48 protein-coding genes and 1 pseudogene are annotated in these 57,671 nt (G+C 64.6%); 41 read left to right on the top strand and 8 right to left on the bottom strand.

Annotation, left to right across the window (positions count from 1 at the left end; all coding sequences use genetic code 11):
• Positions 1-18: 18 nt before the first annotated feature.
• The 9 genes from QX073_RS19930 to QX073_RS19890 all read left to right on the top strand — a co-directional run bounded on the left by QX073_RS19930 (position 19) and on the right by QX073_RS19890 (position 9,382).
• A complete protein-coding gene (locus QX073_RS19930; RefSeq protein ID WP_315711572.1) occupies positions 19-384 on the top strand; it encodes a DUF2946 family protein in 366 nt (121 codons plus the stop codon).
• A 135-nt stretch (positions 385-519) separates the two neighbouring features.
• Positions 520-1,038, top strand: coding sequence for a copper chaperone PCu(A)C (locus QX073_RS19925; RefSeq protein ID WP_316170117.1), 519 nt, complete (start codon positions 520-522; stop codon positions 1,036-1,038).
• Positions 1,039-1,103: 65 nt separating this feature from the next.
• Positions 1,104-1,544 (top strand): DUF2946 family protein, encoded by a 441-nt coding sequence (locus QX073_RS19920; protein ID WP_316226244.1) that lies wholly within the window; start codon positions 1,104-1,106, stop codon positions 1,542-1,544.
• Positions 1,545-1,635: 91 nt separating this feature from the next.
• On the top strand, positions 1,636-4,023 hold the full coding sequence (locus QX073_RS19915) for a TonB-dependent receptor (RefSeq protein ID WP_316226243.1): 2,388 nt from the start codon (positions 1,636-1,638) through the stop codon (positions 4,021-4,023).
• A gap of 53 nt (positions 4,024-4,076) precedes the next feature.
• Positions 4,077-5,258, top strand: coding sequence for a sialidase family protein (locus tag QX073_RS19910; RefSeq protein ID WP_316226311.1), 1,182 nt, complete (start codon positions 4,077-4,079; stop codon positions 5,256-5,258).
• Entirely contained in the window at positions 5,255-5,752 is a 498-nt protein-coding gene (locus tag QX073_RS19905; RefSeq protein WP_315750901.1) for a TlpA disulfide reductase family protein, read from the top strand. Before QX073_RS19910 ends, QX073_RS19905 begins: the two co-directional genes overlap by 4 nt.
• A 207-nt stretch (positions 5,753-5,959) precedes the next feature.
• Positions 5,960-7,294 carry a proline--tRNA ligase gene (gene proS / locus QX073_RS19900; RefSeq protein WP_316226242.1) on the top strand — a complete coding sequence of 445 codons (1,335 nt, stop codon included), beginning with the start codon at positions 5,960-5,962 and terminating at the stop codon, positions 7,292-7,294.
• Between the two features lie 95 nt (positions 7,295-7,389).
• Positions 7,390-8,673 carry a lipoprotein-releasing ABC transporter permease subunit gene (locus QX073_RS19895; RefSeq protein ID WP_315711581.1) on the top strand — a complete coding sequence of 428 codons (1,284 nt, stop codon included), beginning with the start codon at positions 7,390-7,392 and terminating at the stop codon, positions 8,671-8,673.
• Between the two features lie 7 nt (positions 8,674-8,680).
• Positions 8,681-9,382: an ABC transporter ATP-binding protein gene (locus QX073_RS19890; RefSeq protein ID WP_231324716.1), complete on the top strand. Its 702-nt coding sequence runs from the start codon at positions 8,681-8,683 to the stop codon at positions 9,380-9,382.
• Between the two features lie 12 nt (positions 9,383-9,394).
• Here the strand turns inward: QX073_RS19890 and QX073_RS19885 are convergent, their stop codons facing one another.
• Entirely contained in the window at positions 9,395-10,474 is a 1,080-nt protein-coding gene (locus QX073_RS19885; protein ID WP_316191337.1) for a zinc-binding alcohol dehydrogenase family protein, read from the bottom strand.
• 140 nt (positions 10,475-10,614) lie between these two features.
• Here QX073_RS19885 and QX073_RS19880 point away from each other — a divergent pair, with 140 nt between their 5' ends.
• Positions 10,615-11,385, top strand: coding sequence for a helix-turn-helix transcriptional regulator (locus QX073_RS19880; protein ID WP_316191336.1), 771 nt, complete (start codon positions 10,615-10,617; stop codon positions 11,383-11,385).
• A 445-nt stretch (positions 11,386-11,830) separates the two neighbouring features.
• Positions 11,831-12,604 (top strand): outer membrane protein, encoded by a 774-nt coding sequence (locus QX073_RS19875; RefSeq protein ID WP_315711586.1) that lies wholly within the window; start codon positions 11,831-11,833, stop codon positions 12,602-12,604.
• A gap of 106 nt (positions 12,605-12,710) precedes the next feature.
• On the opposite strand, the gene QX073_RS19870 is transcribed toward QX073_RS19875, so the two are convergent.
• Positions 12,711-13,046 (bottom strand): DUF3551 domain-containing protein, encoded by a 336-nt coding sequence (locus QX073_RS19870; RefSeq protein ID WP_315711587.1) that lies wholly within the window; start codon positions 13,044-13,046, stop codon positions 12,711-12,713.
• A 269-nt stretch (positions 13,047-13,315) separates the two neighbouring features.
• On the opposite strand from QX073_RS19870, the gene QX073_RS19865 reads away from it, so the two are divergent.
• The 20 genes from QX073_RS19865 (at position 13,316) to lpxB (ending at position 38,639) form a co-directional block, all read left to right on the top strand.
• Positions 13,316-14,029, top strand: a complete 714-nt coding sequence (locus tag QX073_RS19865; RefSeq protein ID WP_315750905.1) for an outer membrane protein — start codon at positions 13,316-13,318, stop codon at positions 14,027-14,029.
• A 464-nt stretch (positions 14,030-14,493) separates the two neighbouring features.
• On the top strand, positions 14,494-18,024 hold the full coding sequence (dnaE, locus tag QX073_RS19860) for a DNA polymerase III subunit alpha (protein WP_316170123.1): 3,531 nt from the start codon (positions 14,494-14,496) through the stop codon (positions 18,022-18,024).
• A gap of 170 nt (positions 18,025-18,194) precedes the next feature.
• Positions 18,195-20,498 carry a caspase family protein gene (locus tag QX073_RS19855; RefSeq protein ID WP_316226241.1) on the top strand — a complete coding sequence of 768 codons (2,304 nt, stop codon included), beginning with the start codon at positions 18,195-18,197 and terminating at the stop codon, positions 20,496-20,498.
• 182 nt (positions 20,499-20,680) lie between these two features.
• Positions 20,681-21,973, top strand: a complete 1,293-nt coding sequence (locus tag QX073_RS19850) for a serine protease (RefSeq protein WP_315827151.1) — start codon at positions 20,681-20,683, stop codon at positions 21,971-21,973.
• The gene (locus QX073_RS19845; protein ID WP_316226240.1) at positions 21,970-22,932 is read left to right on the top strand and encodes an FHA domain-containing protein; all 963 of its coding nucleotides are present in this window, start codon (positions 21,970-21,972) and stop codon (positions 22,930-22,932) included. The genes QX073_RS19850 and QX073_RS19845 overlap by 4 nt, the downstream gene beginning before the upstream one ends.
• 91 nt (positions 22,933-23,023) lie before the next feature.
• On the top strand, positions 23,024-23,545 hold the full coding sequence (locus QX073_RS19840) for a hypothetical protein (RefSeq protein WP_315711595.1): 522 nt from the start codon (positions 23,024-23,026) through the stop codon (positions 23,543-23,545).
• Positions 23,546-23,699: 154 nt separating this feature from the next.
• A complete protein-coding gene (locus QX073_RS19835) occupies positions 23,700-24,689 on the top strand; it encodes a 30S ribosomal protein S2 (RefSeq protein WP_315711596.1) in 990 nt (329 codons plus the stop codon).
• 129 nt (positions 24,690-24,818) lie between these two features.
• Positions 24,819-25,742, top strand: a complete 924-nt coding sequence (tsf, locus tag QX073_RS19830) for a translation elongation factor Ts (RefSeq protein WP_316226239.1) — start codon at positions 24,819-24,821, stop codon at positions 25,740-25,742.
• A 74-nt stretch (positions 25,743-25,816) separates the two neighbouring features.
• Complete coding sequence (pyrH, locus tag QX073_RS19825) at positions 25,817-26,533, top strand: UMP kinase (protein WP_315711598.1); 717 nt, start codon at positions 25,817-25,819, stop codon at positions 26,531-26,533.
• Between the two features lie 188 nt (positions 26,534-26,721).
• Positions 26,722-27,285: a ribosome recycling factor gene (gene frr / locus QX073_RS19820; RefSeq protein WP_315711599.1), complete on the top strand. Its 564-nt coding sequence runs from the start codon at positions 26,722-26,724 to the stop codon at positions 27,283-27,285.
• A gap of 12 nt (positions 27,286-27,297) precedes the next feature.
• A complete protein-coding gene (locus QX073_RS19815; protein WP_315827149.1) occupies positions 27,298-28,056 on the top strand; it encodes an isoprenyl transferase in 759 nt (252 codons plus the stop codon).
• Positions 28,053-28,940: a phosphatidate cytidylyltransferase gene (locus QX073_RS19810; protein ID WP_315827148.1), complete on the top strand. Its 888-nt coding sequence runs from the start codon at positions 28,053-28,055 to the stop codon at positions 28,938-28,940. Before QX073_RS19815 ends, QX073_RS19810 begins: the two co-directional genes overlap by 4 nt.
• A 41-nt stretch (positions 28,941-28,981) precedes the next feature.
• Entirely contained in the window at positions 28,982-30,205 is a 1,224-nt protein-coding gene (gene dxr, locus QX073_RS19805; RefSeq protein ID WP_315711602.1) for a 1-deoxy-D-xylulose-5-phosphate reductoisomerase, read from the top strand.
• Positions 30,206-30,244: 39 nt separating this feature from the next.
• A complete protein-coding gene (gene rseP, locus QX073_RS19800; protein ID WP_316165248.1) occupies positions 30,245-31,396 on the top strand; it encodes an RIP metalloprotease RseP in 1,152 nt (383 codons plus the stop codon).
• 174 nt (positions 31,397-31,570) lie between these two features.
• Positions 31,571-34,111 carry an outer membrane protein assembly factor BamA gene (bamA, locus tag QX073_RS19795; protein ID WP_316226238.1) on the top strand — a complete coding sequence of 847 codons (2,541 nt, stop codon included), beginning with the start codon at positions 31,571-31,573 and terminating at the stop codon, positions 34,109-34,111.
• Between the two features lie 117 nt (positions 34,112-34,228).
• Positions 34,229-35,296, top strand: coding sequence for a UDP-3-O-(3-hydroxymyristoyl)glucosamine N-acyltransferase (gene lpxD / locus QX073_RS19790; protein WP_316226237.1), 1,068 nt, complete (start codon positions 34,229-34,231; stop codon positions 35,294-35,296).
• Positions 35,296-35,754, top strand: a complete 459-nt coding sequence (gene fabZ / locus QX073_RS19785; protein ID WP_284418776.1) for a 3-hydroxyacyl-ACP dehydratase FabZ — start codon at positions 35,296-35,298, stop codon at positions 35,752-35,754. Before lpxD ends, fabZ begins: the two co-directional genes overlap by 1 nt.
• Positions 35,755-35,783: 29 nt before the next feature.
• The gene (lpxA, locus tag QX073_RS19780) at positions 35,784-36,593 is read left to right on the top strand and encodes an acyl-ACP--UDP-N-acetylglucosamine O-acyltransferase (protein WP_315711606.1); all 810 of its coding nucleotides are present in this window, start codon (positions 35,784-35,786) and stop codon (positions 36,591-36,593) included.
• A 4-nt stretch (positions 36,594-36,597) separates the two neighbouring features.
• Positions 36,598-37,455, top strand: a complete 858-nt coding sequence (locus tag QX073_RS19775) for an LpxI family protein (RefSeq protein WP_316226236.1) — start codon at positions 36,598-36,600, stop codon at positions 37,453-37,455.
• Between the two features lie 26 nt (positions 37,456-37,481).
• Positions 37,482-38,639, top strand: a complete 1,158-nt coding sequence (gene lpxB / locus QX073_RS19770) for a lipid-A-disaccharide synthase (RefSeq protein WP_316226235.1) — start codon at positions 37,482-37,484, stop codon at positions 38,637-38,639.
• Here the strand turns inward: lpxB and QX073_RS19765 are convergent, their stop codons facing one another.
• Positions 38,640-39,878, bottom strand: coding sequence for a GAF domain-containing sensor histidine kinase (locus tag QX073_RS19765; RefSeq protein ID WP_316226234.1), 1,239 nt, complete (start codon positions 39,876-39,878; stop codon positions 38,640-38,642).
• A 136-nt stretch (positions 39,879-40,014) separates the two neighbouring features.
• Here QX073_RS19765 and QX073_RS19760 point away from each other — a divergent pair, with 136 nt between their 5' ends.
• A complete protein-coding gene (locus QX073_RS19760; RefSeq protein WP_316226233.1) occupies positions 40,015-40,380 on the top strand; it encodes a response regulator in 366 nt (121 codons plus the stop codon).
• 102 nt (positions 40,381-40,482) lie between these two features.
• On the opposite strand, the gene gltA is transcribed toward QX073_RS19760, so the two are convergent.
• A complete protein-coding gene (gene gltA, locus QX073_RS19755) occupies positions 40,483-41,787 on the bottom strand; it encodes a citrate synthase (RefSeq protein ID WP_315711611.1) in 1,305 nt (434 codons plus the stop codon).
• 303 nt (positions 41,788-42,090) lie between these two features.
• Entirely contained in the window at positions 42,091-43,515 is a 1,425-nt protein-coding gene (gltX, locus tag QX073_RS19750; RefSeq protein WP_316226232.1) for a glutamate--tRNA ligase, read from the bottom strand.
• 136 nt (positions 43,516-43,651) lie between these two features.
• Between gltX and QX073_RS19745 the strand changes: the two genes are divergently transcribed.
• Complete coding sequence (locus QX073_RS19745; RefSeq protein ID WP_315750914.1) at positions 43,652-45,340, top strand: glutamine--tRNA ligase/YqeY domain fusion protein; 1,689 nt, start codon at positions 43,652-43,654, stop codon at positions 45,338-45,340.
• A gap of 30 nt (positions 45,341-45,370) precedes the next feature.
• Here QX073_RS19745 and QX073_RS19740 read toward each other — a convergent pair whose 3' ends face one another.
• Entirely contained in the window at positions 45,371-45,583 is a 213-nt protein-coding gene (locus QX073_RS19740; RefSeq protein WP_315711615.1) for a hypothetical protein, read from the bottom strand.
• Between the two features lie 142 nt (positions 45,584-45,725).
• Here QX073_RS19740 and QX073_RS19735 point away from each other — a divergent pair.
• The 3 genes and pseudogenes from QX073_RS19735 to QX073_RS19725 all read left to right on the top strand — a co-directional run.
• A pseudogene (locus QX073_RS19735) lies at positions 45,726-46,958 on the top strand (ComEC/Rec2 family competence protein); the annotation flags it as partial.
• Between the two features lie 818 nt (positions 46,959-47,776).
• Complete coding sequence (locus QX073_RS19730) at positions 47,777-47,938, top strand: hypothetical protein (RefSeq protein WP_316226231.1); 162 nt, start codon at positions 47,777-47,779, stop codon at positions 47,936-47,938.
• Between the two features lie 124 nt (positions 47,939-48,062).
• The gene (locus tag QX073_RS19725; RefSeq protein WP_316226230.1) at positions 48,063-48,533 is read left to right on the top strand and encodes a hypothetical protein; all 471 of its coding nucleotides are present in this window, start codon (positions 48,063-48,065) and stop codon (positions 48,531-48,533) included.
• Between the two features lie 101 nt (positions 48,534-48,634).
• Here QX073_RS19725 and QX073_RS19720 read toward each other — a convergent pair whose 3' ends face one another.
• On the bottom strand, positions 48,635-48,850 hold the full coding sequence (locus QX073_RS19720) for a hypothetical protein (RefSeq protein WP_316226229.1): 216 nt from the start codon (positions 48,848-48,850) through the stop codon (positions 48,635-48,637).
• Positions 48,851-49,186: 336 nt separating this feature from the next.
• Here QX073_RS19720 and QX073_RS19715 point away from each other — a divergent pair, with 336 nt between their 5' ends.
• Positions 49,187-50,740, top strand: coding sequence for an anti-phage dCTP deaminase (locus QX073_RS19715; RefSeq protein ID WP_316226228.1), 1,554 nt, complete (start codon positions 49,187-49,189; stop codon positions 50,738-50,740).
• A gap of 664 nt (positions 50,741-51,404) precedes the next feature.
• On the opposite strand, the gene QX073_RS19710 is transcribed toward QX073_RS19715, so the two are convergent.
• Complete coding sequence (locus QX073_RS19710) at positions 51,405-51,638, bottom strand: hypothetical protein (protein ID WP_316226227.1); 234 nt, start codon at positions 51,636-51,638, stop codon at positions 51,405-51,407.
• Positions 51,639-52,129: 491 nt separating this feature from the next.
• Here QX073_RS19710 and QX073_RS19705 point away from each other — a divergent pair, with 491 nt between their 5' ends.
• From QX073_RS19705 to QX073_RS19690, 4 genes are all read left to right on the top strand, one after another.
• Positions 52,130-52,399 carry a hypothetical protein gene (locus tag QX073_RS19705; protein WP_316226226.1) on the top strand — a complete coding sequence of 90 codons (270 nt, stop codon included), beginning with the start codon at positions 52,130-52,132 and terminating at the stop codon, positions 52,397-52,399.
• A 726-nt stretch (positions 52,400-53,125) separates the two neighbouring features.
• Positions 53,126-53,830, top strand: a complete 705-nt coding sequence (locus tag QX073_RS19700; RefSeq protein WP_316226225.1) for a hypothetical protein — start codon at positions 53,126-53,128, stop codon at positions 53,828-53,830.
• A 740-nt stretch (positions 53,831-54,570) separates the two neighbouring features.
• Positions 54,571-54,882, top strand: coding sequence for a DUF736 domain-containing protein (locus tag QX073_RS19695; RefSeq protein WP_316226224.1), 312 nt, complete (start codon positions 54,571-54,573; stop codon positions 54,880-54,882).
• Positions 54,883-55,248: 366 nt separating this feature from the next.
• A complete protein-coding gene (locus QX073_RS19690; protein WP_316226223.1) occupies positions 55,249-56,445 on the top strand; it encodes a DUF932 domain-containing protein in 1,197 nt (398 codons plus the stop codon).
• The last annotated feature ends 1,226 nt before the right edge of the window (positions 56,446-57,671 follow it).

The following is a 57,671-nucleotide window of genomic DNA, read 5'->3' as shown; positions in this document are numbered from 1 at the left end:
TTCATTTGGCAGGCTTTCATGCGGCAGCGGCTGCAGGCGTTTCTCCCGATCATGCTGATCGCACTGATGGTGCAGATCCTGGCGCCGATCGGCGTTGCCTGGGCGGCCGCGTCAGCCGTGGCTGATCCCTTGCACGGCCTCGAAATCTGCCACAGCCAGCCCGGTTCCCAGTCGGTGGACGACGAGTCGCCGGCTAAGCCCGCGCTCCACGGCTGTTCGCTGTGCTGCCTGGCGCAGCCGGTCACCCTGGATGGGCCGGAGCTGTCCGTCATCGCCACGCCGCAACGGGATTCGGGCGAGGTCGTGTGGCGGGCCGGTGATCCGGCCGGCCGGATGACCAAGGCCTTCTCGAACGCGCAGGCAAGGGCTCCGCCCGCAGCGTGACGCCGCGCTGGCCGCTGTGCGGCCCTCATCTCCAAATCGCAAGATTACGACCTGCGTTGTCTGCTCGGCCCTAGCCGTGCGGATACGCGCAAATCGATCAAGCTGGCGCATCGCCGCCAAGAAAAGGATGACGACATGACCTTCCTCGGACGCTCTCTGCTTGCATTCGCTCTCCTGTTGGGAGGATCTTCTGCCGCCTTCGCCGCGGACGTGAAGGCCGGTGACCTCGTCATCACCCAGCCATGGAGCCGCGCCACGCCGGGTGGCGCCAAGACGGGCGCCGGCTATCTGACCATCGAGAACAAGGGCAGCGCGCCGGACCGCCTCGTCGCGGTGACCGGCGCTGTCGCCGGGCGGGTCGAGATTCACGAGATGGCCGTCACCAACGGCGTGATGACCATGCGTCCGCTCGACAAGGGACTCACGATTGAGCCGGGCAAGACCGTCGCGCTGGCGCCGGGCGGCTATCACCTGATGCTGATGGATCTGAAGAGCCCGCTGAAGCAGGGCGACAAGCTGCCGGTCACGCTGGAGTTCGAGAAGGCCGGCAAGGTGTCCGTGACGCTCGAGGTGCAGGCGGTCGGCGCCAAGGGGCCGGGCGGCGAGGGCGGCAGCATGATGAAGCAGCACGATCATTCCGGCATGAAGATGTAGGCCGGGCGCCCCGCGACTCCGACGGAGGGCCGGTCTCGATGAAGCAACGGGTGTTGAACGCCGCCATGACAGCCGGTTCGCGCGCGAGCCGGCTGGTGGCGGCTGACCGCGCCCGACGTCCTGCCAATGTCCGTCAGAAGCTCGGCCGATATCTGCCGGTCGCGCTGCTAGCAATGCTGTTGCAGGTGCTGGCGCCAGTGGCGGCGTCCGCCCTGAGCGCCGTGACGATCGCGACGGCCGATCCGTTCGGCGGGATGGCGATCTGTCATGCCGAGACGGATGCGGCGCCCCTTGGTGGCGATGCCGACCGCACCGCCTGCGGCCTTGACTGCGTCATGTGCTGCGTGCTGCACGCCGCCGCGGCGCTCGATACGCCGCCCGCGCCGTTCGATGCGGCTCCGCTGGGTCTGACGGCGTCCATCGTCTGGACGGCGCGCGAGCTCCGCCTCGTTCATCTGCTTGCCCGGGCACAGGCGCAACCAAGAGGACCTCCCTCCCTCTCCTGAGGACAGAAATCGTCATCGGCCGCAGCCGCGTGCCGATCCGTTTTGAATCAGGAAGACCGGCCGTGCAGAGCCGGCATCGGGGAAGTCAAACATGTTCCGTCGTCATGCCCTGGGTGGTGTGAGCGTGCTCGCACTGCAGCTCTTGCTGCCGCAATCGGCCACGATCGCGCGCGCCGAGACCGAGAAGGAATTGCCGTCCGTCACCGTCGACGCGCCGCGTGCCGCACCACAACGGGCCGTGCGCAAGCCGGTCACGCAGCCAACGTCCGTCCGCGCGCGCGCGCCAAAGCCGGCTGCCGCATCCGTGGTCAGCAGCTCCGGACAGGGAGGAGCGGTGTCCGACCGAGCCTCGGGTGCCGGCGCCGCCCGCAACCAGCTCAGCCAGTCGCCGACCGGCCAGACCGCGACCACGATCGACCGCAGCCGCTACGATGACCGGCCTGCGTTTTCCGTCGGCGACATCCTGCGCGAAAGCCCCGGCGTCTCGCTCAAGCAGGGCAACGGACCGCGCGACCTTGGCATCTCGATCCGCGGCTCCAATGCCCGCAACGGCTTCGGCATCCGCAACATCGTGCTGTTCGAGGACGGATTTCCAGTCACCCAGCCGGACGGGCTGTCGCGCAGCGACCTGATCGATCCCCACGCCTATGGTGCGGTCGACGTGATCCGCGGGCCGTCCTCGGCGCTCTACGGCAACTATGCGACCGGAGGCGCGATCAATTTCCGCACCCGCCCGGGCAGCAGCATCGACGGTGCGGAGATCGGCAGCGAAGGCGGCAGCTTCGGCTATCTCAGCAACTACATGACGTTCGGCAAGAAGGTCGGCAATTTCGAGGGCTCGTTGTTCACCAGCGACGTCCGCGGCGATGGCTATCTCGGCAACAGCTGGTTCAACACCCAGACCGTCAACTTCCTCGGCACCTACAAGGCGACGCCGGATGACCGCTTTACGGTCAAGATCATCAACAACGACCTGTTCACGCGGCTGCCAATCCGGTCGTCGCTGAATCAGTACTATCAGAACCCTTATCAGCAGGGCTGCGCGACATGGACGACAGCAGCCGCGGGCTGCGGCAGCGTCACGTTGTTCAACAACGGGTTCAACAACTCGGCTGGAACGGACAAAGAGACGGCGCTGCAGGCCGGGCTCGGCCGCAACGACCGCCGTACCATCGTCGGCGGGCGCTGGGAGCACGATTTCGACAACAACACGACCTGGCGCAATCAGTTCGTGTTCGATGACCGCAACATCAGCCAGCCGACCGGGTCGACCAGCGCGGTCGGCGACTATCCGTCCTACAACTACATGAGCGACATCACCCGGCGGGGCGACATCTTCGGCCTGGAATCGACCAGCTTCTTCGGCGCCTTCTACAATACGCTCACCGCGTCCGGAGACACGTTCAACGTCATGCCGGGCGGCAACGGCACGCTCGGCCGCTTGTCGACCAACCTTCTGAGCGAGACGACGAATTTCGGCGTGCGGGCGCGCGAGGAGCTCAAGCTGACGTCGGCCTTGACCGCGGTGGCCGGTCTTGGCTGGGAGCGCACCCATCTGCGCGGCGTGAACACGGCAGGGGGGACAGGGACGACGCTCACGACCGCGGACCGGCAGTTCGACAATCTCGCGCCCGAGTTTGCGCTGCTCTACAAGGTGAACAGCGACTGGCTGGTGCGGGCGCGCGTCGCATCGGGATATGGCACGCCGCAGGTCTCGAACCTGTTTGTGCTCCCGAGCGGCACAGCCGGAAACAACACCAATCTCGCCTCGCAAAGCAATCTTGGCTACGATTTGGGCTTCGACTGGACTCCCAACAAGTCGGTCACCCTGAGCGCAACCGGCTTCTACGAATTCTTCCGCAACGAGATCGTCAACCAGGCAACGCCGGTTGCCGGCGTGACCTATGCGTTCAATGCCCCGCGCTCGGAGCATCGCGGGGTCGAGCTGGCAGCAGACTGGAGATTCCTGTCCGGCTGGCGCTTCACGGCCGCCTACACCTATCTCGACGAAATCTACACCGACTATACCGAGAACCTGACAAATGGCACGGTCTTCCGCTTCAACCGCGCCGGCAACAAGATCCCAGGGATCTCCCCGAACGAGCTGACGGCCCGGCTGGGGTATGATCACGCCAGCGGAAGGCTTGCAGGGCTGGGTGCCTTCGTCGAGGTCCAATGGAAGGATTCCTTTTATATGGACAATGCGAACCTGCTCAGGGCGCCCGGCTACGAGCTGGTCAATCTGAACGTCCATTACAGGACCGAGCTTGCGTCCGAAGCCTTCAAGTCGCTCAACGTCTTCTTCGAGGTCAGGAACGTGTTCGACCGCACCTATATTGCGTCGGCCAACAACATCGCGAACTCGGTCACGTCTGCAGGCGTTCAAAATCCCGCCAGCGTTCTGGCCAATACCACCGGCTCGATCTATGCCGGCTCACCGCGCGCCTTCGTCGCTGGCATGAAGGTGGCATTCCGATGAGGCACAACATGACAAGCACGTCATTGCTTCGAGGCTGCGTCGTCGGACTCGCCATGGCCCTGATGTGGCCGCTGTCCGTGCGGGCCCAGATGGCACATCAGCACGGATCGGACGCAGCATGCGAGGGCACCGAGCTCCGATGCGCCACCAAGGTGACGCCGTTCTTCGCTGAAGACGGCAAGCTCTGGCTCGTCTGGATGGCCGGAGGACGGGTGTCGGTGGCGGGCTCGACCGACGGCGGGAAAACGTATTCCGCCGCCGTACCGGTCACCGAGCAGCAGCTCAATCTCGACTGGGGGCCCGATGCCCGTCCGAAGCTGGTGGTCGACGGCAAAGGCGTCATAGCGGTGGCGTTCTCGATCTTCCGCGACCAGGCGTTCAACGGGCAGGTGCTGTACTCCCGGTCGGATGATGATGGCAAAAGCTTCGCGGCGCCTCGTCCCATCACGCCAAACAACGAAAGCCAGCGCTTCGAGGCGCTGGCGCTGGACCAGGACGGCACCGTCTTCGTGGCCTGGCTCGACAAGCGCAACCGGGTGCCGGCGAAGGCCGCCGGGCGCGCCTACGAGGGCGCGGGATTGTTCTTCTCATCATCGCGCGATGGCGGCGCCACCTATGCCGAAGCGACGCTGGCCCAGGACAACACCTGCGAATGTTGCCGGCTCGGCGTTGCCTTCGCGGGGCCGGGACGTCCGGTGGTGATGTTCCGCAATATCTTCGAAGGCAGCGTGCGCGACCACGCCGTGATCACCTTCAGCGACCTCGCCAAACCGGGCGAGGTCTACCGGGTCAGCACCGATGATTGGCAGATCAAGGCCTGCCCGCATCAGGGGCCGAGCCTGACCGTGTCGCCGGCGGGCACGTATCATGTCGCCTGGTTCACAAGCGGCAAGGTTCGCAAAGGGCTGTTCTACGCGCATTCGCGCGACGGTGGCCGGACGTTCTCGGAACCCATGGCGATCGGCCAGGCCGACCGCAATCCGACGCGGCCCTATGTGCTCGCGACCCAGGACAGCACGACGCTGGTGTGGAAGGAGTTCGACGGCGAGCGCACCACGGTGATGGGAATGCAATCGCGGGACGATGGCGAGACGTGGTCGAAGCCGCGCGCCCTTGCCAGCACGGACAATGCGTCGGATCACCCGCTGCTGGTCGCCCATGGCAGGCAGATCTTCCTGTCCTGGATGACCAAGTCTGATGGCTATCGGTTGCAGCCGATCGGAGATGAGTCATGAAACGCCCATTCGCCGCCCTTGCGATCTTTGGCTTCGTCGCCTTGACGGCGTCGAGCACCGCAGCACCGCCATCGCTCAAGCCGTTCGAGCGCGGCACCTGGCGCGAGGTGCTGCGGGCCCACGCGGGTCGTCCGACGCTGATCCATTTCTGGGGCGTCACCTGCGGCCCCTGCAAGATCGAGCTGCCGCAGCTCGGCAAGTTCATGTCCGATCATCCCGAGATCGACGTCGTCACCGTCAGCGCCGATTTGGTGCCGAACCTGAACGCTGCGACCCAGGCCATGCTGGACAAGGCCGGACTCACCACGGCGGAGAACTTCATCTTCAACGACGGATATGTCGAGCGTCTCCGGTTCGAGATCGATCCGTCCTGGCAGGGTGATATCCCGCGCACGATACTCGTGACCCGCGAGGGCGCGGTCTCGACCATCGAAGGCAGCGCCGAGATCGGCGATCTCGACAAATGGTCCTCGGAGCAGGGGCGGGGGCACTAAGACGGCCGGGGCGCGGGGATCTTGCCCGGTCGCCCTGCGCGAGCCTCATCACGGCGACGTGCGCCGTTCATCCTCCACTTCAGCGGAACCGGTAAATTGATTGGGAATCCGGCGGCTTAGCCGCCTTTTTTCAAACCCAGCCTTGTGTTTTGCCGCCTGATCCGGTTTGACTGCGCCAGCCCGAACCGAATCTCGAAGGCCTCGCCCATGCGTCTGTCGCGGTTTTTCCTGCCCATTCTGAAAGAAAATCCGAAGGAAGCCGAGATCGTCTCGCACCGGTTGATGCTGCGCGCCGGCATGCTGCGGCAGGAGGCGGCCGGCATCTATGCCTGGCTGCCGCTGGGCTTCAAGGTGCTGAAGAAGATCGAGCAGATCGTGCGCGAGGAGCAGAACCGCGCCGGTGCGCTGGAGCTGTTGATGCCGACCCTGCAGCTCGCCGACCTCTGGCGCGAGAGCGGCCGCTACGATGCCTATGGCCCGGAGATGCTGCGTATCAGCGACCGCCACAAGCGTGAGTTGCTGTACGGGCCGACCAACGAGGAAATGATCACGGAGATATTCCGTGCCTATGTGAAGTCCTACCGCAACCTGCCGCTCAATCTCTATCATATCCAATGGAAATTCCGCGACGAGCAGCGTCCCCGCTTCGGCGTGATGCGCGGCCGCGAATTCCTGATGAAGGACGCCTATTCGTTCGACCTCGACGAAGCCGGCGCGCGGCGCGCCTACAACAAGATGTTCGTCGCCTATCTGCGCACCTTCGCGCGGATGGGTCTGAAGGGCATCCCGATGCGCGCCGAGACCGGTCCGATCGGCGGCGATCTCAGCCATGAGTTCATCGTGCTCGCGGAGACCGGTGAATCCGGCGTCTACTGCGACCGCAATGTGCTCGACCTGCCGATCCCGCCGGCCTCCGTCGATTATGACGGCGACCTGACCCCGATCATCAAGCAATGGACGTCGCTCTATGCGGCGACCGAGGACGTCCATGACGCCGCCCGCTTCGAAGCCGAGGTGCCGGCTGAGCGGCGGGTCCATACCCGCGGCATCGAGGTCGGCCAGATCTTCTATTTCGGCACCAAATATTCCGAGCCGATGAAGGCGCTGGTCGCGGGCCCCGATGGGGCGGAGGTGGCCATCCACGGCGGCTCCTATGGCGTCGGCGTGTCACGGCTGGCTGGTGCGATCATCGAGGCCTGTCACGACGACGCCGGCATCAGATGGCCGGAGGAGGTCGCTCCGTTCCGCGCCGTGATCCTCAACCTGAAGCAGGGCGGCTCCGACACCGATGCTGCCTGCGAGCAGCTCTATCGCGATCTCCTGGCCAAGGGGGTCGACGTGCTCTACGACGACACCGAGCAGCGTGCCGGCGGCAAGTTCGCCACGGCGGACCTCATCGGCATCCCCTGGCAGATCATGGTTGGCCCCAAGAGCCTCGCCGAGGGCAAGGTCGAGGTGAAGACCCGCAGCGACGGCGCCCGCCAGATGATGTCCCCCGCGGACGTCGTGGCACGGCTCGGCGGCGGGACATTGGCTGGCTGAGACGCGCGTTCGATCATCGGATTATCCACCGGGGCTGCCCGTCCCCTTCAGGCCAATCCGGCCACATTCGGCCCGAATCATGGGATGATCGCACAATGGATGACGCCATGACCGAACCGGTGCAGACCACCACCCCCTTCGCTCCCTTCGAGTGGATGCTGTCGGGGCGCTATCTGCGCGCGCGCCGCAGGGAAGGGTTCATCTCCGTCATCGCGGGGTTCTCCTTCCTCGGCATCATGCTGGGCGTCGCCACCCTGATCATCGTGATGGCGGTGATGAACGGCTTCCGCAAGGAGCTGCTCGACAAGATCCTCGGTCTGAACGGGCATCTGCTGGTGCAGCCGCTGGAGTCGCCGCTCACCGACTGGAAGGACGTCTCCGAGCGGATCGCGCAGGTGCAGGGCATCCGACTTGCCGCGCCGGTGGTTGACGGACAGGGTCTGGGCTCGTCGCCATTCAATGCGTCAGGCGTGTTCATCCGCGGCATTCGCGCGCAGGACCTCACGAACCTGACGTCGATCGCCAAGAACATCAAGCAGGGTTCGCTGGAAGGTTTCGACGAAGGCCAGGGCGTCGCGATCGGCCGCCGGCTCGCGGACCAATTGTCGCTGCATGCCGGTGACAGCATCACCCTGGTCGCCCCGAAGGGCGCCGTGACGCCGATGGGCACCACGCCGCGCATCAAGCCCTACAAGATCGCGGCGGTGTTCGAGATCGGCATGTCGGAATACGACGCCAGCTTCGTCTTCATGCCGCTGGCCGAGGCGCAGGCCTATTTCAACCGCAACAACGACGTCACCGCGATCGAGATCTTCACCAGCAATCCCGACAAGGTGGAGGAGTTTCGCAAGACGGTCACCGAGGCGGCCGGCCGCCCGATCTTTCTCGTCGACTGGCGCCAGCGTAACTCGACCTTCTTCAATGCGCTGCAGGTCGAGCGTAACGTGATGTTCCTGATCCTGACCTTGATCGTGCTGGTCGCCGCGCTCAACATCGTTTCGGGACTGATCATGCTGGTCAAGGACAAGGGCCAGGACATCGCCGTGCTGCGGACCATGGGGGCTTCGCAGGGGGCGATCATGCGGATATTCCTGATCACCGGCGCCTCGATCGGGGTGGTCGGCACGCTCACCGGATTCGTCGTCGGCCTCCTGATCTCGATGAACATCGATTCGATCAGGAAGTTTTTGTCCTGGCTGACGAGCACCGATCTGTTTCCCAATGAACTCTATTTCCTGTCGAAGCTGCCGGCTGAGATCGATGCCGGCGAGACTGCGGCCGTTCTGATCATGGCCTTGACCCTGTCTTTCCTGGCTACGCTGTATCCATCCTGGCGCGCGGCCCGATTAGACCCGGTCGAAGCGCTTCGCTACGAGTGAGGCGCTGATGGACGAGCAGGGGGCCGAGGATGTGCCGGTCGTTTATCTCCACGAGATCAAGCGGCGGTACATGCAGGGTGAGCAGCAGCTGACCATTCTGGATGGCGCCAAGCTGGCGCTGTGGGCCGGTCAGTCGGTGGCGTTGGTGGCGCCGTCGGGCTCGGGCAAGTCGACATTGCTGCACATCGCGGGTCTCCTGGAGAGTCCCGACGAGGGCGAGGTCTATGTCGGGGGCGTGCCGACGTCGCAGTTGACCGACATCGAGCGCACCCAGATGCGCAGGACCGACATCGGTTTCGTCTACCAGTCGCACCGGCTGCTGCCGGAGTTCACGGCGCTGGAGAACGTGATGCTGCCGCAAATGATCCGCGGCTTGAAACGGTCCGAGACGGTGAAGCGGGCGACCGAGATCCTGGCTTATCTCGGGCTCGGCGAGCGCATCAAGCACCGCCCGGCCGAGCTCTCCGGCGGCGAGCAGCAACGCGTCGCGATCGCGCGTGCGGTCGCCAATGCGCCGCGTGCGCTGCTGGCGGACGAGCCGACCGGCAATCTCGATCCTGGCACCGCCGATCACGTCTTTCACGCGCTGATGCAGCTCGTGAAGGCCACGCGGGTCGCGATGCTGATCGCGACCCACAACATGGAGCTGGCCGGCCGCATGGACCGGCGCGTCTCCATCGTCGGCGGCAAGGTCGTCGAGCTCGACTGAGTCCGGCCGCAGTCAGGGCCTGATCACCGTCATCTTGAACGGCTCGCGATGGGCGGCGGCATGGGCGACCGCGTCGTTGGCATGGTCGAGGTCGAAACAGGTCGGCTCGAACTGCGCGAGGTCGAGCAGTCCGGCCCTGATCAGTCCCACCATCTTCACTGTCGCTGTCGGCGGGCACATCCAAACGCCGCGGATGGTGATGCAGTCGCGCATGATCCAGGGATAGGGCAGCTCAAGCCCGGGGCCGCCGAGCATGCCGACGCCGCCCATCAGCACCACGCGCCCATAGGGACGTACGGTCATCACGGCGGTCCGCACGACATTGGTCGTGACCGAGGGCGGCATGATGTCGAGCACGCAGTCGATCGGGCCGGGCGCGGCGCGCTTGATGCGCTCGGTGTCCTCGCTTTCATGGCCCGACAGCGTGACTGGATGGATGCGTGCGCCGAACCGGCGCTGGAGCTCGGCCAGCATGGCCTCGTTGCGACCGGGCGCCACGACCGCAGCGGCGCCCATGGCGAGCGCCACCGCGACTGCGGCGCTGCCGAACCTGCCGGTGGCGCCGCTGACCAGCACGGTCTCGCCCGCCTGCAGATTGGCGGCAAGAAAGCCGCCATAGGGCACGAGCAGGGTGCCGAGCGCGCACCACCGCGCCGCGTCGCGGGCATCGATGACACCGATCGGCTTGGCGTTCTCCGTTGGCAGCCGCATGCGCTCGGCGAACGAGCCGTGCCGGAAATGCCGTTGTAGCTTGAGCCCGCCCGGTCCGCGCGCGCTCAGGCCTTGCAGGGTTATGTCGGGGGCGAGCGCATTGTCACGTGAGCGCACCGTCGGATCGCAGAACACCCAGTCGCCAATCGCAAGATGCGTGGCATCGGGGCCGAGCGCGCTGACCCTGCCGATGCCGCTCGTTCCCGGGATGACCGGCAGTTCCAGCAGATATTTGCGTTCTCCGCTGAACACTTCATTCGCATAGGACAGCACGCCGGCTGCGGCGATGTCGACGATCACCTCGCCGGTGCCGAGCACGGGGTCTTCGACATGCTCGATCTCGAGCGGCGATCCAAATCGTTTGAGCACTGCGGCCTTCATGATCTTCTCCATTTTCGCGATGGCGAGGCACCAGTCTGCCGGTCTATCCTACGCGCAAGAAGGCCTGGTATTATCCTAGGATTGAAGAAGCCCAGGCTGGGCGCACCGCCATCGGGGGCGAACCATGAGTGATCTCGGAGATGAGTGATCCAAGACATGCCGAGCTCGGCAACTTCCTGCGCTCGCGGCGCGAGAAGCTGACGCCGCAGGCGGTCGGGCTCGCGGCCGGGCGGCGGCGACGCACCGCGGGGCTGCGGCGGGAGGAAGTGGCCGAGCTCGCCGGCATCGGTGTCGACTGGTACATCCGAATCGAGCAGGGCCGTGCGGTAAAGCCGTCCTCATCCACCATCGATGCGCTGGCGCGCGCCCTGCGCCTGAGCCGAACCGAGCATGCTCATCTCAAGGCGCTGGTGCGCGATCCTGCGCGCAAGCCGTTCGTGCGCGAGCAGGTGCCGCCCCGACTGCGCGAACTCGTGCAGAGTCTGAACCAGCCGGCCTACATCTCCGGACGGCGATGGGATGTGCTCGCCTGGAATGCGGCGGCGGACGAGATCTTCGGCTTCTCGCAACTCGCCGACGATGAGCGCAACACGTTGGTGCTGATGCTGTGCAAGCCCGGCGTGCGCCGGCTGTTCGGCGCGCAATGGAAGGAGCTGGCGCAACGCATGGTCGCGCAGTTTCGCGCGACCTATGATCTGTGGGCGGGCGATCCCGCCTTCGTCGATCTGATCGCGCGGCTGCGGCGTGGCAGCCGCGAGTTCGATGGCTTGTGGGCGGCGCACGACGTCAATGCGCTTGCTGCGGGCGAAAAGCTGCTCGAGCATCCGAAGAAGGGCCGCGTGAGGCTGCGATACGCGACCTTCCAGTCCAACGGCGATCCCGCGCTGAAGTTGGCGATCTACTACACGTGATGACGATGCCGCTCCGGACGAGCGTGCATTCCGCGTCGGCCGGGAAGCACCACACATTCGTCCGCTTTGCGCATGATGATGCTACGCATTCGCAAGACTCGTCGTGCTGCCCTGAAGAATTCACGACTGAGACGTGACAGGGGTCGTTCCGTGACCGGGAGTTTCCCGATCACGATTTTGCCGTCGCTCGCATTGTGGCCATGGATGGACGCCGGCCACGACTCCTCCTTACATCTTATTAGTTGTTTGTTCATGTTGCCGGCAAAGCCTTGAAAAACAGGCATTTGCGTCCAATCCCATAAAAGCCGGAAAGAATGGTTCTGATCTGCACATCGGTTGATGTCGGCGGAGCGAATGCGGGTGGCATAGTCGCTTCGTCGCGCTGCATGTTTTTCGCACGGAACCAGGGGGCCTGGGGACTTTGGGACAGAAGCTACGGAGTTCGATGATGAAGACGCTTTTCGGCGCAACGGTGGGGCTCGGCGCAATCGCCGCGGCGACGTCTGCATTCGCAGCTGATCTTCCAATGAAGAAGGGGCCGTACACCAAGGCGCCGCCCGCCGTCGTGGCGACGGTGTATGACTGGAGCGGCTTCTATGTCGGCTTCAACGCCGGCGGAGGTTCCAGCCGGGATTGCTGGAATCTGGTTTCGAACGCCGGTGTGGCGGTGAACCCGGCAGCCAACCGCGAAGGCTGCTCCGGTGGCGGCGGCGCGGCCGTCGGCGGCCAGGTCGGCTACCGCTATCAGATGGCCAACTGGGTGTTCGGCGTCGAGGCGCAGGGCGACTGGGCGAATTTCAAGGGCACGAATCGCAACCTGATTCTTCCCAATGTCAGCGACCGTTCACGCACCAACGGCTTCGGCCTGTTCACCGGCCAGGTCGGCTATGCCTTCGACAACATTCTCGGCTATATCAAGGGCGGTGCCGCGGTCGTCGGCGATCGCTACGACACCTTCACCACGGGCACCAACGTGATGCTCGATCGCGCCAACACGACGCGTTGGGGCGGTACGATCGGTGCCGGCCTCGAATATGGCTTTGCGCCGAACTGGTCGGTCGGCGTCGAGTACGACCACATCTTCCTGGGCAACAAGAACCTGAACTTCGTCGCCGCGGCCGGCGCGCCCGCGATGACTCATCGCATCAAGCAGGACGTCGACATCGGGCTCGTGAAGCTGAACTACAAGTTCGGCCCGGGTTTCGGGATGATGCGCTGACGCAACGTCACCCTTGATTGCTCCGGTTCGTCGAAGCCGCGGCTTCGACGAACCTTCGATGGTATGGCCTGAGACGGCGGCTCGCTGGGTCGAAGGCGGGGACGGGTCAGTCCTCTTCGAACACGAACGGGTTGGGGAACGGCGCGTAGGGATTCGGCGCCGGCGGACGCGGCCTGATCCGCTGCCTGTGCGGATACGGATAGGGCGTCGCGCGCGGGTCATTGCTGACACCGGCGAAATAGGGGTTCGCGATGCAGTTCAGCAGGCGTCCCGACGCCGTCGCCTGGCATTGCGCGTAAGTGTCGAAGGTGCAGTGGCTCAAGCCCGGAAACTCATCACCCTGCAGACAGAACGCATGCCTGACACCGACGGCGTGAGCCGGCGCATGGGTTGCGACCACGAGGCCGGCTGCAGCCAGGGCCGCAAATAAAACCTCACGCATCAACGATCTCCCTTCATCCCTTGATGACCAGAACGCGCGCGCTTCATGGCGAAGCGCCGGCGCGACGGCCCTCACGCGTGTGTAGTCGGTCGGCCCTCGATTGCAAGCTGGAAAGTTCCATCAACACACTGTGATTAAAGATTAATTTCCTAACATGTCTCGTGGCCTTTCAGCAGCGAGCTGTGACCGAGCGGCTACAGCAATTGTGGCGCAGATCGGTAAGAGGTGCGGCTGGCCTGGGGGCCAAATGAGACGAGACTGGACCTGTGATGAAGAAACTTCTGTTGACGACGACGGCGCTCGTGGTGCTGGCCTCGCCGGCGCTTGCCGCGGATCTCGCTGCGCGTCCCTACACGAAGGCACCGCCGCCGGTGATGGCTGCGATCTATGACTGGAGCGGCTTCTACATCGGCGCGAACGGTGGCGGCGGCTGGAGCGAGAACACCTGGGATCTGGTCGGCGGCGGCCGCGAGGGTTCGCATGATGCATCCGGCGGCACCGTCGGTGGCCAGGTCGGCTATCGCTGGCAGATGGGCCAGATCGTGTTCGGCGTCGAGGCGCAGGGCAACTGGGCCGACCTCACCGGCGACAATCAGAGCGCGCTGTTCGGAACGCGTAACCGCACCAAGACCGATGCGTTCGGCCTGTTCACCGGCCAGGTCGGCTACGCCATCAACAACGTGCTGCTCTACGCCAAGGGCGGCGCGGCCGTGACCAGCAACAAGTACACGATCACCAATGCGGCGACCGGCGCGTTCCTCGCCTCCAACGACGACACGCGCTGGGGCGGCGTGGTCGGTGCCGGCGTCGAATACGGCTTTGCGCCGAACTGGTCGCTGGGCGTCGAGTACGACCATCTGTTCATGGACCGCCAGACCGTCAGCTTCGGCGCGCTCGGCTCCGACAGCATCAAGCAGGACGTCGATCTGTTCACCGCCCGCCTGAACTACCGCTTCGGCGGCCCGGTCGCGACGCGGTACTGAGTCGATCCTCGCTCGATCGGCGGATTGGAAAGCCCCGGCGTTCGCGCCGGGGCTTTTTGTTTGCGGAGGCGGGTTAACCATTTGCTGTGCCGGCGCGGCGATGAGCCGATCAGCGCGCTTGACCTGAGAACAAAAAAGGAACATTGTTCTTCATATGTTCTGACTCAGGGAGGTCCCGATGCTGAAGGTTTTCGTTCAAGAAGCCGCCGCGCTGGCGTCGATCACGCTGTTCGTCGGCATGATCGCGCTCTGGGCGCAAATCATTCCACAGCTTTAGTTTTCCGAGCGCAGCGGCTGGGGACAAGGCAGGCGAGGGCGCCGGACTCGCCGGAGGGCGTCCGATATGATGCGGAGCGAGTCGGTCGGGGTCTAGGGTCATGGCGGTTCATGACTTCGAGCCGAGCCCAAGGCTTGGCCCCGCACCGTGATCTCGGAACAAGCCCCAGGGAAGCTGCAAGGCGAGCATGTCCAGCGCCGGATTCGTCCATCTCCACGTCCATTCCGCCTATTCGCTGCTGAAGGGCTCGATCAAGATCGGCAAGCTCGGCGAACTCGCCAAGGCCGACCGTCAGCCGGCGCTGGCGCTGACCGACACCGACAACATGTTCGGTGCGCTCGAATTCTCCGACAAGATGGCGAGCTATGGCATCCAGCCGATTGCCGGCTGCGAGCTCGCCATCGATTTCGGCGACATGGACCCGAATGCCCGCAATGCCGGCGCGGTCGCGCAGCCCTCGCGAATCGTCCTGCTCGCCGCACGCGAGGAGGGCTACCGCCACCTGATGCGGCTGAACTCGCGCGCCTTCCTGGAGACGCCGACGCACCAGGCGCCGCACATCAAGTTCGAGTGGCTGAACGAGGGTGTCGATGGTCTGATCGCGCTCACGGGCGGGCCCGATGGGCCGATCTCGCTCGCGATCCAGCACGACATGGCGGCACTTGCGACGCAGCGCTGCGAGCGGCTGGCAAGCCTGTTCGGCGACCGCCTCTACATCGAGCTGCAGCGCCACGGCGTCGACCGCGAGCGCCGCGTCGAAGGCGGCCTGATCGATATCGCCTATGGCAAGGGCCTGCCGCTGGTCGCGACCAACGAGCCGTATTTCGCGACCGCCGACGACTACGAGGCGCATGATGCGCTGCTGTGCATCGCCGGCGGCCATCTGATCGCCGACACCGAGCGCGTGCAGCTGACGCCGGATCACCGCTTCAAGACCCGTGCCGAGATGGCGGTGCTGTTCGCCGACCTTCCGGAGGCCTTGGCCTCGACGATCGAGATCGCCGAGCGCTGTTCGTACCGGCCGCGGACGCGCAAGCCGATCCTGCCGTTCTTCACGGTCGGCGCCGGCACCGGCAGCGATGCCGTGGACGCCGCCAGCGCCGAGGCCGCCGAGCTGAAGCGACAGGCGGAGGAGGGTCTGGAGCGGCGCCTCAAGGTGCACGGCATGGCGCCGGGCATGACCGAGGAGGACTATCAGAAGCGGCTCGCCTTCGAGCTCGACGTCATCATGCGCATGAAGTACGCGGGCTACTTCCTGATCGTGTCGGACTTCATCAAATGGGCCAAGGCGCACGGCATCCCGGTGGGACCGGGCCGCGGCTCCGGTGCAGGCTCGCTGGTCGCCTGGGTCTTGACCATCACCGACCTCGACCCGATGCGGTTCGCGCTGCTGTTCGAGCGCTTCCTCAATCCCGAGCGCGTCTCGATGCCGGACTTCGACATCGACTTCTGCCAGGACCGCCGCGGCGAGGTGATCTCCTACGTGCAGCAGCGCTACGGCCGCGACCAGGTGGCGCAGATCATCACCTTCGGCACGCTGCAGGCGCGCGGTGTGCTGCGCGACGTCGGCCGCGTGCTGCAGATGCCCTACGGGCAGGTCGACAAGCTCACCAAGCTGGTGCCGCAGAATCCGGCCGCGCCGGTGACGCTCGCCGCCGCGATCGAGGGCGAGCCGAAGCTGCAGGCCTTCCGCGACGAGGACCCGGTGGTGGCGCGCGCCTTCGACATCGCGATGCGCCTCGAAGGCCTGACGCGGCATGCCTCGACCCACGCCGCCGGCATCGTCATCGGCGACCGGCCGCTGAGCGAGCTGGTGCCGATGTATCGCGATCCAAAATCGGACATGCCGGTCACCCAGTTCAACATGAAGTGGGTCGAGCCCGCCGGCCTCGTCAAGTTCGACTTCCTCGGCCTGAAGACGCTGACCGTGCTCGACGTCGCCGTGAAGCTTCTGAAGCAGCGCGACGTCCACGTCGATCTCGCGACCCTGCCGATCGACGACGCGCCGAGCTATCAGATGCTGGCGCGGGGCGACGTGGTCGGCGTGTTCCAGGTTGAAAGCCAGGGCATGCGGCGTGCGCTGATCGACATGCGCCCGGACCGCTTCGAGGACATCATCGCGCTGGTGGCGCTGTATCGTCCCGGTCCGATGGCCAACATCCCGACCTACTGCGCCCGCAAGCACGGCGAGGAGGAGCCGGAATATCTGCACCCGATCCTGGAGCCGATCCTGAAGGAGACCTTCGGCGTCATCATCTACCAGGAGCAGGTGATGCAGGTCGCGCAGCAGATGTCCGGCTATTCGCTCGGCGAAGCCGACCTCCTGCGGCGCGCCATGGGCAAGAAGATCCGCGCCGAGATGGACAAGCAGCGTGTCCGCTTCGTCGAAGGCGCCGTCAAGAACGGCGTGCCGAAGGACCAGGCCGACACGATCTTCGACCTGCTCGCCAAATTCGCCGACTACGGCTTCAACAAGTCGCACGCGGCCGCCTATGCGCTGGTGTCCTACCACACCGCCTACATGAAGGCGCATTATCCGGTGGAGTTCATCGCGGCGTCGATGACGCTCGATCTCAACAACACCGACAAGCTCTCGGAATTTCGTGCCGAGGCGCAGCGCCTCGGCATCAAGGTCGAGCCGCCGTCGATCAACCGCTCGGGGCCGACCTTCGAGGTCAGCGGCAACACCATCTTCTACGCGCTCGCGGCGTTGAAAGGCGTCGGCCCGCAGGCGATCGAGATGATCGTCGAGGCCCGCAACAAGGGCGGCCCGTTCACCTCGCTCGCCGACTTCGCCTCTCGCGTCAATCCGCGTGCGATCAACAAGCGCATCATCGAGACGTTGGCGGCGGCCGGTGCGTTCGACGTGCTCGACAAGAACCGCGCCCGCGTGTTCGCCGGCGCGGACGCGATCGTCGCCGCCTGCCAGCGCGCGCACGAGGCCGCCACCTCCGGCCAGAACGACATGTTCGGCAACGCCGCCGATGCGCCCGCGATCATCCTGCCGAACATCGAGAACTGGCTGCCGGCCGAGCGTCTGCGGCGCGAATATGATGCGATCGGCTTCTTCCTGTCGGGCCATCCGCTCGACGACTACGCGGCGGCGCTGAAGCGCCTGCGCGTGCAGAGCTGGGCCGAGTTTTCGCGTGCGGTGAAGACCGGCGCGACCGCGGGCAAGGTTGCCGCCACCGTGGTGTCGCGCATGGAGCGGCGCACCAAGACCGGCAACAAGATGGGCATCATGGGTCTGTCGGATCCGACCGGCCATTTCGAGGCCGTGCTGTTCTCTGAGGGCCTCGCACAATATCGCGACGTGCTCGAGCCGGGCGCGGCGGTGCTGCTGCAGCTCGGCGCCGAGCTGCAGGGCGAGGATGTCCGCGCGCGGGTGCTGCATGCCGAGCCGCTCGATGATGCCGCCGCCAAGACGCAGCGCGGATTGCGCATCTTCCTGCGCGACACCAAGCCGCTCGATTCCATCGTCAAGCGCCTGCAGGGGCCGGAAGGTGCCGCGGTCAATGGCAACGGGGCGATCGCCAAGAGCGCCGCGCCGCCGTTGGCGCCCCGCACCGCAGCAGGCGAAGGCGAGGTGTCGCTGGTCATGATGCTGGACCTCGAAACCGAGGTCGAGATGAAGCTGCCGGGGCGCTTCAAGGTTTCGCCACAAATCGCAGGTGCCATCAAGGCGGTGACCGGCGTGGTCGACGTGCAGCAGCTGTAATCGAGGCGATCGTTCCGCTGGAGCGGCTGCGTCCGGCGATCTTGCTGGTCGAACGGGGGGACGAGGAACAAAAAAGCTGCGCGTGGGCTGTACGGACATGCCTCCGTTCAACCGCGGTTCAGCCATTCTCCCGCTGAATCCGCGGCGGGTGCCTCGAAGGGGCTTGAACCATGCGCTTGACCAAGATCACCGCGAAGATCGTCCTGAGTGTCTCGCTCTGCCTGCTCGCCTTGGCGGCCTTGCCGCGGCTTGCCGCAGCGCAGCAGCCCGGCGCCGAAAAGCGTATCGCTCTGGTGATCGGCAACGGGGCCTATGCCAAGGGCCCGCTGGCGACGGCGGCCAACGACGCCGGCCTGATCGCGCAGACGCTGCAGGCCGCGGGCTTCGATGTGGTCGGCGCGCGCGATCTCGATGCCGACACGCTGCGCAAGAGCTTTCGCGATTTCATTCACAAGGCCCAGTCAGCCGACACCAACACCGTCGCAATGGTCTATCTGGCCGGCTACGGCATGCAGCTCGCCGGCGAGAACTATTTTCTTCCCGTCGACGCCAACATCGGCAGCGACGTCGACATTCCGACCGAAGGCCTGCGCCTCAGCGACTACATCCGCCAGCTTGCGGCGACGCCGGTGAAGGCCAGCGTCGTGGTGCTCGATGCCGCCCGCCAGCAGCCCTTCATCGCCAGCGGTCCGGCGATCGCCGGCGGCCTGGCGCTGGTCGAGCCCGATGCCAACATGCTGATCGCCTTCAATGCGGCGCCGGGCACGATCGCGCCGAACGAGACCGGCGCCTACGGCGTCTACGCGCGCTCGCTCGCGGAGATGATCCGCTCCGGCGGCCTGTCGCTGCCGGAGGTGTTCGACCGGCTGCGGCTGCGCGTCAACGAGGAGACCAAGGGCGCGCAGGTGCCGTGGGATGCGCAGAAGATCCAGGCCGCCTTCACCTTCTTCGAGCGGGCGCCGGACGCGCCGGCCACGCCGGATTCGCCGGAGCAGACCGCGGCGCTGCGCTCGCGCCCGATCCGCGAGCTGCCGGTGCAGGAGGCCTATGCCGCGGCGCTCGAGCGCGACACGCTGCAGGGCTATGAGGATTTCATCGCCGCCTATCCGAGCGACCCGCTGGCGCGGCGCGTGCGCGCCCTCGTCGCCGCTCGCCGCGAGGCGCTGACCTGGCGACGGACGTTTCGCACCGACAGCCCGGAGGCCTATTGGTCCTACCTGAAGCGCTATCCCTATGGCGCGCATGCCGAAGACGCCCGGCGGCGGCTGGCGATGTTGTCGGCACAGCCGGCGCCGCCGCCGACCTTCGCGATGATCGAATATGACGTGCCGCCGCCGCCGCTCGACGAGGTGATCTATGTCGAACGTCCGGTGCTGCTGTTCTCGGATCCCGAATTCGATTTCGTGCCGCCGCCCCCGCCGCCGGTCTACATCCTGCCGCCGCCTCCGCCGGAGTTCGTGGAGCTGGCGCCGCCGTTCGCGCCGGTCGGCCTGTTCATCCTGCCGCGGCCGGTGTTCGTGCCGATCCCGGTCTACGTCCGGGCGCCGGCTTTCGTTGCGCCGCCGCCGAACAACATCATCTACCAGAACATCCACAACCCGACCGTCATCAACACCGTGATCAATCGTCCGGCGCCGCCGGCCGCGCCGATCACCGCGGGCCCCGCGGCCGTGACGACGCCGGCCGTGGCGGTGGCACCGGCCCTGCCGCCGGCCGTCGCGCAGCGCGCCACGCTGATCCAGCAGGGCAAGGTCCCGCCGCCGGGAGGACCGCTCACCAATCCCACGGTCCGGCCCGGTGCAGCACCGGCCATTCAGGCCAACGCTCCGCCGGGCGGACCCTCGCCCGCCATGACGGGACCCGGGCAGGGGCATGCCAATGTCAATCCGCTGCCGGTGCCCGGTCGCGGTGGTCCGCCGGTGCCACCATCGGTTCAGGCTCCTAATCTGCGCCAGCCGGCACCGGCATCGCCCTCTGCCGCGCTGCCACCGCCCGCGCGCCAGGATCTGCGCGCGAACCGCACGCCGCCGGGCGCAGTCGTGCCGCAGCCCGCAAGGCCATCGGTGACGCCGTCCCGTCCGGTCATGCCGTCAGCCGCTCCGCGCGGGCCTGAGGTGAGCCCGCGCATTCAGCAGGCGACGCCACCGCAGATCCAGCGCCGCCCGCCGCCACCACCGGCGACGGCGCGTCTGAGCCCGCCACCGGCGCCGCCACGACCGCCGGTTGCACCGATGGTTCGGGTGGCTCCGCCACCTCGGCCGGCGCCGCCGCCGCCGCAAGTCATGCGTCCGTCCGCTCCGCCACCGATGGCGCGTCCTGCGCCTCCACCGCAGATGGCGCGTCCCAGTCCGCCGCCGATGGCCGCCGTGGCCCGGCCGGCGCCGCCGCCGATGGCGCGGCCCGCGCCGCCGCCGCCACGTCCGGCGGCCCCGCCGCCGGGCAAGAGATGTCCGCCGAACGTCCCGCATTGCTGAGCCGCCGCGCGTTGGCCTGAGGTCGGCGCGGTTGCAACATCGGCCTGTTTTCGATATGGCCGGACCGCCGGACTGATCGATCGTGGGCGCAGGACGTCGACGGCCGACGACGTGTTGCGGGGGCATCAGTGATATCAGCGTTTGTCGGGACCTTGCGCACGCTGTCTTTGCGAAGCTCAATCATGGCCGCGCTTTGCGGCGTCGGTATCGCCGGCCTGCCATCGCCAAGCGATGCGCAAGCGCTGCCGGGCGCCGAAGCCGTCTATGCCTCGGCGCCGCCGCGCCTGCTCCAGATCCGCACGCTCGTGGCCGATGCCGGCCGCCAGACCTCGACCGGATCCGGCTTTCTGGTCTCCGCCGACGGGCTCGCGGTCACGAACTATCACGTTGTGTCGGATGCAGCACTCGAGCCGAAGACATACCGGCTCGAATATACGGGAGCCGATGGCACGCAGGGCGGCGTCACGTTGCTCGCTGTCGACCTGCCCAACGATCTCGCGCTCGTTCGCGTCGACAAGCAGAACGCGCCGTTTTTTTCGTTCGACAAGGCCGCGCTCGACGGCAGCCTGCCGAAAGGCGAGCGGCTCTATTCGCTCGGCAACCCGCTCGACCTCGGCTTCACCATCATCGAGGGAACGTATAACGGTCTCGTCGAGCACAGCTACAACGATCACATCCATTTCACCGGCGCGCTCAATCCCGGCATGAGCGGCGGGCCCGCGGTGAATGCGCAAGGCCAGGTGGTCGGCATCAACGTCGCCACGCGCCGCGGCGGCCAGCTCATCAGCTTCCTGGTGCCCGCCCGCTTCGCGGCCGCGCTTCTGGCGCGCGGCCAAGATGCCAGGCCGGCGGCGGCCGATCTGCACAAGGACGTGATCGCGCAGCTTACGAGCTGGCGTGGAGCGCTCTACAAGTCGCTGGGCGAGGAGGGCTTCCGCGATCGGGTGTTCGGCTCCTATCAGGCGCCGGAGACGCGCGCGGGCTGGTTCGAATGCTGGGCGAGCACCAATGCCAGCGCGTCGCCGAAGCCGCGCGCCAGCATCAATTCGACCAGTTGCAAGGCCGAGGCCAGCGTCTATGTCGCGTCCGACCTCAACACCGGCGTGGTCGAGGTCAGCCACTCCTACGCGAAATCGATCGACCTCAATCAATTCCAGTTCGCGACCGTGCTGACGCAGCTGGCGCAGCCGCGACTCACCCAGGGCGGCTCGTTCCGCAAATGGTACACGCCGCAGCATTGCCATGCCGATTTCGTCGGCGTGACGCCGGCGGCCGCTCATCCGCCGCTACGCGTGCTGTGGTGCGCGCAGGGCTATCGCGAGTTCGACGGCCTCTATGACGTCGTGCTGGTCGCGGTGACGCAGGACCATGCCGACGAGGCGCTGGTGTCGCGGCTGAACCTGCAGGCGATCGCCTATGACGACGCCTTGCGCCTCGGCAAGAGCTTCCTCGAACGCCTGCAGGTCGCACGATGATCTGGATCGAGATCCTCTCCAAGCATCGCGACGTCGCCGGCCGCTTCCGCGTCGATGCCGCCGAGATCAGCATCGGCCGCGGCTACGACAATCACGTCATCCTCGACGATCCCTATGTCGCCGCGCGCCATGTGCGAATTTTCCGCGACGGCGAGGGGCGCCTGGTCGCCGAGGATCTCGGCAGCGCCAATGGCCTCTTTCTCGATCGCGGCAAGAGCCGGAAGCCGCAGCTCGTCCTCGACGGCGCCAAGCCGATCCGGATCGGCCAGACGCTGCTGCGGGTCCGCGACGCCGGCCATGCCGTCGAGCCGGAGCGCCTCGCGGGCTCCGAACGCGGGGCGCTGCCGATCATCGCCGCGATCGCCCTCGGTGCCGTGCTGCTCGCGATCAACGCGGTGATGACCTGGTTTGCGCAGACCTCCGAGGCGCATCTGTCCGATTATCTTGTGCCGACCGTCACGATGATCGGGGTGGTCGTCGCATGGGTTGGCGTCTGGGCGCTGCTGGCGCGGCTGTTTTCCGGCCGCTCGCATTTTCTGCGCCACCTCCTGATCGCGCAGGCGGGTCTGATTGCGTTCTGGGTCTACAGCGAGTTCGCCCAGATTGCCTCGTTCGCCCTGACCTGGACCGCTGTCTTCACCTACGGCTACGTCGTTTCGTGGATCGTTCTCGCCGCGACCTGCTTGCTGCATCTGCGTGAGGTCGGACGCACTCATATGCTCGCCAAGGGCCTGGTGGTCGGCCTTTTGCTGGTGGTCGCGATCGCGATCCAGACCGTGCAGCGGTCGGAGGCGTTGGCGAATTCCGGCCGTCCCAATGTCAGCCACGTGCTGATGCCGCCGTCCCTGCGCCTGGTCCCGGTGCAGGACGATCAGACCTTCTTCGGAGACGCCGCGCGGCTGAGGGCGAAGCTCGATGCCGACCGCGCCGCGCTGGCCCCGGCCGGTGTGGAGCGCTGATCACAGTTCCACTGTCTTTGCTCCCGGAGGTTGAAAGTTTCCTGGTTCCCGTCATAGCCTCGAAGCCCGGGTTTCTACGGGGAGGGGGGCAATGAACAGGCGAGCGCTGTTGGGATTGGGAGCGGCATTTCTGGTATCAGGATGCCTGACAGGCAAGGAAGGCACCGAATACGCTGTGGTGTCACAGAAGATCGGGGCGCCGCGTGCCGGGCAGTCCCGCATCATCATCATGAGCTTGAAGGATGCCTGGCTGGACCGGACCACGTGCGACGCCAAGGTCGACGGCGTCGCGCTGAGCCGCCTGATCCCCGGGACCTATGTCTACGTCGACCGGCCGGCCGGTCCGCACCACCTCGTCGCCACCCAGACCCTGTTCCCAGGCGACTCGGTGCTCGATTTCAACACAGAGCCGGGGCGGACCTATTTCTTCTCGATCAGGCCCAGTGATCGGTCCAGGGCTATGCAGGGCGGCGGCATGGCGTTCGGCCTGCTCGGCATGGGCGTCATGGCCGCGGCCTCGTCGGGCGCCGACAACAAGGGTCCGGTCGACTTCGTTCCGCTGCAGGAGGGGCAGGCCCGGACGGCGATGGTCGAGCTTCTGCAGGCCGAATGAGCCCATTTTCCTTGCGTTGCGCCAAAATCCGGCTATATAGCGCGCCATCTCACACGGAAACTTGGCTCTCCTAGAGGGCGTCCGGTGGCAAGCCGGGCCTTGACGGCCCGTTTTTGCTCACGCGTTTCCGGAGGAATCAACCGGAGAATATCCAATGGCGCTGCCTGAATTCACGATGCGTCAGCTGCTCGAAGCTGGCGTGCACTTTGGTCACCAGTCTCACCGCTGGAATCCGAAAATGGCCGATTTCATTTTCGGAGCCCGCAACAACATCCACATCATCGATCTCGCCCAGACCGTGCCGCTGCTGCACACGGCGCTGCAGGCCGTCAGCGACACCGTCGCCAAGGGCGGCCGCATCCTGTTCGTCGGCACCAAGCGCCAGGCGCAGGACAACGTGGCCGATGCAGCCAAGCGCTGCGCGCAGTATTTCGTCAATTCGCGCTGGCTCGGCGGCACGCTGACCAACTGGAAGACGATCTCGGCCTCGATCAAGCGCCTGCGTCATCTCGACGAGGTGCTGTCCTCGGGCGAAGCCAACTCCTACACCAAGAAGGAGCGGCTGACCCTGCAGCGCGAGCGCGACAAGCTCGACCGCTCGCTCGGCGGCATCAAGGACATGGGCGGTCTGCCCGACATGATCTTCGTGATCGACACCAACAAGGAAGACATCGCGATCCAGGAGGCCCAGCGCCTCAAGATCCCGGTGGCCGCGATCGTCGACACCAATTGCGATCCGAAGGGCATCACCTACGTCGTGCCCGGCAATGACGACGCCGGCCGCGCCATTTCGCTGTACTGCGACCTGATCGCGCGGGCCGCCATCGACGGCATCTCGCGCGCGCAGGGCGAGCTCGGGATCGACGTCGGCGCCTCGGCGGCTCCGCTCGAGGAAGATCTTCCGGCTGCGTCCACTTCGACGTTCCAGGGTCTGCCTGGTCCGCGCGGCACCGCCGATGATCTCAAGAAGCTCACCGGCGTGTCCGGTGCGATCGAGAAGAAGCTCAACGACCTCGGCATCTTCCACTACTGGCAGCTCGCCGAGCTCAACCACGACACCGCGCACCAGATCGGCGAAGAAGTCGGTCTCCCGAGCCGGGCCGATGCCTGGGTCGCGCAGGCCAAGTCGCTCGCCGACGCGTAAGACGACACAACACCATTCTGGCCGGCGTCTCACGCCGGCCATCGCGACTGAGATAGGTTTTTCCTGGCAGCGGGCGGCGACGAGCCATCCGCTGCGTCGCGCTTTGGACAGGCAAAAGGACGTTCAACGATGGCTAATATCACCGCAGCGATGGTGAAGGACCTGCGCGAGTCGACCGGCGCGGGCATGATGGACTGCAAGGCCGCGCTCACCGAGAACGGCGGCGACATGCAGGCCGCGCAGGATTGGCTGCGCAAGAAGGGCCTGTCGAAGGCCGCCAAGAAGGCCGGTCGCGTTGCGGCCGAGGGTCTGATCGGCGCGCTGACCTCCGGCAAGAAGGGCGTGGTCGTCGAGGTCAATTCCGAGACCGACTTCGTCGCCCGCAACGAGCACTTCCAGGGTCTGGTCAAGATGATTGCCCAGGTCGCGCTCGACGTCGGGGCCGACGTGGAGAAGATCAAGGCCGCCAAGGTGGGCAGCATCACGGTCGAGGCCGCGATTGCCGATTCGATCGCCACCATCGGTGAGAACCAGACGCTGCGGCGTGTGGCTTCGCTCGAAGTGAGCCAGGGCGTCGTGTCGAGCTACGTCCATGGCGCCGTCATCGAGGGTGCCGGCAAGCTCGGCGTGATCGTGGCGCTGGAGTCGCCCGGCAAGACCGACGAGCTCGCCGTGCTCGGCCGTCAGCTCGCGATGCACGTCGCCGCGGCCAATCCGCAGGCGATCGATGCGGCGGGTCTCGATCCGGAGCTCGTCAAGCGCGAGAAGGACGTGCTCGCCGACAAGTATCGTCAGCAGGGCAAGCCGGAAAACGTGATCGAGAAGATCGTCGAGTCCGGCCTGAAGACCTACTACAAGGAAGTCACCCTGCTCGAGCAGGCCTTCATCCACGACAGCGGCAAGTCGGTCGCGCAGGCGCTGAAGGAAGCCGAAGGCAAGGTCGGCGGTCCGATCAAGGTTGCCGGTTTCGTCCGCTATGCCCTCGGTGAGGGTATCGAGAAGGAAGAGACCGACTTCGCTGCCGAAGTCGCCGCCGCCAGCGGCAAGAAGTAACGACTGAGCACAGTCACGATCCGGCGCGTCGTTCGCGCCGGATCTCAACGCGCGGGATAGGAGAGCATTGGCACATGGCTGAGCCGGTCTATCGTCGCGTCGTGGTCAAGCTGTCCGGCGAATATCTCGCGGGCCCTCATTCCTTCGGCATCGACCAGCCGACCGTCGACCGCATCGCCGATGACCTCATCGCGGCCCAGAAGCTCGGCGTCGAGATCGCGGTCGTGGTCGGCGGCGGCAACATGGTGCGCGGCGTCGAGGTCTCGTCGCAGGGCGTGTCGCGTCCGACCGGCGACACCATGGGCATGCTCGCCACCGTCATGAACTGCCTGGCGCTGGAAGCCGCCATCCAGCGCAAGGGCACCCCGGCGCAGGCGCTCTCCGCTTTCGTCATGCCGGAGGTGTGCGAGCTGTTCACCCGCGCTGCGGCGCACAAGTCGCTGGCCGAAGGACGCATCGTCGTGCTCGGGGGCGGCACCGGCAATCCCTATTTCACGACCGATACCACAGCGGTCTTGCGGGCGGCCGAGATCGGTGCCCAGGCCGTGCTCAAGGCCACCAATGTCGATGGCGTCTATAGCGCCGATCCCAAGAAGGATCCGGCCGCCAAGCGCTTCGACCGGCTGACCCATTCGCAGGCCATCGAAGGCGGCTACAAGGTCATGGACGCGACCGCATTCGCCCTTGCCCGGGAAACGTCGCTGCCTATCATTGTGTTCTCCATTGCCGAACCGGGCTCGATCGGCGCGATGCTGCAGGGCGAAGGGCGCGGCACCATCGTCGCGGGGTGAGCCGCGGCACCATCGTCGCGGGGTGAGCCGCGGCACCGTCGGCCGCCGGTGTTGGACCGATCCCGAGCCTGCGGTAGAAGCGTAAGCGAGACAGGATTTCATCCGGGAGTCGCCCGAGTCCGGCCGCAGGCATTTCAAGGCCTGGCAGAGCCGGCCGCAACGCCCCGGATTGCAGAAAGGAAAGCGTGATGAGCACGGGCAATTTCGACCTCAACGAACTGAAGCGCCGCATGCAGGGCGCGACCCAGGCGCTGAAGCACGAGCTCGGCGGCCTGCGCACCGGCCGCGCCTCGGCGTCGATGGTGGAGCCGGTCCAGGTCGAAGCCTATGGCTCGCACATGCCGCTCAACCAGCTCGCGACCGTCTCCGTTCCCGAGCCGCGCCTGCTCTCGGTGCAGGTCTGGGACCGCTCCATGGTCAAGGCCGTCGAGAAGGCGATCGTCGATTCCAACCTCGGCCTGTCGCCGGCGACCGAAGGCCAGGTGATCCGGCTGCGCATTCCCGAGCTCAACCAGGAGCGGCGCAAGGAGCTGGTCAAGGTCGCGCATAAATATGCGGAAGCTGCCCGTGTCGCCGTCCGCCATGTCCGCCGCGACGGTCTCGATACCCTCAAGAAGCTCGAGAAGAATCACGAGATGTCCGAGGACGATCAGGAGCGCCTCGCTGCCGATGTGCAGAAGGCGACCGACAGCGTGATCTCGGAGATCGACCAGCTGCTGGCGGCGAAGGAAAAGGAAATCCTCACCGTCTGAAGGATGCGCTTGATGTCCAATGCCGCGGCCCCGATGACGGAGGCGCCGGACCGGTCCGACGGACCGGCCCATGTTGCCATCATCATGGATGGCAACGGCCGCTGGGCTGCGGCCCGCGGGCTGCCGCGTGCGGAAGGGCATCGCCGTGGCGTCGAGGCATTGCGCCGCGTGGTGCGCGCCTCGCATGAGCTCGGCATTCGCTATCTCACCATCTTCTCGTTCTCGTCCGAGAACTGGTCGCGTCCGGCCAGCGAGATCGGCGACCTGTTTGGGCTGCTCCGCCGCTTCATCCGCAACGATCTCGCGACCCTGCATCGCGACGGCGTGCGTGTCAGGGTGATCGGCGAGCGCGACGGGCTCGAGCCCGACATCTGCGCGCTTCTCAGCGAGGCCGAGGAACTGACCCGGGGCAACACCAAGCTCACGCTCGTGGTCGCCTTCAACTACGGCTCGCGCCAGGAGATCGCGCGCGCGGCGCAGCGTCTGGCCCGCGAGGTCGCCGAGGGCCGGCGCGATCCGGCTTCGATCGATGCCGATGCGATCGGCGCTCATCTCGATGCGCCCGATATTCCAGATCCCGATCTCATCATCCGCACCAGCGGCGAGCAGCGGCTGTCCAACTTCCTGATGTGGCAGGCGGCCTATAGCGAGCTGGTGTTCGTGCCGATCCATTGGCCCGACTTCGACAAGGCCGCGCTGGAGGGCGCGATCGCCGAGTTCGGCCGGCGTGAACGCCGCTTCGGCGGTCTCGTGGCGAAAACCGCCTCGTGACCAAACCGGATACCGCAGCCGTGAGAGACGCCGCCAACGCCGCGCAGCGCAATGATCCCGCGCCGCCGAAAAAGGCTGCAACCAGCAATCTGGTGATGCGGGTGGCGGCGGCGCTGGTGCTGGTGCCGCTGGCGCTCGGCGCCGCCTATGCCGGCGGCGTATTCTGGACCGCACTGGTCACGGTCGTCGCGGTCGGCCTGTATCTCGAATGGCTGATGGTGGTGGGCGAGGTTCGCACGGCCAGCGTCGGCACGGCCGGCGCACTGGCCATCGGCGTTGCCGGCCTTTGCTGCGCCTATGGCCTGATCGACTTCGCCGTCGTCGTGCTTGGGCTCGGCCTGGTCGCGGTCACGGCGCTCGCTGCGGGACGTCGCGCCTGGGTGGCCGCCGGCTTCGCCTACGCGTCGGCCGCCGAGCTCGGCTCGGTGCTGGTGCGCTTCGATGCGGCCGAGGGATGGCATGCGCTGGTGCTGGTGTTTCTGGTCGTATGGGCCAGCGACATCGGCGGCTACGTTGCGGGCCGCAGCATCGGCGGGCCGAAGCTCGCGCCGCGGATCAGCCCGAACAAGACCTGGGCCGGCGCCGTCGGCGGCTTCGCCGCCAGCCTCGTCGCCGCGGCCGCCTGGTCGATGGCCGGCGCCGGCGGCCTGATGGCGATGCTCATGCTCGCCGCGGCGCTGTCGGTGGTCTCGCAGCTCGGCGACCTGCTCGAATCTGCGGTGAAGCGGCAGTTCGGGGTCAAGGACTCCAGTCACATCATTCCCGGCCATGGCGGCCTGTTGGATCGCCTGGACGGCTATGTCGCGGCGATCGTCGTCGCCGCATTGCTCGGTTTGCTGCGCGGCGGCCTCGATGGCGTCGGCCGCGGTCTTCTGGTTTGGTGACCGGCAGCGCGGCTGGCCGGTCGAGATTGTTTGGTGAGAACATGAGCGCAGTGCCATTGCGGAACAACAAGGCCGGTCTCGCGGAGGTGCGCAGCGTCACCGTGCTCGGCGCCACCGGCTCGATCGGCGATTCGACCATGGACCTCGTGCGCGGCGCGCCGGAGCGCTACCGCGTCGAGGCGCTGACCGGCAACAGCAACGTCCAGGGCCTGGTGAAGCTGGCCCGGGAGTTCAACCCGCGCTTCGTGGCGGTGGCCGATCCGGCCGGCCTCGACGAGCTGCGCGACGCGCTGGCGGGCACCGGGATCGAATGCGGGGCAGGGGAGAGCGCCATCATCGAGGCGGCAGCCCGTCCCGCCGACTGGGTCATGGCCGCCGTCTCCGGCGCCGCCGGCCTCAAGCCGGCGCTCGCCGCGGTGGACCGCGGAGCGACCGTGGCGCTCGCCAACAAGGAATGCCTGGTCTGTGCCGGCGATTTCTTCATGGAGCGGGCTGCGCGGGCTGGCGCCTGCATCCTGCCGGCCGATTCGGAGCACAACGCGCTGTTCCAGGCGCTGTCCTCGGGCAATCGCGAGGAACTGGTGCGGGTGATCATCACCGCCTCCGGCGGCCCGTTCCGCACCTGGGCGCCGGCCGATATCGAGCAGGCGACCTTGGCCCAGGCGCTGAAACATCCGAACTGGAGCATGGGCCAGAAGATCACGATCGATTCGGCCTCGATGATGAACAAGGGCCTCGAGGTGATCGAGGCGTCCTACCTGTTCGCGCTGTCGCCCGACGAGATCGACGTCCTGGTGCATCCGCAGTCGATCGTCCACGGCATGGTCGAGTTCTCCGACCGTTCGGTGGTGGCGCAGCTCGGCGCGCCGGACATGAGGATTCCGATCGCCCATTGCCTGGGCTGGCCGGAGCGCATCAAGGGGCCGTCGGCCCGGCTCGATCTCGCCAAGATCGGCACGCTGACCTTCGAGGCCCCGGACTTCGAGCGGTTCCCCGGTCTGCGGCTGGCGTACGATTCGCTGCGCACCGGGCGCGGCGCCACGACGGTGTTCAACGCGGCCAACGAGGTCGCCGTCGCGGCCTTCATCGCTGGTCACATCCGGTTCGGTGCGATCGCCCGGCTGGTCGAGGCGACCCTCGAGGACTGGACGCGTTCGGGTAATCTGGCACCGTTGACCTCGGCGGACGACGCCATCGCCATTGACCATGACGCGCGAAAAAGGGCCTCCGGCCTCTTGCCTCAAATCGCCGCAAAAGCATCTTAAAGGGTTGGACGGGCCACCGGCCCATCGGGAAGGTCATCGATGTCGGAATTTTTCCACCATATCTTCAATACGTTGAGCCACGGCCTTCTCGGCTACATCGTCCCGTTCCTGTTCGTGCTGACGATCGTGGTGTTTTTCCACGAACTCGGCCATTTCCTGATCGCACGCTGGGCCGGCGTGAAGGTGTTGACGTTTTCGCTCGGATTTGGCCCAGAACTGATCGGTTTCAACGACCGCCACAACACCCGCTGGAAGATCTCGGCGATCCCGCTCGGCGGCTACGTGAAGTTCTTCGGCGACGAATCCGAGGCCTCGACGCCTTCGGCCGAGGCGCTCGCCAAGATGACGGCCGAGGAGCGGGCCGACAGCTTCCACCACAAGACCGTCGGTCAGCGCGCTGCGATCGTCGCGGCCGGCCCGATCGCCAATTTCATCCTCGCGGTCATCATCTTCGCCGGCATGGCGCTGTATTTCGGCAAGCCGAACACGACCCCGCGGGTCGATGCCGTCCAGCCGGACAGCGTCGCGGCCCAGGCCGGCTTCAAGGACGGTGACGTCGTCGCCGCCATCGACGGCCGGGAGATCGAGACCTTCGCCGACATGCAGCGCGTCGTCTCGGTCAGCGCCGGCACCGAATTGTCCTTCCTGATCAAGCGGGACGGCACGGAACTCACCCTGAAGGCGACGCCGGCGCTCAAGGAGGTCAAGGACCTGTTCGGCAACAGCCACCGGATCGGCGTGCTCGGCATCCAGTACAACGCCAAGCCGGACGAATCGCGGTCGATCCCCGTCGGGTTCCTCGAGTCGATCAAGATCGGTTTCGAGCAGGTCTGGTTCATCATCTCCACGACCTTCAAGTTCATCGCCTCGCTGTTCGCGGGCGCCGGGAGCGCCGGCGACGTCGGCGGTCCGATCCGAATCGCACAACTCTCGGGACAGGCAGCCAGCCTCGGCTTCCAGTTCGTTGTGCAACTGTGCGCGACGCTGTCGGTCTCGATCGGGCTCCTGAACCTGTTCCCGGTTCCGCTGCTCGATGGCGGACACCTGTTGTTCTATGGGGTCGAGGCCGTCCGCGGCCGGCCGCTGTCGGAGCGGGCGCAGGAGATGGGGTTCCGAATCGGCCTCGGGCTGGTCCTCATGCTCATGGTCTTTGCAACCTATAACGATATCCTTCACCTCGCCGGGTCCTGAGCGCGGCTTTTTTACGACGTGGCCGTTGGGCAACGTTTTGAAACGAATTTGAAAATTCAGAGAGATCCGGCGTTTGCCGCCGGGTCCAAATTGGCTACAAGCGAACGACAAATGGGAATCTGTCGGGTTCGTAGGGGTACGGAACCGGCAACGGAATATAAGGGCGCGTAGCGCATGAAGTTCGGATTGCGGGTGCGGGGGGGCTTGGCGGCCGCCTTTATCATGTTCGCCGGCCCGGTGGCTTTGCCGCTGGCGAGCGTGGTTCTTTCGTCGCCAGCTGCGGCTCAGACGGTCAACTCGATCGAAGTGGTCGGTAACCGCCGCGTCGAGCTGGAGACCATCCGCTCGTACTTCAAGCCGGGCCCCGGCGGGACGCTCGACGCCGGCCGGGTCGATGACGGCCTCAAGGCGCTGATCGAGACCGGCCTGTTCTCCGACGTGAAGATCAACCGCCAGGGCGGACGCCTGATCGTCACGGTCGTCGAGAATCCGGTGATCGGCCGCGTCGCGTTCGAGGGCAACAAGAAGGTCAAGGACGAGCAGCTCCAGACGGAAGTGCAGTCGAAGCCGCGCGGCACGCTGTCGCGCCCGATGGTGCAGTCCGACGCCCAGCGCATCGCGGAGATCTATCGCCGCTCGGGCCGTTACGACGTGCGCGTCACGCCGGAAATGATCGAGCAGCCGAACAACCGCGTCGACCTGATCTTCACGATCGAGGAAGGCGCGAAGACCGGCGTGAAGTCGATCGAGTTCGTCGGCAACAACGCCTTCTCGTCCTATCGCCTCAAGGACGTCATCAAGACCCGCGAGACCAACCTCCTGAGCTTCCTTGGCTCGGGCGACGTCTACGATCCGGACCGTGTCGAGGCCGACCGCGACCTGATTCGCCGCTTCTACCTGAAGAACGGCTATGCCGACGTGCAGGTCGTGGCTGCGCTCAGCGAGTACGATCCAGAGCGCAAGGGCTTCCTCGTGACCTTCAAGATCGAGGAAGGCCAGCAGTACCGGGTCGGTTCGGTCGACTTCCAGTCGTCGATCGCGACGCTCGACGCCACCACGCTGCGCGGATATTCGCGCGTCAGCGTCGGCTCGCTCTACAACGTCGAGAACATCGAGAAGTCGGTCGAGGAGATGCAGATCGAGGCCTCGCGGCGCGGCTACGCGTTCGCTGTGGTCCGTCCGCGCGGCGATCGCAACTTCGAGGCTCATACGGTGTCGGTCGTGTTCGCCATCGACGAGGGCCCGCGCACCTATATCGAGCGCATCAACATCCGCGGCAATACCCGCACCCGTGACTACGTCATTCGCCGCGAGTTCGATATCTCCGAGGGCGATGCCTACAACCGCGCCCTGGTGGACCGTGCCGAGCGCCGCCTGAAGAACCTCGACTTCTTCAAGGACGTGAAGATCGTCACCGAGCCGGGCTCTTCGAGCGACCGCGTGGTCCTGAACGTCAACCTGGAAGAGAAGTCGACCGGCGACTTCTCGATCTCCGGCGGTTATTCGACCACGGACGGTGCACTCGCCGAGGTCTCGATCTCCGAGCGCAACTTCCTCGGCCGCGGCCTGTTCGCCAAGGCGTCGGTGACCTACGGCCAGTTCGCCCGCGGCTACTCGCTGTCGTTCGTCGAGCCCTATCTGCTCGACTACCGGGTCGCGCTGGGCCTCGACCTCTACCAGCGCCAGCAGCTCGCCAACAACTTCATCTCCTACGGCACCAAGACGCTCGGCTTCAGCCCGCGCCTCGGCTTCCAGTTGCGTGAAGACCTGTCGCTGCAACTGCGCTACTCGATCTACCGCCAGGAGATCTCGCTGCCGGCGACGCTGTCGGACTGTAACAACGTCGCGGCCGGCACCCTGATCGGCAACCGCTTCGTGCCGTTCAATCCGACGCCGGCGTTCATCAATGCGAATGGTCTCGCCGATCCGAACGGCGGTCTCGGCTGCTTTGCCAATGGCGAGGCCTCGCTGCCGGTCCGCCAGGAGCTGGCGAACGGCGCGACGCTGACCTCGGCACTCGGCTACACGCTGAACTACAACACGCTCGACAACAACAAGAACCCGACCGACGGCCTGCTGGTCGACTTCAAGCAGGACTTCGCGGGTGTCGGCGGCGATGTGTCGTACCTGAAGACCGCGTTCGATGCGAAGTACTTCACCCCGCTGGTGTCGGACATCGTCAGCATCGTCCACCTCCAGGGCGGCATCCTGAACAAGATCGGCAATACGCAGCTGCGCATGCTCGATCACTTCCAGATGGGTCCGAACCTGGTTCGCGGCTTCGCTCCGAACGGCATTGGTCCGCGCGATATCAATCCATTCGGCACGCAGGACGCGCTGGGCGGCACCAAGTACTGGGGCGCTTCGCTCGAACTGCAGATGCCGTTCTGGTTCCTGCCCAAGGAGACGGGCCTGAAGGGTGCCGTTTACGCCGACGCTGGCGGCCTGTGGGGCTATCAGGGTCCGACGTCCTGGGCTGCGACGGGCGAGGTTAATACCCCCGGCTGTATCAAGCCGACGCGCAACCCGAACAACGCCGGCACCTGCCTTGGTCTGCAGCTCGATGACCAGAACAAGGTCCGGACCTCGGTCGGCGTGGGTCTGGTGTGGGCGTCGCCGTTCGGTCCGCTGCGCTTCGACTACGCGATCCCGCTCACCAAGGGTCAGTTCGACCGGACGCAGGAATTCCGGTTCGGCGGCGGTACCTCGTTCTGAGCCTGGGCCGATCGAATCCGGGTTGGCATCGACCAACCTCGCCGGTGTAAGAAATGGGAGCTCGGTTCCGGGACACCGGAGCCGGGCTCTGACTTTTTGTCTTGAGAGTACGACGGAATGGCCCAGCCGACCTTCTTCCAATCGCCGCCGCCCACGACCCTGGCGGCGATCGCCGCCGCCGCCAAGGCCACCCTGGTCGACCCATCCCGCGGCGAGCAGGTCGTCAAGGGACTGGCGTCGCTCGACGAGGCCGGCCCGATGCATCTGGCGTTCTTCGACAACCTCAGATACGCAGGCCAGCTCGCCGGCACCAAAGCGGGCGCCTGCCTGGTCAGTCCGCGATTCGAGGCGCGCGTGCCGTCCCATGTCGCAGTGCTTCGCGCCAATCAGCCGTTCCGCGCCTTCGTGCAGCTCGCGCGCGGGTTCCATGCCGACGCACTGCGGCCGCAGCCCTGGTTCGGCGATGACGGAATCTCGCCTCAAGCCATCATCGATCCCACCGCGCGGCTGGAGGACGGCGTCATCGTCGAGCCGCTGGCGGTGATCGGCGCCCATGTCGAGATCGGCTCAGGGACGATCGTTGGGGCGGGTGCCGTGATCGGCCCCCACGTCAAGATCGGTCGCGACTGCAATGTCGGCGCCCGCACCGTCATCCAGTGCGCGCTGATCGGCAACGACGTCCTGATCCATCCTGGCTGCAGCATCGGCCAGGACGGCTACGGCTTCATCTTCTTCGGCGCGGATGGGCACACCAAGGTGCCGCAGACCGGGCGGGTGCTGATCCAGAACCATGTCGAGGTCGGCGCCGGCACGACGATCGACCGTGGCAGCCTGCGCGACACGGTGATCGGCGAGGGCACCAAGATCGACAACCAGGTGCAGATTGGCCACAATGTCACAATCGGACGGCATTGCCTGCTGGCGGCCCAGATCGGGCTGGCAGGAAGTCTCACGATCGGCGACAACGTCGCGCTCGGGGCGAAGGTTGGTATCAACAATCACCTGACGATCGGCGATGGTGCGCAGGTGACGGCGATGAGCGGCGTCAAGGACGACATTCCGCCGAACGGCCGGTGGGGCGGTTTCTTCGCCAAGCCGACCAAGCAGTGGTTCCGCGAGATCGTTGCGGTGGAACGGCTGGTGCGAGATTCGACCGCGACGAACAGGGACGAGGGACGGGAGTGATGGAGGAGTCACCCATCAGGTTTGCGGACGTCGACATCAACGAGATTCTCAAGACGCTGCCGCACCGTTATCCATTTCTCCTGATCGACCGCGTGAAGAACATCCGGGCCGACTACAGCGGCATCGGCGTCAAGAACGTCTCGATCGGCGAGCCCTGCTTCCAGGGGCACTTTCCGGAGCGGCCGGTCTATCCGGGCGTGCTGATGATCGAGGGCATGGCCCAGACCGCCGGCGTGATCGGCATCAAGTCGGTCGAGGGCACGGAAAAGCCGCGCGCGGTGTATTTCCTCACCATCGACAAGTGCAAGTTCCGCAAGCCGGTGCTGCCCGGCCAGACCATCGAGTATCACATGCGCTCGATCGGCCGGCGCAAGACGATGTGGTGGTTCCACGGCGATGCCAAGGTCGACGGCGTCGTCGTCGCCGAGGCCGATGTCGGCGCGATGCTGACCGACTGACGAGCTGGTAGAAAGTTGATTGCGTCGAAATGAGCAAGATCGATCCCACCGCACGCGTCGAGGATGGCGCCGTCATCGGTGAGGGGACCGTGATCGGTCCTTACTGCATCGTCGGCCCCAACGTCGTGATCGGGGCCAACTGCAAGCTGATCAGCCACGTCCAGATCATGGGCCACACCACGCTCGGCGATGACAACGTGATCTCGCCCTTCGTTGTGCTCGGCGGCGCGCCGCAGGATCTCAGCTATCGCGGCGAGCCGCATCGGCTCGAGATCGGCTCCGGCTGCACCTTCCGCGAAGGCGTGACGATGAACATCGGCACCACGAAAGGCGGCGGCCTGACCAAGGTCGGCAATGCCGGGTTCTTCATGAACAATGCCCATGTCGCCCACGATTGCGTTGTCGGCGACAACGTGATCTTCGCGACCTCGGCGACACTTGGCGGCCATGTCGAGGTCGGTGATTCCGTCTACATCGGCGGCCTGTCCGCGGTGCATCAGTTCACCCGCATCGGCCATGGCGTGATGGTCGGCGGCGTCTGCGGCGTACGCGGCGATATCATTCCGTATGGCCTCGCCAACGGCCAGTATGCCGCGCTCGAAGGTCTCAACGTCATTGGCATGAAGCGCCGCAAGTTCACACGCGAGCGCCTCGCCACGGTGCGTGCCTTCTATCAAAAGCTTTTCCATGGCCCCGGCGTGTTCGCCGATCGCCTCGCGGCGGTGCGGCCGCTGGCCGGCGAGGATCCCGCCATTGCCGAGATCCTCGCCTTCATCGATGGCGGCCGACATCGTGCCTTGTGCCTGCCCGAGATCGGCAGGCCGGCCATCGAGCCGTAGCGCCATGGCGACGCCGGCCGCCGAGACCTCTCCGCCGATCGGCATGATCGCCGCGGGCGGGGTGCTGCCTTTCGCGGTCGCCGATGCCATCGTCGCGCGCGGCCAGACGCCGGTGCTGTTCGCCCTGAAGGGCATCTGCGAGCCAAAGCCGCTGGCGCGCTTTCGTCATCACTGGATCGGCCTCGGCCAACTCGGCAATGCCCTGAAGCTACTGAAGGCCGAGGGCGTTCGCGATCTCATGTTCATCGGCAATCTCGTTCGTCCGGCCGTGTCGGAGATCCGCTTCGACTGGGGCACGCTGCGCGAGCTGCCCTACATCTGGTCGGCCTTTCGCGGCGGTGACGATCATCTGCTGTCCGGTGTCGGCCGCATCTTCGAGCGCCACGGCTTTCACATGATCGGCGTCAAGGACGTCGCCCCCAATCTGCTCGTGCCCGAAGGGCGGCTGACGCGGAGCGGGCCCAACGATCTGGTGACCGGCGACATCGCCAAAGGAATGTCCGTGCTCCGCGCCATGGCGCCGTTCGATGTCGGGCAGGCCGTGGTCGTGATCGACGGCCACGTCGTTGCGCTCGAGGACATCGAGGGCACCGACGGGCTGCTGGCCCGCGTGGCGCGGCTGCGCGCCGATCGCCGCATTCGTGCTGCTGCCGGGCGCGGCGTGCTGGTGAAGGCGCCCAAGGCCGGCCAGGACCTGCGTTACGACCTGCCGACCATCGGTCCGCGCACCGTCGAGGGGCTTTCGGCGGCGGGTCTCGCCGGAGTCGCCGTCGCTGCCGCCTATACTCTGCTCGCCGATCCCCAGGAGACAGTGGCTGCCGCCGATCGGGCAGGCGTGTTCATCACGGGTGTCACGGCGTGACGCCCCGGCCTCCGGCAGGCCCGGCCATGCGCAGGATCTGCCTGGTCGCGACCGAAGAGTCCGGTGATCGCCTCGGCGCCAGCCTGATGAAGGTGCTGCGCCAGCGGCTCGGCGACGGCGTCGAATTCTCCGGCGTCGGTGGCCGCGGCATGACACGCGAGGGACTCGCCTCGCTGTTTCCGATCGAGGAGCTCTCGATCGTCGGCTTCGCGGCGGTGCTGAAGCAGTTGCCCAAGATCCTCCGTCTGATCCGCGGCACCGTCGATGCGATCGTTGCGGACCAGCCCGACGTGCTCGTCATCATCGACAGTCCCGATTTCACCCAGCGCGTGGCGAAGCGGGTTCACGCGCGCGATCCCGAGATTCCGATCGTGAACTACGTGGCGCCGACCGTATGGGCGTGGCGCCCGGGCCGGGCGCGCGCGATGCGCGGCTACGTCGATCACGTGCTGGGCTTGCTGCCGTTCGAGCCGGAGGCGTTCCGAAGGCTCAATGGTCCGCCCTGCACCTATGTCGGCCATCCCCTGATCGAACAGCTCGCCAACCTGCGCCCCAATGCGGCAGAGCAGGCGCGCCGAGATGCCGACCCTCCCGTTCTGCTGGTGCTTCCTGGCAGCCGGCGCAGCGAGGTCGCTCGCCACATCGCCGTGTTCGGCGAGACATTGGCGCGGCTGCGCGCCCAAAACCTGGCCTTCGAAGCCGTGCTGCCCACCACGCCGCATCTCGAAGCCGCGGTGCGGGCTGGAGTCGCAAACTGGCCGCTCGTTCCGGAGATCATCACGGGCGAGGCCGAGAAGCGGGCAGCCTTCAGGCGCGCGCGCGCCGCGCTCGCCAAGTCCGGCACGGTGACCCTGGAGCTCGCGCTGTCCGGCGTGCCGATGGTGACGGCGTATCGCGTCGGCGAGATCGAGGCGTTCATTCTCCGGCGAGTCGTCAACGTGCAATCGGTCATTCTCGCCAATCTCGTGATCGGCGAGAACGTCATTCCGGAATTCCTTCAGGAAGCCTGCACCGCCGACAATCTCGTGCCCGTTCTCGCCGATCTCCTGGGCGACGGTCCGATACGTTCGCGCCAGGTCGAGGCATTCCATCGCCTCGACGCGATCATGTCCACGGGCGCGGCCTCGCCGAGCGTGCGCGCGGCCGACATCGTGCTGGCGACGATGCGCAGCGGGCGGCGCTGATCAGGCCTGAAGCGGCATCTTGAATTCGAAGGTCGCTCTGTCGCCGGTCGACGTGGCCTGGAGCGTGCCGCCATGCGCTCGCGCAATCTCAGAGGCGATGTAGAGTCCGAGCCCGAGACCATGCTGGCTCGGACGCTCGCCACGCATGTAGGGCTTGAACAGATTCTGCATCGCCTTGTCCGAGATCGGCGGTCCGTGATTGGTGACGGCGAGCACGAAACAGCCTTCGCTCGTTGTTGCGGAGACCTGGATCGGCTTGTCCTTGTCGCCGTAGGAGATGGCGTTGCCGAGCAGGTTCGAGAACAATTGTCCGATCTTGCTGCGGTCGCATTTGACCGGCTCCGCGATGTTGATCCGGGACTCGATCTCGTGATCGGGCCAGGCCAGACGGATCTCGGAGATGACCTGCTCGATCACCGGCGCCAGCGGTTGCCGCGCGTCGGGCTTGATCGTCAGGCCGCCGCCGAGGCGCCCCCGGGCGAAATCCATGATGTTGTCGACCAGTCCGGCCATGCGCATGACTGATTTCTGAATCATGGAAATGATCTCAGGCGCTCTGGCGCCGTCCTGGTTGCGCAGCAGCACGCGCATTCCGGCGTCGATCGAGGCCAGCGGATTGCGGAGGTCATGGCCGAGAACGCCGATGAATTGCTCTCTCAGCTCGGCGGTCCGGCGCTCGTCGAGCAGGTCAGCCTGGGTGATCTTCAGCCGTTCCTCGGTCGAAAACCTGCGCTTCTCGCTGAGGCCGAGGCTGGCCTGGCTGAGCGCGAAGCGCTGATGAAGCTCCAGCTGGGCGGCGATCAGCTCCCCGAACAGCTGAAACGTGCTGACGATTTCGGGCCGGTCGAGCTCGCGCGGCGCTGGATCGATCGCGCACAGGGTGCCCCAGACGGTCCCGTCGGACAGGGTGATCGGAGCTGAGATGTAGCTGCGAAAGCCGTAGAGCTTTGGCGTCGGGTGATCGCGAAACAGGCGATCCGTCTCGACGTCCCCGATGACGACGGCTTCGCCTCGCTCCCGGACCTCGCTGCAGATCGTCGTCTTGACGCGCAGCTCGCCGCCCTTCTTCAGGCCGAAATTGATGTCGTCGCGAACCGCGCAACAGACCCATCGATCCGAGGTCACGCGCGCGACCGCAACGAATCCCATCCCGGTGATCCTGCTCACCGAGTCCAGAATTTTGGGAACGGCGCCGAGCTGCTGGACAGCGTCGACGTCCGGGTTGGGATTGGTCGTCATCGTATGCTCGAGCTGGTCCCCGATCCAGGATGCAAGTCGTGTCTTCGATTTGCACCGTTCAACGCATTCAGCCCCGGAACGTTCGCCGGAACAAAATGATCGTCGTGCGATTGAATGAGATTGGACAGGAGACAGAGTGTCCCGCGTTCGGCTCACAAGAAAAACAGTTCTGGTCGTTGAGGACGAGGGGCTGATCCGCGCCAACGCTGTCGACATGATCAGAGACCTCGGTTTCGAAGTCATCGAGGCAGCTGACGCCGATCAGGCCATTTCGCTTCTCGAACGATGTGACCGCATATCGGTGGTCTTCACGGACGTCCAAATGCCGGGGTCGATGGATGGCCTGCGGCTGGTCGCCGTCGTCAGGGACCGCTGGCCTCCGGTCGCGCTCCTGGTGACGTCAGGTCAGGTGACCCCTTCGGAACTGCCGTCCGGCGCGCACTTCCTTGCCAAGCCATACGGGGCCGAGCAGCTCAGGTCTCATCTCGAGGCGCTGGCCTGATGCACTCCCGGCCGATGCCGCGAGTCAGAAAGGCGCGACCTCACAAACGAAACGGCGCCGTCGGGATCGACGGCGCCGTTCGAAAGCGGAGTTGCGCTGCGCTCAGCCGCGCTTGTCCATCTCGACATAGTCGCGCGTCGCGACGCCGGTGTAGAGCTGGCGCGGACGGCCGATCTTCTGTTGCGGATCCTCGATCATCTCGCTCCACTGGCTGATCCAGCCGACGGTGCGGGCGACGGCGAACAGCACGGTGAACATCGACACCGGGAAGCCCATCGCCTTCAGGGTGATGCCCGAGTAGAAGTCGACGTTCGGATAGAGCTTGCGCTCGATGAAGTACTGATCGCTGAGCGCGATCTTCTCGAGCTCCATCGCGACCTTGAGCATCTGATCGTCGGCGTGGCCCGTCTCCTTGAGCACCGCGTGACACATCTTCTGCATGATCTTGGCGCGCGGGTCGTAGTTCTTGTAGACGCGATGGCCGAAGCCCATCAGGCGCACGTCGCTGTTCTTGTCCTTCACCTTGGCAATGAAGTCCGGAATCTTGTCGACGGTGCCGATCTCGGCCAGCATGTTCAGCGCCGCCTCGTTGGCGCCGCCATGCGCCGGACCCCACAGGCAGGCGATGCCGGCGGCGATGCACGCGAACGGGTTGGCGCCCGAGGAGCCGGCGATGCGCACCGTCGAGGTCGAGGCGTTCTGCTCGTGATCGGCGTGCAGGATGAAGATCTTGTCGAGCGCGTCGGCGAGAACCGGGTTCGGCTTGTACTCCTCGCACGGCACGGCGAAGCACATGTGCAGGAAGTTCTCGGCGAACGAGAGCGAGTTCTTCGGATAAACGAAAGGCTGGCCGATGGTGTATTTGTAGGCCATCGCCGCCAGGGTCGGAATCTTCGCGATCATCCGCATCGACGCGATCATGCGCTGCTTCGGATCGTTGATGTCGGTGGAGTCGTGGTAGAACGCGGCGAGCGCGCCGACCGAAGCGACCATGACCGCCATCGGATGCGCGTCGCGGCGGAAGCCGTGGAAGAAGCGCGACATCTGCTCGTGCACCATCGTGTGGTGGGTCACGCGATAGTCGAAATCCTGCTTCTGGGCCTTGGTGGGAAGCTCCCCGTACAGCAGCAGATAGCAGGTCTCCAGGAAGTCACCCTTCTCGGCGAGCTGCTCGATCGGATATCCGCGGTATTCCAGGACGCCGGCGTCGCCGTCGATATAGGTGATCTTGGACTGGCAGCTGCCGGTCGAGGTGAAGCCGGGATCATAGGTGAACATCCCGGTCTGGGCGTAGAGCTTGCCGATGTCGATGACGTCGGGACCCACGGTGCCGCTCAGGATCGGAAGATCGAAATTCTTGTTGCCGACGGTGAGGGTCGCGGTCTTGCTTGCGGATTTTGCGTCCATCGTTTGTCCCCGATGAGATCGTTAGGCTTGGCCCTTGTTCTTTTTGAGAGATGGCAGGGCAGGTGGACTTTATCTAGTGCGGTGGCTTTGACATTCGCGTCACTGTCGCTGCCAACAGCTTAAGCGAAGGTCAAATCCGAAACCGTACTGGAATCTTATACTTACTAGTGTCCTTCGGCCCTAACATCCGTCAACGAGCCCGCCGCAACGTGTGAAGGATGTTCGAGCCGGGAAAACCAGTGGGTGCCGCGCAAATGCGTATCGTATTGCCCTGTGCGCTGCAAGATGGGGGGCCATGAGACCTTATGAGGTGGTCTGGTCCTCCAGACGGCCCAAGGATTCATCACGCCCCAGGATCGCCAGAACGTCGAAAATACCGGGTGAGGTGGTTCGGCCGGTGAGCGCCGCGCGGAGCGGCTGCGCCACCGCGCCCAGCTTGAGATTGTTGGCTTCAGCAAACGCACGCAGCGCGGCTTCTGTGGCCGGTCCGCTCCAGGACGCGACAGCAGCCAGCGCGTCACGCAGCCGGCCGATCAAGGCGCGGCTGTCCGGCGTCAGCAGGGCGGCGGCCTTGGCGTCGATCGGAAGCGGCCGGTCGGCAAAGATGAAGGCGGCGCCGTCGATCAGCTCCAAGAGCGTCTTGGCGCGCTCCTTCAGGCTCGGCATCGCCAAAGTGAGCTGCGCGCGCGTGGCGTCGTTGAGCTTGGCCTTGAGAGCCGCGCCGTTCGGCACGTAATTCAGCACGTCCTCGAACTGGCGCACCAGCGCCGCATCGTCGCTGTGGCGGATGTAGTGGCCGTTGAGATTTTCCAGCTTGGCAAAGTCGAACCGCGCCGCCGAGCGGCCGATCGCCGGCAGGTCGAACGCCTTGATCATCTCCTCGGTGGAGAAGATCTCCTGGTCGCCATGGCTCCAGCCGAGCCGCACCAGGTAATTGCGCAGTGCCGACGGCAGATATCCCATCGCACGGTAGGCGTCGACGCCGAGCGCGCCGTGGCGCTTCGACAGCTTCGAGCCATCGGGCCCGTGAATCAGCGGGATGTGCGACATCGACGGCACCGTCCAGCCGAGCGCATCGTAGATCTGCTTCTGGCGCGCGGCGTTGATCAGATGGTCGTCGCCGCGGATGACGTGGGTGACGCCCATGTCGTGGTCGTCGACGACGACCGCCAGCATGTAGGTCGGATTGCCATCGCCTCGCAGCAGCACGAGGTCGTCGAGGTTCTCGTTCTGCCAGACCACGCGGCCCTGCACCTGATCCTCGATCACGGTCTCGCCGGTCAGCGGCGCGCGCAGCCGGATCGTCGGCTTGACGCCTTCGGGCGCCTCCTTGGGATCGCGGTCGCGCCACATGCCGTCGTAGAGCCGGGTGCGGCCTTCCGCGCGCGCCTTCTCGCGCATCGCGGCCAGCTCCTCGGCGGTGGCATAGCAGCGATACGCCATGCCGCTGGCGAGCAGTTGCTCGGCGACCTCGCGATGGCGCGCGGCGCGGCTATATTGGTAGATGACCTCGCCGTCCCAATCGAGCTCGAGCCATTTCAGGCCGTCGAGGATGGCGTCGATCGCCGCACTGGTCGAGCGCTCGCGGTCGGTGTCCTCGATCCTGAGCAGCATCTTGCCGCCGCGGCCGCGCGCATACAGCCAGTTGAACAGGGCCGTCCGGGCGCCTCCGATGTGGAGAAAGCCGGTCGGGGAGGGGGCAAAGCGCGTGACGATCGGGATGGTCATGGGCGGCAGCACGAAATCCAGGCAGGGGCTCAAGAGGGCGGGGGGTGTATAGCAGGCCTATCGCATAACTAAAGCCTTCCTTGGGGGAAGCGGATTTGGCAGATAGGCTGCCAAATTCCGGAGCAGGATATTCTTGATGACCACGACGACAGACACGGCGGCGACGGCAGAGGCAGGGCGCGACTTCATCCGCGACATCGTCCAGGCCGATCTCGACAGCGGCAGGCACAAGACGGTCGTCACCCGGTTCCCCCCGGAGCCGAACGGCTACCTGCATATCGGCCATGCCAAGTCGATCGGCCTCAACTTCGGCATTGCCCAGGAGTTCGGCGGCCGCTGCAATCTTCGCTTCGACGACACCAATCCGACCAAGGAAGAGCAGGAATATATCGATTCCATCCAGGCCGACGTGCGCTGGCTCGGCTATGACTGGGGCGACAACCTGTTCTTCGCCTCGGATTACTTCGAGCGCCTCTACGACTGGGCCGAGGGCCTGATCAAGGCCGGCTTGGCCTATGTCGACGACCAGTCTCAGGAAGACATTCGGCTGTCGCGCGGCACGCTGACCGAGCCCGGCAGGAACAGCCCGTTCCGCGACCGCTCGGTCGAGGAGAATCTCGACCTGTTCCGGCGCATGAAGGCCGGCGAATTCCCGAACGGCGCGCGCGTGCTGCGCGCCAAGATCGACATGGCCGCCGGCAACATCAACCTGCGCGACCCCGTGCTGTACCGGATCCTGCACGCCCACCACCCGCGCACCGGCGACGCCTGGAAGATCTATCCGAGCTATGACTACGCGCACGGGCAGTCCGACGCGATCGAGGGCGTGACGCACTCGATCTGCACGCTCGAGTTCGAGGATCACCGGCCCCTCTACGACTGGTTCCTTGACAAGCTGCCGGTGCCGTCGCATCCGCACCAGTACGAGTTCGCGCGCCTCAATCTCACCTATACTCTGCTATCCAAGCGCGTGCTGACGCGGCTGGTGCAGGACGGCCATGTCTCCGGCTGGAACGATCCCCGCATGCCGACCATCGCCGGCCTGAAGCGGCGCGGCGTGCCGCCGGCGGCGGTGCGCGAGTTCATCAAGCGCATCGGCATCGCCAAGGCGAACAGCATCGTCGATGTCGGCATGCTCGAATTCTGCATCCGCGAGGAGCTGAATCGCACGGCGCTGCGCCGGATGGCGGTGCTGCGGCCGCTGAAGGTGGTGATCGAGAACTATCCGGAAGGCCAGGTCGAGGAGCTCGAGGCGATCAACCATCCCGACGATCCCGCAGCCGGCACGCGCAGGATCGCGTTCGGCCGCGAGCTCTATATCGAGCAGGACGACTTCATGGAGAATCCGCCGAAGAAGTTCTTCCGTCTGTCGCCGGGCAACGAGGTGCGGCTGCGCTACGCCTATTTCATCAAGTGCCGCGACGTCATCAAGAACGACGCCGGCGAGATCGTCGAGCTGCGCTGTACCTATGATCCGGCGACCAAGGGCGGCAACGCGCCTGATGGCCGCAAGGTCAAGGCGACGATGCACTGGCTGCCCGCTGCACAGTCGCTGACCGCCGAGATCCGCCTCTACAACCAGCTGTTCGCCAATCCGAGCCCCAATGCGGCCGACTTCACCGCCGATCTCAATCCCAACTCGCTCGAGGTCCTGACCGACGCGCGCATCGAGCCGGCGATCGCCGAGAGCAATTCCGACGCGCCGATGCAGTTCGAGCGCCAGGGCTACTTCGTGCGCGATCCGGATTCGACACCCGACAAGCTCGTGTTCAACCGCACCATCGGCCTGCGCGACACCTTCGCCAAGGAAGTCGCGAAGGGGTGAGGCAAGCGGAGACCGCGGGACGCGTGTGGCTCAGCTGATCGCGTCCTGCCCGGCCTCGGTCAGCGTCGGCACGCCGTCGGTGAGTTCGACGAGGCCGCGCTCGGTGAGCAGCGAAAGATCTTCGTCGGCGACAGGGGACAGCGTCAGCCGGTGGGCCTTGATGTCCCGGAGAGTCCAGCGCAGGTGGATCGCCTTCTCGAGCGCGAGGTCGGCGAAGGGGTCTTCAGGGTCGTGCGCGTCCATCCCCTGAAAAGCACGTGCGGCGCAAAAAGTTCCCCCGCAGCGGCCGTGCAGATTTCCAGGATTCCCGTTCCGTTCTGCTAGGCGCGCTCGCGCAGCTTCCGGTAGCCTTTCCGCCCGTCGGGTAACGGGTGGTGTGGGGGCAATGGCGGAGCCGGTCAGGCCGCCGGGAGGGCGTCGCGGGATCGCGGGCGTGATGGCCGATGTCTGGCCGCCGCGCGGCGCGCTGGCCGGCGGCTGGCCCGCGATCGGGGCCGGTGCGTCGTCGGTGTTCGCCGCCCGCCTGAAGAGCTGGGCGGCCGAGGAGGCCGGGGCGGGCCGGCTGCTGCCCTGGGTGCCGGTGGCGTTCGGGGCCGGCATCGCGCTGTACTTCGCCGCCGATCACGAGCCCGTGCTCTGGATTGCCGCCACCACCGCGGCGCTGCTCGGCATCGTCGCCATCATGATGCGGCGGCATCGGCTGTTTCCGGTTGCCGTGATGATCGCGGCGGCGGCGTGCGGCTTCGCCGCGGCGACCGTCAAGACCGCGCGCGTCGCGCATCCGGTGCTGGCGCGGCCGTTGTATTCGGTGGCGCTGTCCGGCTTCGTCGAGGCGCGCGACATCCGCGAGCGCAGCGACCGCATCGTGCTGCGGGTGACGTCGATGGAGAGCCCGCGCAACGCCGTCACCATCGCGCGTGTCAGGCTCGCGGTGCGCAAGGGCGCGGCGCCCGAGGTCGGCAGCTTCGTGCAGCTCAAGGCGCGGCTGCTGCCGCCGATGGCCCCGGTGCGGCCGGGATCCTACGACTTCGCGCGCGACATGTTCTTCCAGGGCATCGGCGCCTCCGGCTTCGTGATGGGCGCGATCACGACGGCGACGCCGCCGCAGGCCGCCGGCTTCGGCCTGGGCTATGCGGCGGCCATGCAGGGTCTGCGCGATGCGATCGACGCACGCATCCGCGGCCGCCTGTCGGGCGACGAGCGCGCCATCGCCACCGCGCTGCTGACCGGCCGGCGCGACGCCATCACGCCCGATGTCAACGACGCGATGTTCGTCTCCGGTCTCGGCCATGTGCTGTCGATCTCCGGCTATCACATGGCGGTCGTCGCCGGCGTCGTATTCTTCGCCGTGCGCGCGCTGCTGGCGCTGATCCCCGGCCTCACCATCAGCCATCCGATCAAGAAATGGGCGGCGGCCGCGGCGCTGGTCGCGGCGGCGTTCTATCTGTTGCTCTCAGGCGCGGAGGTCGCGACCCAAAGGTCGTTCTTCATGACGGCGGTCGTGCTGATCGCGGTCATGGTCGACCGCCGCGCCGTCACCTTCCGCACGCTCGCGGTCGCAGCGATGATCGTACTGGTGGCGGCCCCGGAAGCGCTCGTGCATCCGAGCTTCCAGATGTTGGGCTCGGGTTCGGCTTGAGAGCGAAATTCGCCCCGTAACTCAATTGAATCTAAAGGGTTTTTAGTCCATCCCCAGCTTCTCGACCGAGCACGAAAATCGAACAAAAACCCTAACAATCCGAGATTTCCGGTCCAAAAGTCCCAGAATAAGTCCCAGACTTGGTTTCATTGTTCTTGAGAGGTTCTCGGTGTAACGGCACTGTCCAAAAGGGGCGGAGGCCGTGTTTTTCACGTCCTGGCTGGCCCGCAAGGCGACCAATCGAGCAATGTTTCGTACACGCCGATTTGCCGTCGCAGCTCTCCGACTGCCGCAGCGGCAGCGTCAATGGAGGCGCCCATCGGGTACAGCGAGGGCGCCAGTTTCAGGCTTTCGAGCCGGCGTCGTCTATCGGAAATTCGCGCACGCCAGTTGTCGCAGAAGCCGCACATAGTGGCCTCGTCTGATTGGGTTCGGATGTTCGAACTTCCCAAGCGGCGCGCTGGGTCCCGTCGACCACGCGGTCTGCGGCGCGCAGACCAATTGGCAGCTTTAAGCGGCCTAGAAGTTGGGGTTGGTAGCCTCGAGCCAGATGCCGTCGATGAGATGGAAATACATCGTTGGGGGAGAGGTGTTCCCGTCAACTCCGTTGAAATCATGCGCCTTTTCTGGTCGAATGCCGGAAAGCCACGCTTTCAGCTGCGGTGCCTCGTTCCGGACCGTAGCTTCGACAAGCTCCGTTTTGTGTGATTCTTGGGTGCCGTTTGCTCGTGGAGCGGGGGGGCCTGGGATGAGATTCGTCCCAACATGGCGGCCGGCGATCGGTCAGTTAATGCGAGATGTGCCCGGGTGCCGAGGTCTCGGAGTGGCTGCCGGTCGTCCGGCCCGGCATGTTCGCCCCACTCCAGATGCGGAGGCGCAGCCCGATGGACGGCCGCTGGCTGTACCGCGACCCGACCGAGGCGGAGATCCGGGACTACATCGAAGGCGCGGCCTGGTAGTCGGCTGGGCAGTTGCGGAGCTCGACCGGCCGCCTGCGCGCAGCCCGCGCATGCGGGATCGTGCATAGTTCGCCTGTTCATGGTACTGTGGCGCGCCTTGGAGATCAGAAACTGGTAGCGACGCATGACATCGACCCCGGAATCGCTGCCGTCCACCACAGAGGCCTCAAGCGGTCCACCCGCAAACATCCAGGAATTCAATCGAATTGCTGGAATGGTCTTTGCGCAGCTGTATTCGCAATTTCCCGCTCCCGTGAACATCGATCGACAAGCGATCGCAAATGCTTTTGGCGCGCAAGGGACGGACTGGAGCCATCAGCTTCCATCCGGAAAGACCGTCAGCGATCAAATTGCATATACAATCGGTTGGCTCAATAATCAGGGATACACAGTCGCATTCGGGGCCCACCCCGCAGAACGTGCTACGCTTTCCGAGAAGGGGTTGGTTGCGCTCAACGCAGTACCTCAAGGTCTGTCAGTTACAATCGGAACGTCGCTTGTAAGCGCTGCCAGCGAGGCGCGACGGGACTGGTCCAGCGTGGGCGATTTTGTCGGGGGGCTCTTCGGCGGTTTCTCCAAGAGTATCGGTTCGTGACGCTGGCGCGGGACCGAAGCCCCGCGCTTTCTCCGGGCATCGCGAGCACGGCGGCATGCTCGTCGGTAGCGAGCCCGGGTAATAGCTGCCGAGCGGATCGATCAATCATCGCCCCTGAGATCGCCGAGCATCTTGTGGCTCACCCAGCCACAACAGACGGCAATCATCATGCCCACCGAAATAGAGGGCAGCCATCTAATCTCCGCGGTAAGTAGAGGCGTGACGAGGCCGCCAATCACCGCTGCGGATGCTATGTTCTTTAAGAGATCGGCCAGCCACTTCAGACGCTCATTTGCTATCAGCTGACAGCGTTTCATCCACCTTCTCCCGAAGCTCCGCGCCTCTAGTGCTTACGGCGGTTCGCTGTTGTCGTTGGTCATAGACGTTCCCATTCACTTGCGTGATACTGATCCCTGGCGACGCCAGGACAAGATGCCGACGCCGGCGCGACAGTGGATAACTACGCTGAAGCCGGACGAGCCTCGCGATGCGGGCGCTCCCCCCATATTCTCGCCGCAGCTGATTTGCGTTGAATATCCATCCCTGTTTAGGGAATTTCTCTTGCGTTCGCCGTCAGGTTGCGGGATCCAATTAGTGTTGAGTCGAATGGTCGGTTGAAGCCAGACAAGCGTGAAGTTCTTTGGGAGTGAAACTTGGGCGCCCCCGCAACAAAAGACTTGCTTTCATCCTCTCCGAAATCTCTCGCAACATCGATCGATGAGAGGGAATCACAGGAGCTAATAATAGCTCTCGTTGGGCCTGTTGGGTCTGGTGTGAGCACTTCGGCTAAACTACTCAAAGAACTTCTAACTACAGAATTCTCCTACACTGTCCCAGACCCGTTCAAGCAGAGCGATATTATTGCGGCGGAAGCTCATCGGGTTGGCATGACGCAGATTCCGCGTACGCCACTAAATCTGTACGTGGACAGTATGCAGACCGCCGGAAATAAACTGCGCGAGAAATTCGGCCCCGACTATCTCGCCGAAAAAACGATCGAGCGAATTGTTACATTTCGAACCAAAAAGGGCGCAATACAGGACGGAAAAGCTATGCCGGGGCGCCGAGCATACATCATCGACTCGCTTAAAAACCTGGAAGAGCTGTCTCTCTTAAGAAAAGTGTATCGAGAAACCCTTTGCGTTTTCGGCGTCTTCGCGCCTGACGATATTCGGCAGATACGGCTGGTGAATGACGGAGCTGCAGCTCCTGACGTCAAAAAGGTTATAGAGCGCGACTTAGGGGAAGCAGGTACTTTCGGTCAGATGACACGGAAAGTGTTCTCTTTGTCGGACTTCTTTGTCTGTAACGACCAAAAGACAGATGAGCTTCGGAGAAAGCTTCGTCGCTTTCTGGAACTGATCTTCAATGTAAATATACACACTCCGACGAGAGAAGAGGCAGCGATGTACGATGCAGATGCGGCAGGCGCTGCATCTGCATGCATGTCGCGACAAGTTGGAGCTTCGATCTTATCGAAAGACGGCGAACTAATTGCGATCGGACGAAATGATGTTCCCAAATTCGGCGGCGGATTATACGTCGAGGACGACCAATCAGTTTGGGACGGCGCAGCCATCCAAGATAATGATCATCGCTGCTTCAAGTGGGGCGCCAACATCTGCCACAATGAGATCAGCAGAAAAAAAATAATGGAGGGAATAGTTTCGCTAATTATGACTTACCAGAAAAAACCTCTTTTGAAACGAGCAATAACAGTCGACGACGTTCGCGATGCTCTCAAGGAAACGGACGTTGACGATTTGATCGAATACTCTCGCTCCATTCACGCTGAGATGGAGGCCATCTTATCAGTCGCGCGAGAAGGAAAACATTCTCTCGTCGGTGCGACCCTCTATTCTACAACGTACCCTTGCCATAATTGCGCCAGGCATATTGTTGCCGCGGGGATCACGACGGTCGTGTATATTCATCCCTATCGAAAGAGCAAAGCCCTCGCATTGCACCACGACGCCATTACTGAAGATCCAAAAGAGCAAGGAAAAGTCTTGCTCAAGCAGTACGACGGCGTCGCCCCGCACAACTATCTGAAGTCGTTTGCCGCGACTCGATCGCGAAAAGACAATGGGAGATTTATTAACAGGTCATCAACAAGCGCGACGCCAATCTTTAAAATTCCGCTGGACGCTCAACTCGATTACGAGTCAAAGGTTATTGCGGATTTGGCCGCAAAAGAGCAGAATTAACGTACCGAATCTAGGAGTTTGGCGCCGTGCCCGATCCGGAGCCTCCTGCCAATCAGCTTCGTCTCGACCTCAGCGACATTGAGAGGTCCAGCAGGACAGTCGAAACCTCTACTGTCCGTTCTTTTGTCGACTCACTGACACTTGCCGTCCGGCGTGAAGCAATCGAGCGCGTTAAGGCGCGCGGGATATTCGAGATCAACGATTCCAAGAAGGTGTAATGTGCTCGCTCCGCTCCGAAGGCGCCGAGCATGTCCATCGGACCAAGCCTGTGTCGGCTACTTCCGCCGCAATTGATGCTGAGGCCCTAATCGCCTAGGGCGTCGGGCGGTTACATCAGCCCGAGCCAATACAGAGCATACCAAGCTGCCACAACGATCAACATCATGGCGGCGACCAAGCCTTCGCGCTCTATCCTGCGCTCATAGGCGACCTCATGGCACCTCCGCGAATTCTGCCGCGGATCATCGGACCAGAGGCAGGCGCGCCGCCCGGTGTCGAGTAGGGCATGTTCCAGAAAAACTCGCGATTGCGCCTCGGCGTATTGGTCGATGCGACGATGATCGCCTGGACATGGTGATAGTACCAGTCCTCAGCACTGCGATTCGACGAACTTCGGCGAGCGCCTTGAGGAACGGTGGCTGATCCTCGCTGTCGCTGAAATACTTCACCACCCGCGGCCTCCCAGGACTTTCCCTTGCATCGCGCTCGGCCTCGAGGCCGTGAGCCGGTTGCGCTCGCCGATCAACCCGTCGAGGCGAGCAAGCTGCCTCGAAAGGACGATCTCGGCGTCGGCCGTCGCGCGGCCGGCCCGCCGAAGGGTCAGAATATCCCGCTGCTGCCGACTGACCAGCTTGCGCGCTTGATCGATCTCGGCACGGAGGGCTTCGAGATCCGCCATGGCCCACCTTTCCGAATTGGATAGTGGACTAGAACATAAAGAGAACGTACAGTCGAGTCAGAACTTTGCCGAGCTTCGAGCCCTCTGTTCGGCGCGCTGCCCGTGAGTCGCGCGACGTCAAGGGAAGGCTTGTTAGTTATTCGCAGTATATTTCCCGCTGGGCATAAGTGAAGCTCAATGCGCTCAAATTAACACACTCCAAAAAAATAATGCGGAGTATGCGGTCATTGATACTGATTCGAGAAAAGACCGCCGAGGTGTGGCGCCTGGCGGTCAATCAAAGATCAGAACCTCTCTCGGAGAACCAAGCAGAGGAGCCCCCTCTCAAGTGCGAGCCCACTTTTATCTCTCGCATTGGCGGCGTCAATAGCTTGGTTCATTTTCCAAGGAGGCAAAGGCCTCAGAAAGTGAACACCACTATGTCTTGGACGATCGACTACGCGGGCGCTTCGGGCCGGAGCTATAGATACTGGAGTGTGGATCCGGGTCGGATGAATGATCTGCTCGATCAACCTGGGAACTATGGCTTCCTGAAGCACATCGGCAACCAGCGATACACGCCGCTGTACTTCGGACAGGCCGACAGTCTCCGGAATCGCTTGCTGAATCATGAGCGATGGGCCGATGCCGTGAGGGCAGGTGCTACCGTTCTTGTGACGCACACCACACCAGCCGGAGAGGCTGCTCGGCTCTCCGAGGAGAAAGATCTGATTGCGAAGTGGAACCCGCCGCTGAATGTCCAACATCGGACGACAGGCTGACGAACGGGTATCCAACAGCTTCTTCGTCGCTAGCCGAAGAAGGATTGGCGGGTACGCCCGCCAATCTCTCTAAGATGGCGTTGTTTGCCTTGGCAATGGTCGAGTTTGTGCTCATTGACCCTCTAACACGCTCAGGATGCCCCGGTTCCGTTAACAATCGATTGAGTCTCTGGCGTGATCAGCACTTGGTTGTGCAGACCATGCCCGCGCCGACGCTGCCCGCTGTGGTCGTGCCGCCTGGGATCGTGGTGCCGTTCGTCAGCAAGGTTGAATTCCAGGAGACAATCGACGCGCTCACGCCTGCAGTCCGCCGGCTCATGTTGCCTTCGTGTTCATCCAGCTGCCGCCGTAGGCGCGATTGCCGGTGACGTTCGCGGAGAACCCGACTGGTCCGAGACCTGGCAGTCGGCGCAGTGAGCGTCACATTGAAAGATCGTGTTGAACGTCCTGACCGCGCCGTCGCCCACGACCAAGCCGCCGCCTGTGAACTGAATAACTGATCGCCCCTGCGCATTCGTGCCGCCCGCGTAGAAGCCGACGCTGCAGGCGTTGTAACCGGTTCGTATCGAGCGCGGCTTCATCCGGCCTGAGGATGACAAGCCGCGATCGCAACCGGAGCAGGTTGGTGGTGCCGCGGAGCCGCGTGAGGCCGAAGGCGCAAGTGACGAAGCTGCTGAGGGTGGGGAGGGGGAGGAGAGCGGGATCGACGAGGAGTAGGATTGTCCATTGTCGGACCTGCTCGTTCGGAACCTCACAGCTTACAGCACCTTGGGGCTGCGGCTCAATCTGAGTGAAGAGCCGGGCATCGCCGTCGTAGCCGTGACCCACGCGCTCGCCGCGCAAATCTTCTACTTCGGTGCCAATGCGCATGTGGTCGGCATTCAGCCGATCAAGACCGATCTGACTGCACATGCTGATGGGATCGAGGATATCACACCGGAGAAGGTGTGGGCGGATCGCCATGCCAATTGGGCAACGCAGATGCCCGGTGACGTTGCCGGCTTTTGGAGCTTTGTGGCCGACCTCGATCACGAAGGCCGCATGGCCTTGTTCGCGCATTGCGTTGCGCTGACCGTCAATGCAGTCAAGCTGCCGTGGGAGCGGCGGCCGCGTGCGCTAGCCACAGCCGACCGGCTGGCGGAAGCGGTTGAACTGGATATGAGCGGATATTGGCGACTAACGGCGCGCAGCTATCTCGGTCGTGTCACCAAGGCCCGTATTCTGGACGCCGTGCGGGAAGGGACGGGCACCGAGGCCGCCGAGCGGATCGCGGACATGAAAAAGCTCGCCATGGCGGTCGCCGCCGAGCAGCTGTTGGCCGCGACCGGCTGGCTGCCGGCGCTGTGGCGGGCGCCCGAACTTGATCAGGAGCGTGTAGGCGAAACGCCTAGCGAGCAGACCAGCGCAACCTACCCCGTGGCTGCCGAGTGAGAAATTGCGCCGGGGCCGCGAGAGCGGCTCCGGCGCTGTATGGAGAATTTTCGGCCGCGTACCTAACCGACGTGCAGCCGACCGGTTATCGTGACGGTGTCACGCAACATTAGTGACCGCGTAACGCGATCACCAACCCTTCGTGTGACTTGGGAACGCGAGGCCGGACTGGCTGTTGGACGCAAGTTGGCAGAATCCAAATAGACGTCGTCCGTCTTTGACGACCGATGATATTGTCGCCTCAGGCCGAAGCGTTGTTATCAATCGGGCGACACGATCGGCTGGGCAGGCAACGCCAGGTCCTCTCCAACATGGCACCAGCCGCCCGAACAGTCGGGCTTCTTGCGTTGGCTTCGACCTGACGTCATGGCGGTCGCTCCGCGCAGGTCCGAAACCCTTTGATCGCTGCGGCCTTGTTCGTGTCCGTGCGCCGCGTCAGGTCGGTCGCACGGGTGTCTCGCGTCCGTTCGTGGGGGCCGCGCGTCCGACGCGACCTCGAATAGGCTGATCAGGCCCAAGCGACGGCAAGCGCCTCGATCGCCTTCCCGCAACGGCTCAGGGCAGCTTTTTTCCCCTGCCGCGAAACGAGCGGCATTCCTCGCGGAAGTCAAAAAAGCCGGCCTTCCGCCGTCCTCCGCTGCGCTGCGGGCCCTGCGGACTGCGGGCCGATCGCCCCCGGGCACAAAGGGCGCCATCGAGGCCGCGATGGGCGCGGCCCGAACAAACAGACGGAGATCATCATGGCGACCATCGGCACCTTCACCGCCTCGGACAACGGCTACAACGGCTCGATCAAGACGCTGACGCTGAACATCAAGGCCAAGTTCGTCGCATCCGAGAAGGACAACGACAAGGCGCCCGACTACCGCATCTTTGCCGGTCCCACCGAGTTCGGCGCGGCCTGGAAGAAGACCGCGCGTGACAGCGACCGCGAATATCTCTCGGTCAAGCTCGACGATCCGAGCTTCCCGGCGCCGATCTACGCCTCGCTGGTCAAGGTCGAAGGCGACGACGACTTCACCCTGATCTGGTCGCGCCGCAGCGGCGACTGATCCGACACCGGATCATCGGCTCCGCCTCTTCGGAGGCGGGGCCTTTTTGCGCTTCTTGCGCACCGTCCAGGGAGCGGAAGGAGCATTTTCTTTTGAAGAGATTGCTAATGGCTCCGCCCTCGCGCGGGCAAGGGTGCGCACCAAAGGTGCCGGCCGGGACGGTCTCCCCGGTCTTCCGCGCCTCTCATCTGATGTCAGTATTCTCGCACTGGAACGGCGCGTGCAGACGCGCGCGAAACTCGCGCGCCCTTGTCAGGCGGGTGATCCCCCTCCGCTCCCGGCCGCCCTTGCCCTCGCTACCCCAGGTCTCGCCGACGGGCAGGGTTGCAGCGCAGCGCTGCGCTTCAACCTGACAGGAGAGTAACGATGAACGTGACAGTTTCTCAGCACGGCGGGCAAAAGGTTTCTGGTGGGTTTCGGGTGGATATCTCACGCGGCCAGCGTATCGGCCGGGTGTCCTCGGAGTGGTTTGCGAGACCCGATGACGAGCGATATCTGAACCTGCCGGACCTTTATGACGCTGTGCGCAGCCGGGCAGAGTGCGCCCAGGCCCGCACCGTCGAGAGCCGATCCATTCGCGTCGAAGCTGCCCGAGACAACGCCGAGCGGCTGGCCCTGATCGTTCCCGGTCGTGACGAACCGGTGGCGCCGACGCATTGGAGCTTTGGGCAGCTGTGCACGCTGGTCGGCGCGCCCGCCGCTTACCTTCGGCAACTGCCCGCTCCCTTATCGGCGATCAATCTGCAGCATGGCCTGCTGTCGCATCGTGCCGAGCTGGTCAAAACGCTGGAGGCCGCTAGCGGTCGGGTCGAGCTTCGCGCCGTCACCGGACCGGACTATGGTCGTATCTGGGATCATGAACTGGTCGCGGCCGTCATGCAGATCGCCGGTAACGGCACCGGTGATACGCGATGGAAAGTGCCGGGCGTGCTCGACTGGTCGACCATGATTCATAATCCGTTCGTGGACGTGACCAAGCACACGACCACGCTCTATGCCAGTGACCGCGACGTGTTCCTGTTTCTGGTCGATGACACCAACTCGATCGAGGCGGGACGGTTGCCGGACGGTTCTCCGGACGTTTATTTCCGGGGCTTCTATTGCTGGAACAGCGAGGTCGGCAACAAGACGCTGGGCATTGCGAGCTTTTATCTGCGCGCCGTCTGCATGAACCGCAATCTCTGGGGTGTGGAGAATTTCGAGCAGATCACGATCCGGCATTCGAAGTTTGCCGCGCAGCGGTTTGCGCATGAGGCCGCACCCGCGTTGACGAACTTTGCCAACTCCTCACCCGCGCCGTTTGTCGCCGGCATAGCAGCCGCCCGGCAGCGGATCGTCGCCCGCACGGACGAGGATCGGGAGAGCTTTCTGCGCAGGAGCGGCCTTTCCAAAGCCGAGACGGCGAAGGTCATTGAAGCCGTTCTTGGCGAAGAGAACCGCAAGCCGGAGAGCATTTTTGATTTCGTGCAAGGCATCACGGCTGTGGCGCGCGGCAAGGCGCATCAGGACGCCAGGCTTGAGCTCGAAGGCAAGGCCAAACGCTTGATGGAACGCGCGGTCTAAACGCCAGCCGCGCAACCGGGTGACATCGGTTGCGCGGCCTTCTGCGCTTGCAATGTAACGCACCGCCGCTCCGGTCAACCCCAGCCGCGGCGCGGTCGCATGCACGCGGCCGGAGCTCGCCGGGCCTTCGGCCCGGCTCGCGACAGAGAAAGAATCCAACAACCGATCACAGGTAAGACGTCCAAGCGGACGGACGAATTCGTCCGAAGTCTTTGAATTGCGCTGGTTGCGCGATCTCGCATGATCGTTGGATGCCCACGCCTTCAGCGTGCTGAGACATAGGCTACGACATCGAGCTGCACAGTGACATTGCTGACGCTCATTTCATGTTGAGAGCTGCCGAACGAGCTCCAGTTCATCTGCAATAGCTCGGAAGAAAGGTCAGTTGCGGCGCCGCCGCGGACACTCTGAACTCGCCTCATCCTTGGTCTTTGGCCGCGCCTTGCGTTCTCCTTCCGCATGGTTGGATCGGCGATCATTGGCACTGGCCAGCGCCGGCAAGCGCAGTCGATCTGCAGCGGGACTGCCGAGAGATCCTCATTGACGTGCGACCAAGGAATGGGAATTTGGCGCCTTTCTTCTGCAAAGAGAAGGCAGGGATTTTGCAGTTGGACCGCAGCTCATAGGCAGCGTCGCGACGGCCCGATTGACACTCACATCGCAAACTTGCGCGAACTGGCGGCTCAGGTGGGACTGGTTCACAAGGCACAAATGGAAACGAGACGCCGAGCCAAGGCTCAGAGAAGAGAAGGAAGCGATTTTTCACACCCTATGCACCTCCGGTGCTGACGCTTCGCGGGCCGCGTGCGGCTATCTCATTGGGGTGAAATTAAAAATTCCTGTTGATCGGTGTTTACACAAGCGGGTCCGAGTGAATACTGAGGTCTTCCCGAACGATCGACAAATGATGGTTCGTCAATAGCTTGCCAACGTTTGGGCGCGTATACGAACGAAATTTCCGGCATCACTCTCGGTTCGCGATAAGTTTGCTTCGGTTTGGGACCGCGCAACACTGTCGGCTTTAGCGATCTGATTTGAAGTCCGCAGATCGTTTCCTGAGGGCTGCAGATCGATTGCGACCCGCGCAGCGCCTTTGTCAGCCGGCAATCCCGTTGCGCGATCTAGCGGTCGCTGCAGGTCGGGGAAGCACCGTCCAATTTGTCTTCCCGGCTCTCGGTCAATCCCGCTCGTACTCGCGGTAGCGGAGCTTGATCCTCACGCCAGAC

The sequence above is a fragment of the Bradyrhizobium sp. SZCCHNS3052 genome (assembly GCF_032484495.1).
Taxonomy (GTDB): Bacteria; Pseudomonadota; Alphaproteobacteria; order Rhizobiales; family Xanthobacteraceae; genus Bradyrhizobium.
The sequence above is the reverse complement of the archived record's forward strand: the minus strand, read 5'-3'. Positions and strand labels throughout refer to the sequence as shown.

Bases quoted from the DNA above. Each gene is read 5' to 3' on its own strand.
- QX073_RS19930 (WP_315711572.1), top strand. From the start codon at position 19: ATGCGGCAGCGGCTGCAGGCGTTTCTCCCGATCATGCTGATCGCACTG.
- QX073_RS19925 (WP_316170117.1), top strand. From the start codon at position 520: ATGACCTTCCTCGGACGCTCTCTGCTTGCATTCGCTCTCCTGTTGGGA.
- QX073_RS19920 (WP_316226244.1), top strand. From the start codon at position 1,104: ATGACAGCCGGTTCGCGCGCGAGCCGGCTGGTGGCGGCTGACCGCGCC.
- QX073_RS19915 (WP_316226243.1), top strand. From the start codon at position 1,636: ATGTTCCGTCGTCATGCCCTGGGTGGTGTGAGCGTGCTCGCACTGCAG.
- QX073_RS19910 (WP_316226311.1), top strand. From the start codon at position 4,077: ATGGCCCTGATGTGGCCGCTGTCCGTGCGGGCCCAGATGGCACATCAG.
- QX073_RS19905 (WP_315750901.1), top strand. From the start codon at position 5,255: ATGAAACGCCCATTCGCCGCCCTTGCGATCTTTGGCTTCGTCGCCTTG.
- proS (WP_316226242.1), top strand. From the start codon at position 5,960: ATGCGTCTGTCGCGGTTTTTCCTGCCCATTCTGAAAGAAAATCCGAAG.
- QX073_RS19895 (WP_315711581.1), top strand. From the start codon at position 7,390: ATGGATGACGCCATGACCGAACCGGTGCAGACCACCACCCCCTTCGCT.
- QX073_RS19890 (WP_231324716.1), top strand. From the start codon at position 8,681: ATGGACGAGCAGGGGGCCGAGGATGTGCCGGTCGTTTATCTCCACGAG.
- QX073_RS19885 (WP_316191337.1), bottom strand. From the start codon at position 10,474: ATGAAGGCCGCAGTGCTCAAACGATTTGGATCGCCGCTCGAGATCGAG.
- QX073_RS19880 (WP_316191336.1), top strand. From the start codon at position 10,615: ATGAGTGATCCAAGACATGCCGAGCTCGGCAACTTCCTGCGCTCGCGG.
- QX073_RS19875 (WP_315711586.1), top strand. From the start codon at position 11,831: ATGATGAAGACGCTTTTCGGCGCAACGGTGGGGCTCGGCGCAATCGCC.
- QX073_RS19870 (WP_315711587.1), bottom strand. From the start codon at position 13,046: ATGCGTGAGGTTTTATTTGCGGCCCTGGCTGCAGCCGGCCTCGTGGTC.
- QX073_RS19865 (WP_315750905.1), top strand. From the start codon at position 13,316: ATGAAGAAACTTCTGTTGACGACGACGGCGCTCGTGGTGCTGGCCTCG.
- dnaE (WP_316170123.1), top strand. From the start codon at position 14,494: ATGTCCAGCGCCGGATTCGTCCATCTCCACGTCCATTCCGCCTATTCG.
- QX073_RS19855 (WP_316226241.1), top strand. From the start codon at position 18,195: ATGCGCTTGACCAAGATCACCGCGAAGATCGTCCTGAGTGTCTCGCTC.
- QX073_RS19850 (WP_315827151.1), top strand. From the start codon at position 20,681: ATGGCCGCGCTTTGCGGCGTCGGTATCGCCGGCCTGCCATCGCCAAGC.
- QX073_RS19845 (WP_316226240.1), top strand. From the start codon at position 21,970: ATGATCTGGATCGAGATCCTCTCCAAGCATCGCGACGTCGCCGGCCGC.
- QX073_RS19840 (WP_315711595.1), top strand. From the start codon at position 23,024: ATGAACAGGCGAGCGCTGTTGGGATTGGGAGCGGCATTTCTGGTATCA.
- QX073_RS19835 (WP_315711596.1), top strand. From the start codon at position 23,700: ATGGCGCTGCCTGAATTCACGATGCGTCAGCTGCTCGAAGCTGGCGTG.
- tsf (WP_316226239.1), top strand. From the start codon at position 24,819: ATGGCTAATATCACCGCAGCGATGGTGAAGGACCTGCGCGAGTCGACC.
- pyrH (WP_315711598.1), top strand. From the start codon at position 25,817: ATGGCTGAGCCGGTCTATCGTCGCGTCGTGGTCAAGCTGTCCGGCGAA.
- frr (WP_315711599.1), top strand. From the start codon at position 26,722: ATGAGCACGGGCAATTTCGACCTCAACGAACTGAAGCGCCGCATGCAG.
- QX073_RS19815 (WP_315827149.1), top strand. From the start codon at position 27,298: ATGTCCAATGCCGCGGCCCCGATGACGGAGGCGCCGGACCGGTCCGAC.
- dxr (WP_315711602.1), top strand. From the start codon at position 28,982: ATGAGCGCAGTGCCATTGCGGAACAACAAGGCCGGTCTCGCGGAGGTG.
- rseP (WP_316165248.1), top strand. From the start codon at position 30,245: ATGTCGGAATTTTTCCACCATATCTTCAATACGTTGAGCCACGGCCTT.
- bamA (WP_316226238.1), top strand. From the start codon at position 31,571: ATGAAGTTCGGATTGCGGGTGCGGGGGGGCTTGGCGGCCGCCTTTATC.
- lpxD (WP_316226237.1), top strand. From the start codon at position 34,229: ATGGCCCAGCCGACCTTCTTCCAATCGCCGCCGCCCACGACCCTGGCG.
- fabZ (WP_284418776.1), top strand. From the start codon at position 35,296: ATGGAGGAGTCACCCATCAGGTTTGCGGACGTCGACATCAACGAGATT.
- lpxA (WP_315711606.1), top strand. From the start codon at position 35,784: ATGAGCAAGATCGATCCCACCGCACGCGTCGAGGATGGCGCCGTCATC.
- QX073_RS19775 (WP_316226236.1), top strand. From the start codon at position 36,598: ATGGCGACGCCGGCCGCCGAGACCTCTCCGCCGATCGGCATGATCGCC.
- lpxB (WP_316226235.1), top strand. From the start codon at position 37,482: ATGCGCAGGATCTGCCTGGTCGCGACCGAAGAGTCCGGTGATCGCCTC.
- QX073_RS19765 (WP_316226234.1), bottom strand. From the start codon at position 39,878: ATGACGACCAATCCCAACCCGGACGTCGACGCTGTCCAGCAGCTCGGC.
- gltA (WP_315711611.1), bottom strand. From the start codon at position 41,787: ATGGACGCAAAATCCGCAAGCAAGACCGCGACCCTCACCGTCGGCAAC.
- gltX (WP_316226232.1), bottom strand. From the start codon at position 43,515: ATGACCATCCCGATCGTCACGCGCTTTGCCCCCTCCCCGACCGGCTTT.
- QX073_RS19745 (WP_315750914.1), top strand. From the start codon at position 43,652: ATGACCACGACGACAGACACGGCGGCGACGGCAGAGGCAGGGCGCGAC.
- QX073_RS19740 (WP_315711615.1), bottom strand. From the start codon at position 45,583: ATGGACGCGCACGACCCTGAAGACCCCTTCGCCGACCTCGCGCTCGAG.
- QX073_RS19730 (WP_316226231.1), top strand. From the start codon at position 47,777: ATGTGCCCGGGTGCCGAGGTCTCGGAGTGGCTGCCGGTCGTCCGGCCC.
- QX073_RS19725 (WP_316226230.1), top strand. From the start codon at position 48,063: ATGACATCGACCCCGGAATCGCTGCCGTCCACCACAGAGGCCTCAAGC.
- QX073_RS19720 (WP_316226229.1), bottom strand. From the start codon at position 48,850: ATGAAACGCTGTCAGCTGATAGCAAATGAGCGTCTGAAGTGGCTGGCC.
- QX073_RS19710 (WP_316226227.1), bottom strand. From the start codon at position 51,638: ATGGCGGATCTCGAAGCCCTCCGTGCCGAGATCGATCAAGCGCGCAAG.
- QX073_RS19705 (WP_316226226.1), top strand. From the start codon at position 52,130: ATGAATGATCTGCTCGATCAACCTGGGAACTATGGCTTCCTGAAGCAC.
- QX073_RS19695 (WP_316226224.1), top strand. From the start codon at position 54,571: ATGGCGACCATCGGCACCTTCACCGCCTCGGACAACGGCTACAACGGC.
- QX073_RS19690 (WP_316226223.1), top strand. From the start codon at position 55,249: ATGAACGTGACAGTTTCTCAGCACGGCGGGCAAAAGGTTTCTGGTGGG.